The organism is Pannonibacter anstelovis (assembly GCF_036881715.1).
In the GTDB taxonomy this organism is placed as follows: Bacteria; Pseudomonadota; Alphaproteobacteria; order Rhizobiales; family Stappiaceae; genus Pannonibacter; species Pannonibacter anstelovis.
Genome location: NZ_JBAKBF010000008.1, coordinates 163,145 through 217,825, shown reverse-complemented (window position 1 = coordinate 217,825; position 54,681 = coordinate 163,145). Strand labels below are relative to the sequence as shown.

The 54,681-nt window shown below is 62.8% G+C and carries 55 protein-coding genes, 1 tRNA gene and 1 other RNA gene (1 of these 57 running past the window's edge); 31 read left to right on the top strand and 26 right to left on the bottom strand.

What is annotated here, in order from left to right; translation table 11 throughout:
- A protein-coding gene (locus tag V6L75_RS14200) for a GlcG/HbpS family heme-binding protein (protein ID WP_334252142.1) crosses the window boundary here: on the top strand, positions 1-284 show its 3' portion. 148 nt of this gene lie to the left of the window's left edge; 284 of the gene's 432 nt are visible here — the last part of the coding sequence; its start codon lies beyond the left edge, outside the window; it ends in the stop codon at positions 282-284.
- Between the two features lie 341 nt (positions 285-625).
- On the opposite strand, the gene phaR is transcribed toward V6L75_RS14200, so the two are convergent.
- Positions 626-1,228: a polyhydroxyalkanoate synthesis repressor PhaR gene (gene phaR, locus V6L75_RS14195; protein WP_334252141.1), complete on the bottom strand. Its 603-nt coding sequence runs from the start codon at positions 1,226-1,228 to the stop codon at positions 626-628.
- A gap of 331 nt (positions 1,229-1,559) precedes the next feature.
- On the opposite strand from phaR, the gene V6L75_RS14190 reads away from it, so the two are divergent.
- From V6L75_RS14190 to V6L75_RS14180, 3 genes are all read left to right on the top strand, one after another.
- Positions 1,560-2,741, top strand: a complete 1,182-nt coding sequence (locus tag V6L75_RS14190) for an acetyl-CoA C-acetyltransferase (protein ID WP_334252140.1) — start codon at positions 1,560-1,562, stop codon at positions 2,739-2,741.
- A 129-nt stretch (positions 2,742-2,870) separates the two neighbouring features.
- The gene (gene phbB / locus V6L75_RS14185) at positions 2,871-3,599 is read left to right on the top strand and encodes an acetoacetyl-CoA reductase (protein WP_334252139.1); all 729 of its coding nucleotides are present in this window, start codon (positions 2,871-2,873) and stop codon (positions 3,597-3,599) included.
- Between the two features lie 266 nt (positions 3,600-3,865).
- A complete protein-coding gene (locus V6L75_RS14180) occupies positions 3,866-4,516 on the top strand; it encodes a septation protein A (protein WP_334252138.1) in 651 nt (216 codons plus the stop codon).
- Between the two features lie 27 nt (positions 4,517-4,543).
- Here the strand turns inward: V6L75_RS14180 and V6L75_RS14175 are convergent, their stop codons facing one another.
- The 3 genes from V6L75_RS14175 to mtgA form a co-directional block, all read right to left on the bottom strand.
- Positions 4,544-4,963, bottom strand: coding sequence for a hypothetical protein (locus tag V6L75_RS14175; RefSeq protein ID WP_334252137.1), 420 nt, complete (start codon positions 4,961-4,963; stop codon positions 4,544-4,546).
- 183 nt (positions 4,964-5,146) lie between these two features.
- Positions 5,147-5,332 carry a 50S ribosomal protein L32 gene (gene rpmF / locus V6L75_RS14170; RefSeq protein WP_026355869.1) on the bottom strand — a complete coding sequence of 62 codons (186 nt, stop codon included), beginning with the start codon at positions 5,330-5,332 and terminating at the stop codon, positions 5,147-5,149.
- A 145-nt stretch (positions 5,333-5,477) separates the two neighbouring features.
- Positions 5,478-6,176 carry a monofunctional biosynthetic peptidoglycan transglycosylase gene (gene mtgA, locus V6L75_RS14165; RefSeq protein WP_334252136.1) on the bottom strand — a complete coding sequence of 233 codons (699 nt, stop codon included), beginning with the start codon at positions 6,174-6,176 and terminating at the stop codon, positions 5,478-5,480.
- Between the two features lie 263 nt (positions 6,177-6,439).
- Here mtgA and V6L75_RS14160 point away from each other — a divergent pair, with 263 nt between their 5' ends.
- Entirely contained in the window at positions 6,440-7,342 is a 903-nt protein-coding gene (locus V6L75_RS14160) for a polyprenyl synthetase family protein (RefSeq protein ID WP_334252135.1), read from the top strand.
- Between the two features lie 12 nt (positions 7,343-7,354).
- On the opposite strand, the gene V6L75_RS14155 is transcribed toward V6L75_RS14160, so the two are convergent.
- On the bottom strand, positions 7,355-9,355 hold the full coding sequence (locus tag V6L75_RS14155; RefSeq protein ID WP_334252134.1) for a putative bifunctional diguanylate cyclase/phosphodiesterase: 2,001 nt from the start codon (positions 9,353-9,355) through the stop codon (positions 7,355-7,357).
- Positions 9,356-9,785: 430 nt separating this feature from the next.
- Here V6L75_RS14155 and V6L75_RS14150 point away from each other — a divergent pair, with 430 nt between their 5' ends.
- Together V6L75_RS14150 and V6L75_RS14145 are read left to right on the top strand one after the other, a co-directional pair.
- Positions 9,786-10,901, top strand: a complete 1,116-nt coding sequence (locus tag V6L75_RS14150) for a hypothetical protein (RefSeq protein ID WP_334252133.1) — start codon at positions 9,786-9,788, stop codon at positions 10,899-10,901.
- A gap of 101 nt (positions 10,902-11,002) precedes the next feature.
- Entirely contained in the window at positions 11,003-12,193 is a 1,191-nt protein-coding gene (locus V6L75_RS14145) for a hypothetical protein (protein WP_334252132.1), read from the top strand.
- A 6-nt stretch (positions 12,194-12,199) separates the two neighbouring features.
- Here V6L75_RS14145 and V6L75_RS14140 read toward each other — a convergent pair whose 3' ends face one another.
- The 3 genes from V6L75_RS14140 to pheA all read right to left on the bottom strand — a co-directional run bounded on the left by V6L75_RS14140 (position 12,200) and on the right by pheA (position 15,252).
- Positions 12,200-13,135, bottom strand: coding sequence for a prephenate/arogenate dehydrogenase family protein (locus tag V6L75_RS14140; RefSeq protein WP_334252131.1), 936 nt, complete (start codon positions 13,133-13,135; stop codon positions 12,200-12,202).
- Positions 13,136-13,212: 77 nt separating this feature from the next.
- Entirely contained in the window at positions 13,213-14,319 is a 1,107-nt protein-coding gene (gene hisC, locus V6L75_RS14135; RefSeq protein WP_334252130.1) for a histidinol-phosphate transaminase, read from the bottom strand.
- Positions 14,320-14,382: 63 nt separating this feature from the next.
- Positions 14,383-15,252: a chorismate mutase gene (gene pheA, locus V6L75_RS14130; protein ID WP_334252129.1), complete on the bottom strand. Its 870-nt coding sequence runs from the start codon at positions 15,250-15,252 to the stop codon at positions 14,383-14,385.
- Positions 15,253-15,500: 248 nt separating this feature from the next.
- Here pheA and metX point away from each other — a divergent pair, with 248 nt between their 5' ends.
- Both metX and metW read left to right on the top strand, forming a co-directional pair.
- Complete coding sequence (gene metX / locus V6L75_RS14125; RefSeq protein WP_334252128.1) at positions 15,501-16,751, top strand: homoserine O-acetyltransferase MetX; 1,251 nt, start codon at positions 15,501-15,503, stop codon at positions 16,749-16,751.
- A gap of 1 nt (position 16,752) precedes the next feature.
- The gene (gene metW, locus V6L75_RS14120; protein WP_334252127.1) at positions 16,753-17,385 is read left to right on the top strand and encodes a methionine biosynthesis protein MetW; all 633 of its coding nucleotides are present in this window, start codon (positions 16,753-16,755) and stop codon (positions 17,383-17,385) included.
- Positions 17,386-17,388: 3 nt separating this feature from the next.
- Here the strand turns inward: metW and V6L75_RS14115 are convergent, their stop codons facing one another.
- Complete coding sequence (locus tag V6L75_RS14115; RefSeq protein WP_334252126.1) at positions 17,389-18,171, bottom strand: class I SAM-dependent methyltransferase; 783 nt, start codon at positions 18,169-18,171, stop codon at positions 17,389-17,391.
- Between the two features lie 135 nt (positions 18,172-18,306).
- Here V6L75_RS14115 and gloB point away from each other — a divergent pair, with 135 nt between their 5' ends.
- Positions 18,307-19,080 (top strand): hydroxyacylglutathione hydrolase, encoded by a 774-nt coding sequence (gene gloB / locus V6L75_RS14110; RefSeq protein WP_163001455.1) that lies wholly within the window; start codon positions 18,307-18,309, stop codon positions 19,078-19,080.
- Between the two features lie 3 nt (positions 19,081-19,083).
- Entirely contained in the window at positions 19,084-19,527 is a 444-nt protein-coding gene (locus V6L75_RS14105; RefSeq protein WP_334252125.1) for a cupin domain-containing protein, read from the top strand.
- A gap of 6 nt (positions 19,528-19,533) precedes the next feature.
- On the opposite strand, the gene recQ is transcribed toward V6L75_RS14105, so the two are convergent.
- From recQ to V6L75_RS14085, 4 genes are all read right to left on the bottom strand, one after another.
- Positions 19,534-21,420, bottom strand: coding sequence for a DNA helicase RecQ (gene recQ, locus V6L75_RS14100; RefSeq protein WP_334252124.1), 1,887 nt, complete (start codon positions 21,418-21,420; stop codon positions 19,534-19,536).
- Between the two features lie 109 nt (positions 21,421-21,529).
- Complete coding sequence (locus tag V6L75_RS14095) at positions 21,530-22,426, bottom strand: 1-acyl-sn-glycerol-3-phosphate acyltransferase (RefSeq protein ID WP_334252123.1); 897 nt, start codon at positions 22,424-22,426, stop codon at positions 21,530-21,532.
- A 164-nt stretch (positions 22,427-22,590) separates the two neighbouring features.
- On the bottom strand, positions 22,591-22,968 hold the full coding sequence (locus V6L75_RS14090; RefSeq protein WP_334252122.1) for an MAPEG family protein: 378 nt from the start codon (positions 22,966-22,968) through the stop codon (positions 22,591-22,593).
- A gap of 66 nt (positions 22,969-23,034) precedes the next feature.
- Positions 23,035-23,934 (bottom strand): LysR family transcriptional regulator, encoded by a 900-nt coding sequence (locus V6L75_RS14085; RefSeq protein ID WP_334252121.1) that lies wholly within the window; start codon positions 23,932-23,934, stop codon positions 23,035-23,037.
- A gap of 125 nt (positions 23,935-24,059) precedes the next feature.
- Here V6L75_RS14085 and V6L75_RS14080 point away from each other — a divergent pair, with 125 nt between their 5' ends.
- The gene (locus V6L75_RS14080; RefSeq protein WP_334252120.1) at positions 24,060-24,971 is read left to right on the top strand and encodes a DMT family transporter; all 912 of its coding nucleotides are present in this window, start codon (positions 24,060-24,062) and stop codon (positions 24,969-24,971) included.
- Positions 24,972-24,974: 3 nt separating this feature from the next.
- Here the strand turns inward: V6L75_RS14080 and V6L75_RS14075 are convergent, their stop codons facing one another.
- Positions 24,975-25,910, bottom strand: a complete 936-nt coding sequence (locus V6L75_RS14075) for a LysR substrate-binding domain-containing protein (protein ID WP_334252119.1) — start codon at positions 25,908-25,910, stop codon at positions 24,975-24,977.
- 135 nt (positions 25,911-26,045) lie between these two features.
- Between V6L75_RS14075 and V6L75_RS14070 the strand changes: the two genes are divergently transcribed.
- Complete coding sequence (locus V6L75_RS14070; RefSeq protein ID WP_334252118.1) at positions 26,046-27,254, top strand: acyl-CoA dehydrogenase; 1,209 nt, start codon at positions 26,046-26,048, stop codon at positions 27,252-27,254.
- A gap of 149 nt (positions 27,255-27,403) precedes the next feature.
- On the opposite strand, the gene V6L75_RS14065 is transcribed toward V6L75_RS14070, so the two are convergent.
- Positions 27,404-28,249 carry an N-formylglutamate amidohydrolase gene (locus tag V6L75_RS14065; protein ID WP_334252117.1) on the bottom strand — a complete coding sequence of 282 codons (846 nt, stop codon included), beginning with the start codon at positions 28,247-28,249 and terminating at the stop codon, positions 27,404-27,406.
- A 286-nt stretch (positions 28,250-28,535) separates the two neighbouring features.
- Here V6L75_RS14065 and V6L75_RS14060 point away from each other — a divergent pair, with 286 nt between their 5' ends.
- The 4 genes from V6L75_RS14060 to V6L75_RS14045 all read left to right on the top strand — a co-directional run bounded on the left by V6L75_RS14060 (position 28,536) and on the right by V6L75_RS14045 (position 32,470).
- On the top strand, positions 28,536-29,726 hold the full coding sequence (locus V6L75_RS14060) for a pyridoxal-phosphate-dependent aminotransferase family protein (protein WP_334252116.1): 1,191 nt from the start codon (positions 28,536-28,538) through the stop codon (positions 29,724-29,726).
- Positions 29,727-29,847: 121 nt separating this feature from the next.
- An RNA gene (ffs, locus tag V6L75_RS14055) (signal recognition particle sRNA small type) lies at positions 29,848-29,945 on the top strand.
- A gap of 206 nt (positions 29,946-30,151) precedes the next feature.
- Complete coding sequence (locus V6L75_RS14050; RefSeq protein WP_425498793.1) at positions 30,152-32,062, top strand: DNA polymerase III subunit gamma/tau; 1,911 nt, start codon at positions 30,152-30,154, stop codon at positions 32,060-32,062.
- 87 nt (positions 32,063-32,149) lie between these two features.
- Entirely contained in the window at positions 32,150-32,470 is a 321-nt protein-coding gene (locus V6L75_RS14045; protein WP_334252114.1) for a heavy metal-binding domain-containing protein, read from the top strand.
- Positions 32,471-32,545: 75 nt separating this feature from the next.
- Here V6L75_RS14045 and typA read toward each other — a convergent pair whose 3' ends face one another.
- Entirely contained in the window at positions 32,546-34,366 is a 1,821-nt protein-coding gene (gene typA / locus V6L75_RS14040) for a translational GTPase TypA (protein WP_334252113.1), read from the bottom strand.
- A gap of 220 nt (positions 34,367-34,586) precedes the next feature.
- On the opposite strand from typA, the gene V6L75_RS14035 reads away from it, so the two are divergent.
- The 4 genes from V6L75_RS14035 (at position 34,587) to folK (ending at position 37,742) form a co-directional block, all read left to right on the top strand.
- Positions 34,587-35,027 (top strand): MarR family winged helix-turn-helix transcriptional regulator, encoded by a 441-nt coding sequence (locus V6L75_RS14035; protein ID WP_334252112.1) that lies wholly within the window; start codon positions 34,587-34,589, stop codon positions 35,025-35,027.
- Between the two features lie 90 nt (positions 35,028-35,117).
- Positions 35,118-36,314: a multidrug effflux MFS transporter gene (locus tag V6L75_RS14030; RefSeq protein ID WP_334252111.1), complete on the top strand. Its 1,197-nt coding sequence runs from the start codon at positions 35,118-35,120 to the stop codon at positions 36,312-36,314.
- Positions 36,315-36,416: 102 nt separating this feature from the next.
- Entirely contained in the window at positions 36,417-37,238 is an 822-nt protein-coding gene (folP, locus tag V6L75_RS14025) for a dihydropteroate synthase (protein WP_334252110.1), read from the top strand.
- Positions 37,239-37,742, top strand: a complete 504-nt coding sequence (folK, locus tag V6L75_RS14020; protein WP_334252109.1) for a 2-amino-4-hydroxy-6-hydroxymethyldihydropteridine diphosphokinase — start codon at positions 37,239-37,241, stop codon at positions 37,740-37,742. It abuts the gene before it with no gap.
- A 14-nt stretch (positions 37,743-37,756) separates the two neighbouring features.
- Here the strand turns inward: folK and V6L75_RS14015 are convergent, their stop codons facing one another.
- Positions 37,757-38,464 carry a glycoside hydrolase family 25 protein gene (locus V6L75_RS14015; protein ID WP_425498794.1) on the bottom strand — a complete coding sequence of 236 codons (708 nt, stop codon included), beginning with the start codon at positions 38,462-38,464 and terminating at the stop codon, positions 37,757-37,759.
- Between the two features lie 262 nt (positions 38,465-38,726).
- Between V6L75_RS14015 and xth the strand changes: the two genes are divergently transcribed.
- From xth to V6L75_RS14000, 3 genes are read left to right on the top strand one after another with little or no spacing between them, the layout of a single operon-like run.
- Positions 38,727-39,536, top strand: a complete 810-nt coding sequence (xth, locus tag V6L75_RS14010) for an exodeoxyribonuclease III (protein WP_334252107.1) — start codon at positions 38,727-38,729, stop codon at positions 39,534-39,536.
- Between the two features lie 60 nt (positions 39,537-39,596).
- The gene (locus V6L75_RS14005) at positions 39,597-41,039 is read left to right on the top strand and encodes a lipopolysaccharide biosynthesis protein (protein WP_334252106.1); all 1,443 of its coding nucleotides are present in this window, start codon (positions 39,597-39,599) and stop codon (positions 41,037-41,039) included.
- Entirely contained in the window at positions 41,032-42,141 is a 1,110-nt protein-coding gene (locus V6L75_RS14000; RefSeq protein ID WP_334252105.1) for a GNAT family N-acetyltransferase, read from the top strand. The genes V6L75_RS14005 and V6L75_RS14000 overlap by 8 nt, the downstream gene beginning before the upstream one ends.
- A gap of 3 nt (positions 42,142-42,144) precedes the next feature.
- Here V6L75_RS14000 and V6L75_RS13995 read toward each other — a convergent pair whose 3' ends face one another.
- From V6L75_RS13995 to V6L75_RS13985, 3 genes are all read right to left on the bottom strand, one after another.
- Positions 42,145-43,773: an AMP-binding protein gene (locus V6L75_RS13995; RefSeq protein ID WP_334252104.1), complete on the bottom strand. Its 1,629-nt coding sequence runs from the start codon at positions 43,771-43,773 to the stop codon at positions 42,145-42,147.
- Positions 43,774-43,873: 100 nt separating this feature from the next.
- The gene (locus tag V6L75_RS13990; RefSeq protein WP_334252103.1) at positions 43,874-44,335 is read right to left on the bottom strand and encodes a TspO/MBR family protein; all 462 of its coding nucleotides are present in this window, start codon (positions 44,333-44,335) and stop codon (positions 43,874-43,876) included.
- Between the two features lie 91 nt (positions 44,336-44,426).
- Positions 44,427-44,831, bottom strand: a complete 405-nt coding sequence (locus V6L75_RS13985) for a YchJ family protein (RefSeq protein ID WP_334252102.1) — start codon at positions 44,829-44,831, stop codon at positions 44,427-44,429.
- A gap of 233 nt (positions 44,832-45,064) precedes the next feature.
- On the opposite strand from V6L75_RS13985, the gene V6L75_RS13980 reads away from it, so the two are divergent.
- From V6L75_RS13980 to V6L75_RS13965, 4 genes are all read left to right on the top strand, one after another.
- The gene (locus V6L75_RS13980) at positions 45,065-46,444 is read left to right on the top strand and encodes a tyrosine-type recombinase/integrase (protein WP_334252101.1); all 1,380 of its coding nucleotides are present in this window, start codon (positions 45,065-45,067) and stop codon (positions 46,442-46,444) included.
- 166 nt (positions 46,445-46,610) lie between these two features.
- Positions 46,611-46,919, top strand: coding sequence for a Rha family transcriptional regulator (locus tag V6L75_RS13975; RefSeq protein WP_425498771.1), 309 nt, complete (start codon positions 46,611-46,613; stop codon positions 46,917-46,919).
- A gap of 178 nt (positions 46,920-47,097) precedes the next feature.
- Positions 47,098-47,541 (top strand): BRO-N domain-containing protein, encoded by a 444-nt coding sequence (locus tag V6L75_RS13970; RefSeq protein ID WP_334252100.1) that lies wholly within the window; start codon positions 47,098-47,100, stop codon positions 47,539-47,541.
- Positions 47,542-47,792: 251 nt separating this feature from the next.
- Positions 47,793-48,011 (top strand): hypothetical protein, encoded by a 219-nt coding sequence (locus V6L75_RS13965; protein WP_334252099.1) that lies wholly within the window; start codon positions 47,793-47,795, stop codon positions 48,009-48,011.
- 679 nt (positions 48,012-48,690) lie between these two features.
- On the opposite strand, the gene V6L75_RS13960 is transcribed toward V6L75_RS13965, so the two are convergent.
- Positions 48,691-49,179, bottom strand: coding sequence for a hypothetical protein (locus tag V6L75_RS13960; protein ID WP_334252098.1), 489 nt, complete (start codon positions 49,177-49,179; stop codon positions 48,691-48,693).
- Between the two features lie 930 nt (positions 49,180-50,109).
- Between V6L75_RS13960 and V6L75_RS13955 the strand changes: the two genes are divergently transcribed.
- On the top strand, positions 50,110-50,658 hold the full coding sequence (locus V6L75_RS13955) for a recombinase family protein (RefSeq protein ID WP_334252097.1): 549 nt from the start codon (positions 50,110-50,112) through the stop codon (positions 50,656-50,658).
- A gap of 229 nt (positions 50,659-50,887) precedes the next feature.
- Here V6L75_RS13955 and V6L75_RS13950 read toward each other — a convergent pair.
- Positions 50,888-50,963, bottom strand: a tRNA-Ala gene (locus tag V6L75_RS13950).
- Between the two features lie 242 nt (positions 50,964-51,205).
- On the opposite strand from V6L75_RS13950, the gene V6L75_RS13945 reads away from it, so the two are divergent.
- Positions 51,206-51,496, top strand: coding sequence for a YggT family protein (locus tag V6L75_RS13945; protein ID WP_050473899.1), 291 nt, complete (start codon positions 51,206-51,208; stop codon positions 51,494-51,496).
- Complete coding sequence (locus tag V6L75_RS13940) at positions 51,496-51,819, top strand: DUF167 family protein (protein ID WP_334252096.1); 324 nt, start codon at positions 51,496-51,498, stop codon at positions 51,817-51,819. The genes V6L75_RS13945 and V6L75_RS13940 overlap by 1 nt, the downstream gene beginning before the upstream one ends.
- 21 nt (positions 51,820-51,840) lie before the next feature.
- Here the strand turns inward: V6L75_RS13940 and V6L75_RS13935 are convergent, their stop codons facing one another.
- The 4 genes from V6L75_RS13935 to V6L75_RS13920 form a co-directional block, all read right to left on the bottom strand.
- Positions 51,841-52,044 carry a Trm112 family protein gene (locus V6L75_RS13935; RefSeq protein ID WP_019965359.1) on the bottom strand — a complete coding sequence of 68 codons (204 nt, stop codon included), beginning with the start codon at positions 52,042-52,044 and terminating at the stop codon, positions 51,841-51,843.
- Positions 52,045-52,068: 24 nt separating this feature from the next.
- Positions 52,069-52,746 (bottom strand): LON peptidase substrate-binding domain-containing protein, encoded by a 678-nt coding sequence (locus V6L75_RS13930; RefSeq protein WP_334252162.1) that lies wholly within the window; start codon positions 52,744-52,746, stop codon positions 52,069-52,071.
- A 59-nt stretch (positions 52,747-52,805) separates the two neighbouring features.
- The gene (trxA, locus tag V6L75_RS13925; RefSeq protein WP_334252095.1) at positions 52,806-53,798 is read right to left on the bottom strand and encodes a thioredoxin; all 993 of its coding nucleotides are present in this window, start codon (positions 53,796-53,798) and stop codon (positions 52,806-52,808) included.
- A gap of 98 nt (positions 53,799-53,896) precedes the next feature.
- Positions 53,897-54,418: a prolyl-tRNA synthetase associated domain-containing protein gene (locus tag V6L75_RS13920; RefSeq protein ID WP_334252094.1), complete on the bottom strand. Its 522-nt coding sequence runs from the start codon at positions 54,416-54,418 to the stop codon at positions 53,897-53,899.
- Between the last annotated feature and the right edge of the window lie 263 nt (positions 54,419-54,681).

Below are 54,681 nucleotides of genomic sequence, written 5' to 3'. Positions count from 1 at the left end.
TCCTCCGGCCGCAGATTGCCTTTGGCAAGGCCTATGGGGCGATTGGTGTCGGGGCGGGCTCGCGCTGGCTGAACACGGCAGCCGCCGAGCGGCCGCATTTCGTGCAGGCGCTCAACGGCATCTCGGGCGGTGCCATCGTGCCGGTTCCGGGCGGCGTCCTGATCCGCAATAGGGAAGGGGAAATTCTTGGCGCTGCAGGCATCACCGGCGACACCTCGGACAATGACGAAGCCTGCGCTGTTGCCGGTATCGAGGCTGCCGGTTTCACTGGCGATTGCGGCTGAGAGGCCGGCTCTTACCATCGGACGCAAGGGGGAGGAACGCATTCTCCTTTTGCCGCAGAGCCCCTCTCCCCCTTGAGGGGGAGATGTCTGCGCAGCAGACAGAGGGGGGGTATCAGCGTCTCAACAGCGCTCTGCCTCTCGCATAAATGGGCGGTCCGTTACCCCCCTCTGCCCCCTGCCGGGGGCATCTTCCCCTAAAGGTGGGAGAGAGTGGGTGCCTGGCTGGCAGCCCGGTTCAAACACTGCCGTCTGAGAAGCGCCTACAGCCCCTGCCGCTTCACGTCCTGGGTTTCCCACGGACGTGAGCGCCGTCTTGCGAGATGCCGTGCCGGAGGGCGGTATCAGTCCTTGCTGCCGCTGATTGCGTCGAGCTTCTTCTGCATGGCGGCAAGCTGCTTCTTCATGTCGTCCAGATCCGATCCGGAAGATGCGGCCGGTCTTTCCGGTGCAGCAGCAGGGGCTGTGCCTGAAGCGGGGGCCGCGGCGCCCGGAAGCGAGAAGGGCATGAACATTTTCATCGCCCGCTCGAACATTTCGGTGTTCCGCTTCACCTGCTCTTCCATCATCTCGAAGGCGCTGGCACCGAAGGCTTCGCTCATCTGGGCGCGCAGCTTGTCCTGCTCCTTGGTCAGGGAGGAGATCGAGAACTCGAGATAGCTCGGCACCAGGCCCTGCATGCTGTCGCCGTAGAAGCGGATCAGCTGGCGCAGGAAGGTGATGGGCAGCAGATTCTGCCCGCCCTTGCCTTCCTGCTCGAAAATGATCTGGGTGAGGACGGAGCGGGTGATGTCTTCGCCGGTCTTGGCGTCAAAAACCACAAAATCCTCTTCGCCCTTCACCATCACGGCCAGGTCCTCAAGGGTCACGTAGGTGCTGGTGCCCGTATTGTAGAGGCGGCGGTTGGCGTATTTCTTGATGATCGTGGGCTCGGTCGTCTTGGCCATCTCGTCTGTCGCTCCCGGTTGCCTTTTCTCCGGTCCGTTTATACGCGGCCGGTGACGGCAAGTTCCTCTTTTGCCGCAACATCTTCCCCGTGTTGCAGCGTCCTCCGCCACAAGACTATGCCAAAGCCGGGCACCCATGCCAGCCTTTTCCTGCTGCGGGGCGAAAGCTGGTGTGCACTGCACGCTATACGGGTTGTTGCGGGCGCGAAGGGCGGTTGACTTGTCGCGTTTCACAGTCTCTAGTCTGAGGGAGCGGGGAGTGTGGTCCTGTCATAAAAAACAAGCGGCGGACCCGCAAAATCCCGGGAGGAATCAGTTTCAGGAGGTCTTCATGAGCGCTTCTACCGACGTCGTTATTGTCAGTGCCACGCGCACGGCCGTGGGTTCATTCAACGGGTCTTTCGCCAATACGCCCGCCCATGAGCTGGGTGCCACCGTCATCAAGGCAGCGCTGGCAAAGGCAGGCGTGGATGCTGCCGACGTCAACGAACTGATCTTCGGCCAGGTGCTCACTGCCGGTCAGGGCCAGAACCCGGCCCGTCAGGCCGCCATTGCCGCCGGCCTCTCACAGGATTCCACTGCCTGGCTGCTCAACCAGGTCTGCGGTTCGGGCCTGCGCACCGTTGCCATTGCTGCCCAGCAGATCATGTGCGGTGACGCCAGCATCGTTGTCGCAGGCGGTCAGGAAAACATGTCGCTCTCGCCGCACTGCGCTCCGATGCGCGCCGGCTACAAGATGGGCGACTACAAGATGATCGACACCATGATCAAGGACGGCCTGTGGGATGCCTTCAACGGTTACCACATGGGCCAGACGGCCGAGAACGTTGCCCAGAAGTGGCAGATCAGCCGTGACGAGCAGGACGCCTTCGCCCTTGCCTCGCAGAACAAGGCGGAAGCTGCACAGAAGGCCGGCCGCTTCAAGGACGAGATCACGCCCGTCACCATCGCCGACCGCAAAGGTGACAAGGTGATCGAGGATGACGAGTACATCCGCCATGGCGCCACGCTGGAAAGCATGTCCAAGCTGCGCCCGGCCTTCAACAAGGAAGGTTCGGTTACCGCTGGTAATGCCTCGGGTATCAACGATGGTGCGGCAGCACTGGTGGTGATGAGCGCGGCTGAAGCTGCCCGCCGCGGCCTTACCCCGCTTGCCCGTATCGCGTCCTGGGCCACCGCTGGCGTTGATCCGGCCGTCATGGGCTCCGGCCCGATCCCGGCCTCGCGCAAGGCGCTGGAAAAGGCCGGCTGGAGCGTTGCCGATCTCGATCTGGTGGAAGCCAACGAAGCCTTCGCGGCGCAGGCTTGCGCCGTCAACAAGGACATGGGCTGGAACCCGGACATCGTCAACGTCAATGGCGGTGCCATCGCCATTGGTCATCCGATCGGTGCATCGGGCGCGCGCGTTCTCGTGACGCTGCTGCATGAAATGGGCCGCCGTGACGCGAAGAAGGGCCTCGCCACGCTCTGCATCGGCGGCGGCATGGGCGTGGCGCTCTGCGTCGAGCGCTAAGCCTGCGCCTTTGCTGTGAAGCGGGCCGCAAGAGCCTGCATGTCCAGTTTCTTCCCGGCGGGATGCCTGCCGGGAGGTTCAATCGGGAACAGGGCTGAAGAAACAGGCCCGTAGTCTGGGGAGAGATGAATGAGCAAGGTTGCGTTGGTCACCGGGGGCACCCGCGGTATCGGTGAGGCGATTTCTCTGGGTTTGAAGGCCGCCGGTTACACGGTTGCCGCCACCTACGCCGGCAACACGGAAAAGGCCGAAGCCTTCAAGGCGGCAACGGGCATTCACGTCTACAAGTGGGACGTGGCCAATGAGCAGGAATGCGCCGAAGGCATTGCAAAGGTGGAAGCAGAGCTCGGCCCGGTCGAGATCCTGGTGAACAACGCAGGCATCACCCGTGACGGCATGTTCCACAAGATGACGTTCGAGCAGTGGCGCGCTGTGATGTCCACCAACCTCGACAGCATGTTCACCATGACCCGCCCGGTCATCGAGGGCATGCGCGCCCGCGGCTGGGGCCGCATCATCAACATTTCCTCGATCAACGGCCAGAAGGGCCAGATGGGCCAGGCCAACTACTCCGCCGCCAAGGCCGGTGTAATCGGCTTCAGCAAGGCGCTGGCGCAGGAAAATGCCTTCAAGGGCATCACCGTCAACACAGTCTGCCCGGGCTATATCAACACGGACATGGTCGCCGCCATGCCTGAAAAGGTGCTGCAGCAGATCGTTTCCGGCATTCCGGTCGGCCGCCTTGGCCATCCGGAGGAAATCGCCCAGACGGTGGTGTATCTCGCCTCTGACGCGGCCGCCTTCATGACTGGCGCGGTGATGACCATCAACGGCGGCCAGTACATCGCCAACGGCTGATTGACACAATCTTCTGAAACAGCCCCGCCGTGGTCCTGCCGGACTGCGGCGGGGTTTTGTATTTCCAAACGCGATCTGCCGGGCGTTCCGCCCTTGACCTTGTGACCCAGCTGTCCCTATCTGCAGGCAGGCGCAATGGAAGCACTTGATGAGCCTTTGTCATCGAGTGCAGCCCAAGCCCGTGCGGCGCCTGAGCAATTTCAAGGCGCGATGCGTCAGCATCTTGCGCCTTGGCACAAGGACTGCCTCTGGCTGGTGGAGTGGACATGGAATTCGAACGGGCCCCGAACGACCCTGCACACAAGGACATGGCGCCGCTCTTGAAGCTGGCGCTGGAGCTGGGGCCGCTGGCGGTCTTCTTCCTGTTCAACACGCGCGGTGAGCAGATCGCGGCGGCCTTTCCGGCGCTCAGCGTCTTTGGTGCGCCGATCTTTCTGGCGACCGCCGCCTTCATGGTCGCCATTGCCATTTCGCTGGCCGTGTCGCTCTATCTGACGCGCCGCCTGCCCATCATGCCGCTGGTGTCGGGCATCGTGGTCTTTGTGTTCGGGGCGCTGACCCTGTGGCTGCATGATGATCTCTTCATCAAGCTGAAGCCCACGATCATCAACACGCTGTTTGGCGTGATCCTGCTCACCGGCCTTGCCTTCGGCAAATCGCTGCTCGGCTATGTCTTTGACAGCGCCTTCCGCCTGACGGACGAGGGCTGGCGCATTCTCACCCTGCGCTGGGGCATCTTCTTTCTGGCGCTGGCGGTGCTCAACGAAGTCATCTGGCGCAATTTCTCGACGGATTTCTGGGTCAGCTTCAAGGTGTTCGGCATGATGCCGATCACGCTGATCTTCACCATGACCCAGCTGCCGCTGATTCAGCGCCATTCCCTGCCGGAAGAGGGCAGCGGCAAGACGGACGCTTGAGGCCGCTCCATGCGTGACCCGGGCGGGTTATTCCCGCCCGCCAAAACTGACATCCCGCCGGGCGCCCGTGAGGCTTACAGTGAAGCCTGCAATCACGTCGATCAGCGAAATCACCGTGAGGATGAAGAAGACCGAGCTGGCCGCCAGAGGCACGGTGAGAAATTCGACCAGATACACGGCAAAGACCAGCATCGAGAAGATGTGATCCGTCAGGGCTGCGGTGCCGGTGCGGGTTGCCTTGAGAATCTCAAGAAACAGCACCACCAGCCCGCAGAGGATCATCAGGTCGCCCGAGACCAGCGAGAATCTGGCGCCTGATACCAGTTCCACCGTCAGCATCGGCTGGAACCACGGGTCTCCAGCTGCCGTGCCGAAGAAGCCGAAGGCGGTCAGATTGTAGATTGCAAGGGGGATCAGTGTCAGAGGAAGGGACAGGATCCTGGACATGCGCTTCTCCCTGGAGGGCCCGATTCTGCAGTGATGCAGTCTGCCTCATTCCGGCATGATCCGCTGCAACAGAATACGGGCAGAGCGAACAAGCCGATACCTGCAGGACAAGCCGCCCCGCGCACGAAAAAGGCCGGTGTTGCCACCAGCCTTAATCTCGTGATCGCAGTCGCGATCCTCGCCTCAGACGTCGGCCTTCGGCTGCAGGATCTGACGGCCCCGGTACATGCCGGTCTTCAGGTCAACGTGATGCGGGCGGCGAAGTTCGCCCGAATCCTTGTCCTCGACGTAGGTCGGCTGCTTCAGGGCGTCCGCGGAACGGCGAAAACCGCGCTTCATGCGCGAGGTTTTTCTCTTCGGAACGGCCATTTTTTTGTTCTCCGTGGTCCATAGTCAGCGCGGCCCGGACCGGGATTGCCCGGGGCGTGGCATCACGCAGCGTGTAAGAATGGGCGGGGTTATACAGGCAACTGAAGCCTTTTGCCAGTCCATAACGGAATTTTTCTTCACCGCCTCATCTGCTGGCCAGAACGCAGCCGAAAATATTGCCCGCAGAGGCGGCGCGGCGCTGATTCGTGCTGGCCAGCCGGGCATGCCCCCGTCCGGGCCGGGCAGGATTGCGCAGGACCGGATTGGGCAGCGCGGTGGCAAGGCGCGAGGCTTCTGCGGGGGTCAGATCGGCGGCGGACTTGCCGAACCAGGCCTGCGCGGCAGCTTCTGCGCCGAAAATGCCTTCGCCCCATTCGGCGACGTTGAGATAAAGCTCCATGATCCGGCGCTTGGTCAGGATCTGGTCGATCATCAGCGCCGTGGGCAGTTCCAGCCCTTTTCGGATGAAGCTGCGGTCTCCCCACAGAAACAGGTTCTTGGCCAGCTGCATGGTGATGGTGGACGCCCCGCGCGCTTCCTCGCCGGCATTCAGCCGCTGGATCTGGCCCTCCAGCGCGTCCCAGTCCACGCCCTCATGTTCGCAGAACCTTGCGTCTTCGGACGTGATGACGGCCCTGACCAGATGAGGGGAAATCTTCTCCAGAGGCCGCCACTGCCGGTCCACCCAGAGCCCTTGTGCGTAACGGCCGATCATCAGCGTGCTGACGGGGGGCACAATGGAATAGATGACGGTCAGTACGGGCGGTGCAAGCACCAGCACCAGCAGCACCCAGAGAAGGATGCGCGTTATCTTCAGGCTGCGTCTTGTCCGGTTGCGCGGCATACTGGCAGTCTCTTCCGGTCCGGGTGTTTCCGGTCCACCGGGGGGGCTGGTCGTGCTGCCTGGCAAGCCATCTTCCTGGGCCAAAGGGACGCTGCTCCTCACCTCTGCGGCGGGTGCATGCCGCCTCGTGCCTTTCTGCCGTTTCTACATGTGGTTGGGTCCTGCGTCAAAGCCGGGCGGAAGATGTGCAAGCCGTCTTGACGGCGGAGCGGTTTCGGGTGACGAGGGCATCCGGTTGGAGCCTTGCGTGAAGGGCAGATGCAATGACGTGGCTTGAGGACAGCCTGCGCGGGATGGCGCAGCAGATGGATGCGGTTCTGGGCAAGGCGCTGTCGGACGGGCCAAGGCCGGGCGAGGTTCTGCGGCCTGAACGCCTGCTGGCTGCCATGCGCCATGGTTCGCTCAATGGCGGCAAGCGGCTGCGCCCGCTTTTGCTGGCTGAAGCTGCCGCTGCCTTCGGCCGCAGGGACGATGGAGTCCTGCTGGCGGCTGCAGCGCTGGAATGCGTCCATTGCTATTCACTGGTCCATGATGACCTTCCGGCGATGGATGATGATGATCTGCGCCGGGGGCAGCCGACCGTTCACAAGGCTTTTGACGAGGCAACGGCCATTCTGGCGGGGGATGCACTGCTGACGCTGGCCTTTGACCTGATCGCCGAGCCTGAGGTGCATCACGATCCTGCGGTGCGGCTGCAGCTGTCGCAGGAACTGGCGCGCGCGTCCGGTCTTGGCGGCATGGCCGGCGGGCAGATGCTGGATCTGGCGGCAGAGCACCGGCAGCTCTCCGAGGACGAGATTCGCACCTTGCAGGCCATGAAGACCGGCGCGCTGCTGCGCTATGCCTGCCGTGCCGGTGCCATCCTGGCAGGGGCCGCGGGGGATGATGTGGTGCGCATGACCCGGTTTGGGGAGATCATCGGCCTTGCCTTCCAGCTGGCAGATGATCTTCTGGATCTGGTAGCGTCGCCGGAAGTCATGGGCAAGGCGACGGGCAAGGATGCGCAGGCGGGCAAGGCAACACTGGTCAGCCTCTATGGCCCCGAGCGTACCCGAGCCATTCTCACAGGCCTTGTGGCCGAGGCGGAGCAACTGGTGGCGGGAGCCGGTGAGGGCGGCAAGCGTCTGGCGGATGTCGCAGCTTTCGTGGCCTTCCGCGACCGCTGAGGCGCCTGCAGCCTAGCCCGCGATCGTGGCCTTGTGCTCTGGTGATGACGCCGTGCGCGCCGGGCCTGCGGCATCGGATGGCAAGTTCATCGTCTTCACGAAATCCTTCAGCATCGCATTGGGGATTTCCACGTCCGCCATCGGCTTGCCGAACAGGTAGCCCTGCAGATTGTCGATCGCCAGATCCTTGACGGCGCGGGCATGGAACACGGTCTCGATGCCTTCGATCGTCACTTGCATTTTCAGGGCGCGGCCAAGCGCGACAATGGCCTTGAGGATCTGCTGGATGGTCTCGCCCGAATGGGAGTAGGCCTCCATGAAACTGCGGTCGATCTTCAGCTTGTCGAAGGGGAAGCGCCACAGATAGCTGAGGCTGGAATAGCCGGTGCCGAAATCGTCCATGACGATGGTGACGCCAAGTGCCTTCAGTTCGGTCAGCTGCTGCAGAATCGCGTCCGTATCCTTCAGCAGGATGCCCTCGGTGATTTCCAGCTCAAGCCGCTCCGGGGCAAGTCCGCTTGCTGTCAGCGCAGCCTGAACCTGGCTGGGCAGGCTGCCGGTGGCAAACTGGGAGGGCGACAGGTTTACAGCGGCCGAAATCCCGTCCGGCCAGCCTGCCGCCGTTTCACAGGCCTTGTTCAACACCCATTCTCCCGTTTCCGGCAGGAGGCCAAGCTCTTCGGCCACGGGAATGAAAAGCTCTGGTGACACTGGGGTGCCAGCCTCGCTGGTCAGCCGCAGCAGCGCTTCAAATCCGCAGATGCGGCCTCTGGGCAGGCTCATGATGGGCTGGAACTGAAGGCTGAACAGGTTCTTTTGCAGGGCACTGCGCACAAGTCCCTCCAGATCCCTGCGGCCAACGAGTTCCTCTTCCATCGTTTCGCGGAAAATGCCGAAGCCCCGCTGGCCCGTGGTCTTTATGAATTGCAGGGCCATGCCTGCCTTGATCATCAGGTCATGGGCTTGCCGGGCGTGGAGGGGGGCAAGACTGCAACCGATGCTGACCGAGATGCGTATCTCCCGCCCTTCCAGCGCATAGGGTTCGGACAGCCGCTCTGCCAGGCGGTGGCCAAAGGCCTCGGCCTGTTCTGGCCGCGTTATACCGCATTGGGCGATGACGAGTTCATCACCACCCAGCCGGGCAAGGATGTCGCAAGGCCGGACCTGATCGCGCAGGCGCAGGGCGGCGAGACGGATCAGCTTGTCGGCCCCCTCTTCGCCTAGATCGTCATTGATGCGCTTGAAGCGGTCTATGTCCAGATGATGCAGGGCAATGGCCTCGTCTGGGCCAAGCCTGGCCAGTGCCGCATCCAGTTTCATCTGAAAAGCGCTTCTGTTCAGCAGTCCTGTCAGGCCATCGTGGCTGGCCAGAAACTCCGCCCGCTCCTCGGAGGCATTGCGCGAGCGGACGGCCTCGTTCAGCCAGAAATAACCGATGGCAAAAGCGATGCCGAGCACGCTGGCAAGAATGATACTTGCGACCAAAAGGTCCTGACGAAAGCTGCCCGCGAGAGCCGTTTCGTCGATTCGTGTCTCCAGAATGCCCACCGGCCGGCCTTGGTGCTGCAGGACCATCGCCGTAACGGCGACAACGGAAACCGTGCCGTTTTCCTTGACAGTCTTGATCTGCGTGTAGGGCGTGCCAGCGTTACCTGCATGGATGCGGCCTTCCTGACCGGAAGCAGGGAGCACCTGACCGCCTGTCAGAACCAGGACAGGCTCTCCGTCCCGCGTTGCAAGTGTAACATGGCTGGACCGGCCAAGAGATTGAATGAGCTGAAGAACTGCGGCGTCGGATTCCCCGGGGAATGAGCCGCCAATGATGGCCTCAAGCTGCGGCAGCCGTTTTTGCAGGGCACTTGCCAGTCCGGTTGTCTCAATCTGCGCATCATGCCGGATCCAATGGTCCACGGCCGTGCTCATGATTGACGTGGTCAATGTCACGAAAATGATCGCGACAAGAATGGAACCGCCAATCAGACGAAGATCCGCTGTCCGCTTCAGTTTCTTCATTCCTGCCCCCGATTACCCCAGGGTGAGGTTAGGAGTGGACTTCCTAATTTTCTCTATCCCGGGATGGGCGAAAGTTGCAGGGAGTGTGTGCTTGTATCTGAAATTGCGCAAATATTAACGGCCAGTTAACCTTTGGATTGGTACAATTTAAGCTGGTTGCTGAGTAGGGGGCGACCATAGGTCGCTATAGCTTGGGCCAGAGGGCATCATGTCGGTCTCATTTTCACCCGCTCAAAGATCTTTTAACGGCAGTGCAGGTCTTCTCAACCGTCAGCAAGGGGGTGAGGGATCCTCTGTTGCTGCCAATCCTCTCGAGGTAACCAAAGCCAGGCAAGCAGAAGCTTTTGCGGCCGCTGCCGCAAATAAGTCTTCGGGCGGTCCCGAAGAGGCCCAGGACGCTGTCGTCAAGCAGCTCAGCGAAGCAAAGCAGGTGGGTGACACCCTCAAGAACTCTGCCTCCCAGTCTGACAATAACAAGCGCGCCGATAAGATTGCCCAGATCGAACAGAAGATCGAATCGCTCAAGCAGCGGCTCAAGTTTGCGACACCTGCCCAGGCACGCGCGCTGATCCGTGAGCTGAAGGAACTGGGCAAGGAGTTCAAGGAAGCGGCCAAGTCGCTTTCCGGCAGTGGGGGTGGTGTGTCTGCTGCCGTGGCCGGTGCTGCCGCACTGCAGGTGGCTTCAGGAACCGCTGTGGCAGGAGCTTCGGCAGCAGAGGGTTCTGCAACCGCAGGCACTCAGCCGACCGGTACGGCTGCTCCCCTCGCGGCGCAGGGCACGGAAAGTGCTGCCGGTTCTGTTTATCAGACCCAGACTGCAGAAAGCGGCGCTAACGAACCTCAGACGGCGCAAGCTCAGCCGGCTTCCTCCGGGGAGACGGCTGGCAAAGATGAACAAGCTGGTTCACAGGCCGCGGCAACGCAGGAAGCCTTGTCTGAAACGGATAAGGCAAGCGGCGCTGCCGGGGAAGACGCGGGCGCTGAGGACGAGCGGGCCGGGCAGGCGCTTGCACTGCAGACCAGCATGCGAGAGGCAATTGCCGGATATACCGCAGCCAAACCTTCCGGGCAGGAGAAGGCAGAGCGCAAGCAGGCGGCAGAACAGGCCGCTGCCAGCGCGGCCATCAAGGCTGGCCATCATGACAAGCTGAGCAAGCTGAAGAAGGAAATCGACGTCATCGCCAAGCAGATCGAGGCGCTGGCTGACAAGGATGATCCGGAACAGCGCCGCGAGCTGGAAAAAGCCAAGCGTGAGCTTGCGGAGGGCCAGAAGGCGCTGGATGGCTATGTGCTCGAGCGGTTGCGTGGTTCTGAGCAGGTCTCCGGTGCTGACGATGCGGATGAAGACGCTGAAGCTGGTACAGGGGACGTTATGCCCGAAGCCGGAGCTGCAGATGTGGCCGCATCTGGAACGCAGGTGGCGTCTGGACCGGTGAATTCCCAGTCTGTACCGGTTACCTCTTCAATTTCGAGTGACGCCAGCCTGCCCGTCATGGCACTATCTGTCCCGCTTACTTTCAATCTGCGTACGGACGTGACCGTTTGAACTTGTGATCTGCTTCGGCTGGGGCCGCTAAACCGCATATCAATTGCCGGCAGGCCGGTGTTGCGAGGAGATGCGTGCCGGTTTGGAAAGGAGAAATTGCCATGCTGTCACCGCTTGCTGCCTCTCCTAGCCCATTGGCCACTCAGACCCAGCGTGCGCAGACACAGTCCAAGCCGCAAACCCGGCCTCAGTCCACGACGATCATGGAGCAAAGGAGCGGGACGTCCAGCAATGTGGCGCAGGGCCGTCTCGACAAGCAGGACGCAAAGCTTCTGTCGATTGCCCGGGACGGCGTTCTTGGCGAGTTTTCGGAAGATTTTCTTGAGGATGTCGAAGGCTTGCTGCAGCTGGGCAATTCGCTGGAAGATGCGGTTGCCAAGGCCAAGGATGATCAGCGTGCCGACAAGATTGCCCGCATCGAGCAGCGCATCGAAGCCCTCAAGGAGCGGCTGAAGTTTGCCAGCCCCGCGCAGGCCAAGGCTCTGATCCGCGAGTTGAAGCAGCTGGGCCAGGATTTCAAGCTGGCTGCCCAGTCCCTGTCCGATGGCGGCAGCAAAGCGGCTGCCGGGCAGTCAGCGGCCGGTTCCTCGATCACTCTCTCCGCGTCATCCTCGAGCGCTTCCCTCTCGGATGCATCCGCGTCGGCCGTGCTGGCCGAAGGTGAGGTGGCAATCGAGACGGCCAATGCCTTGCTGGGTCTGCCGGCCGGGTCTGATCCCACGGCGGATAAGGCGTCTTCTGCGGCCTCAGCTTCCGGCGGAGCAAACCCACAGGCGTCTGGGGCAGAGGAAACCGGAGAGGGGGCGGAATCCACTTCTGCACGGCTGCTTCTGGAAGTGCGCGAGGCCATCGCCACCTACAACAGCACGCAGGTGACCGTGAAGGCCTATGGCAGCGCCTATGACGGCAGCGCCCGCAAGCAGGCCGATTACGACAAGCTGCGCGAACTGGAAAAGCAGATCGATCTTCTTGCTGAGCAGATCGGGGCTCTTGCAGACAAGGATGACGAGGAGCAGCGCAAGGAGCTGGAGGCGGCAAAGCGGGAGATGGATGAGGGCCGTGAAGCGCTGAACGAGTTCCGCACGGACCAGCTTGAGGCTCAGGGCATGCCGGGCGTCGAGGGCAGCGCCGGGGGCGTCGCCAATCTCTTCACAGGGCTCAATGGGTCTCAAGGCGCGGAAACCGGCGTACCGGCAGGCACGTCCGGTGTTTCCGTGTCCATCAATCAGACGGCCATCAGCTTTTCCTCCACATCCGTCAGCCTTGTGCTGCAGACGGATGTGACTGTCTGAGGAAAATTATTCGCCTGCGCCGGGGGCTGCAGCCTGACGGCCAAAGTCCGGAGCAGGGGTTTCCTGACCGGCCTCGATGATCGAGCGGCGGATGCCGCGCGTGCGGGTAAACAGGTCGAACAGGGCCTGCCCGTCGCCCCAGCGGATCGCACGCTGCAGGGCGGACAGATCCTCCGAAAACCGCGACAGCATTTCAAGGATCGCATCCTTGTTGTGCAGGCACACGTCGCGCCACATGGTGGGGTCAGATGCAGCCAGACGGGTGAAGTCGCGGAAGCCGGAAGCGGAATACTTGATCACTTCCGACTTGGTGACCGTCTGGAGATCATCGGCTGTGCCGACGATGTTATAGGCGATGATATGCGGCAGGTGCGACACGATGGCGAGCACCAGGTCGTGGTGCTGCGGGTCCATGGTGTCGACGTTGGAGCCGCAGGCGGTCCAGAAGGCGGCAAGCCTTTCAATCGCCCCTGCATCGGTGTCCGGCACGGGGGTGAGGATGCACCAGCGGTTCTGGAACAGCGCGGCAAAGCCTGCATCCGGGCCGGAATGTTCGGTACCCGCAATCGGGTGGCCGGGGATGAAATGCACCCCTTCGGGAACATGCGGAGCCATCTGCGACACGACCGAGCCCTTGGTGGAGCCCACGTCCGTCAGAATCGCGCCCGGCTTCAGATGCGGCGCGATGGTTTTCGCCACTTCTTCCGAAGCGCCGACCGGCACGCTGACGATCACCAGATCCGCATCCTTCACCGCGTCCGCTGCCGAGAGGCAGTATCGGTCCCCAAGCCCCAGCTCTTCCGCACGGGCCAGCGTCGGCGCCGAGCGGGTCGAGATGGTGATGGTCTCCGCCAGGCCCTTTTCGCGGATGACGCGGGCGAGGGAGGAGCCGATGAGGCCGATGCCGATCAGGGCAACGCGCTGAAAATGGGGATCTGACATGTCTCGTCTGGTGTCTTCAAATGGGTTTGGCCCGGCTGCCGCTTGGGCAGGGCCGGGCCATCAGGGGCTTGGCGCCTTTAGCGCGCCATGAAACCTGCAAGAGCCGCAACCACCGCCTTGTTGGCTTCTTCGGTGCCGATGGACAGGCGCAGTGCGTCCGGCAGGCCGTAATTGGCGACCATCCGCAGGATCAGGCCATGCTCCGACAGATAGTCATCAGCATCGGCGGCGCGCTTGCCATCCTCATCCGGGAAGTGGATGAGCAGGAAGTTGCCGACGCTGGGCGTGGTCTTGAGGCCGAGCTTCTCGATCTCTGCCGCCGTCCAGGCCATCCAGGTCTCGTTGTGGGCAACGGCTGTCTCGACAAAGGCACGGTCGCGGATCGCGGCAATGCCGGCCGCCATCGCCGGTCCCGAGACGTTGAACGGCCCGCGGATGCGGTTCATGGCGTCAATCATCTCCGCCGGGCCAAAGCACCAGCCGAGGCGCAGGTTGGCCAGGCCATAGATCTTGGAGAAGGTGCGCGTCATGATGACATTGTTCGAGGTCGCCACCAGCTCGATGCCGCTCTCGTAGTCATTGCGCCGCACATACTCCGCATAGGCCGCGTCCAGCACCAGCACCACATGGGAAGGCAGGCCCGCATGCAGGCGGCGCACTTCGTCAAAGGGAATGTAGGTGCCGGTCGGATTGTTCGGGTTGGCGAGGAAGACCATCTTGGTCTTTTCCGTCACGCGGGCAAGGATCGCGTCCACATCCGTGGTCAGGTTCTTTTCCGGCGCGACAACGGGCGTTGCACCGGCAGCGCGGATGGCAATCGGATAGACGAGGAAGCCGAACTCGGAATAGATCGCCTCATCGCCGGGTGCCAGATAGGTGTTGGCGATGAGCGTCAGGATCTCATCCGACCCGGCGCCGCAGATGATGCGCTCCGGATTGATGCCCACCACCTCGCCGATGGCGTCCCGCAGGGCCGTGGACGCACCGTCCGGATAAAGCTCCAGCTTGGAGGCCACTTCGGCATAGGCCTTCTTGGCTGCGTCGCTGGCGCCCAGCGGAGATTCGTTCGAGGACAGCTTGTGCACCTTGCCGGTGCCCGAGGCCTTGGACTTGCCGGGCACGTAAGGGGCGATGTCGAGAATGCCTGCGCGCGGTTGGGGGCGGGATTTCGTGGCGCTGTCCATGGAAGTGTCTCTGTCTCTCGTGTGTTTGGCCGCTGTCTTCAAAAAGGGCTGATGGGCAGGATATCAGTCTGCGTCTTCGCTGAAATCGTCAAGCTCGTCCGGCTCACCCTCATCGATGTCGATGGGAGCGGCATAGCCGCCGACGAAGCGCAGCACGTCCGGCTCGGCTCCGGCCTCGCGGCAGAGCGTCAGAACCTCGTCTTCGCTGCTGTCACCGGAGGCAGCGAGCAGGGCGTCAACGCCGTCGGCATGGCGGAAGAAGCTCAGGATTTCAAGACCCGTATCCATCAGGCTGCCGGGCAGAACGCCGCGCCAGCGGGCATCGTAGACCGCCGTGTCTGGCGTGCCGGAGCCCGGAATGGGGCGGCTGATGACCATCGAAGCCAGATCTGCCGGGCGCTCCTCGGCTACGAAGAAGGGCAGGCGGGCGATGATCTGCGCTCCGTCCTGTCCAAGCCCGCGCCACCAGGGCAGTTCGGCCCGCTCGGTCAGGGCGATGACGCCAAGATCGGAATGGGAAGCAGCCACCGTGCCGACCACATCGGCCGGATCGCCTGCTGTTTCCATTTCCACGGCAAAGCCGAAGTAGAAGCGCGCGGCATCGCGCATGGCGGCAATGTCGGCGGATCCGTCCAGATGCACCTGGAACTCGCCCTGAAGGCGGGTGCAGGCGGTGATGATCTCGCGCCACAGATGTTCGGCGCTGGTCAGCGGCAGGCTGCCTTCGTGGCGCTCAACCATGCGGCGCATCATGTCGGCTTCCCGGTCCGGGCGGAACATCACGCCGTCAGCGCCGCTGGCGCGCTTGGCCGCAACGATGCCGTCTATGACACGCACCCGCTCCATCAGCAGGCGGTGCAGCTCGGCGTCGAGCACGTCGATGCGCTGGCGCAGGCTGTCGAGAGCGGTGCCTTGGGTCTGATCACTGGCCATGGGCGGGAAATGCCTTCCTGAAACATGCGACGCATTTGGCGATAGTCATAGGCAGCAAGCGGGCGGAAAGCAAAAGAAAACGTTGACACCACGGCCTTGCGAACCCTAGCTAACAACCCCTTGAAGATGGTGGCGCGTTGTTGCCGCAGTGAGGCTTTTGCCGCCCGGCCGGGCAGGTCACTCTCGGAAAAAGGGCGCGTGAGAACGGCCAGAAAAACGGCCAGTGAAAACGGGATGATGCGTCCGGCATGACCGATACACCTCAGACTTCGATCCCGCAGGACGGCGCAGCTGCCGGTGCTGCTGCCGTTTCCGCAAGCCTTGCCGAATTGGAAAAGGCACAGCGCCGGGAAATCGACACGCCCAGCAGCCAGTGCCTGCGTTTCGGGCCGGATCAGGCGCTGCCGCTGGATGCGGGCGGCACGCTCGCCAACTGGCAGATCGCCTATGAGACTTACGGCACGCTCAATGCGGACCGCAGCAACGCCATTCTCATCTGTCACGCGCTGACCGGCGACCAGTATGTCGCCTCGCGCAATCCGGTGACGGGTAAGCCCGGCTGGTGGACAATGCTGGTGGGCCCCGGCAAGCCGGTGGATACGGACCGCTTCTTCGTCATCTGCGCCAATGTGCTGGGTGGCTGCATGGGTACGACGGGCCCGGCCTCCACCAATCCGGAAACGGGCCAGCCCTATGCGCTGACCATGCCGGTGGTGACCATCCGCGACATGGTGCGCGCGCAAGCCCGGCTGGTGGATCATCTGGGCATCGAAACCCTGTTTGCCGTGGTGGGCGGCTCCATGGGCGGCATGCAGGTGCTGCAATGGGCGGCGCTGTTCCCGGAGCGGGTCTTCTCCGCCGTTCCGATTGCCACCGGCGCCCGCCATTCCTCGCAGAACATTGCCTTCCACGAGGTGGGCCGTCAGGCTGTGATGGCCGATCCCGACTGGCGCGGCGGCAGTTATCTTGCCGATGGCACCCGCCCCAGCAAGGGGCTGGCGGTGGCCCGCATGGCTGCGCATATCACCTACATGTCCGATATGTCCCTGCATCAGAAATTCGGCCGCAACCTTCAGGACCGGGAAGCGCTGACCTTCGGCTTCGATGCCGACTTCCAGATCGAAAGCTACCTGCGCCATCAGGGCATGACCTTTGTCGACCGGTTCGATGCCAATTCCTATCTGTATGTGACAAGGGCGATGGACTATTTCGATCTGGCAGCGGAGCATGACGGGGTCCTGAGCAAGGCCTTCCTGCACACGCCGACGCGCTTCTGCGTCATGTCCTTCACTTCGGACTGGCTGTTCCCGACATCGGAAAGCAAGGCGGTGGTGCGGGCGCTGAATGCTGCGGCGGCCAACGTCTCCTTCGTGGAGATCGACAGCGACCGCGGCCACGATGCCTTCCTGCTGGATGAGCCGGAAATGTTCCGCACTGTGCGCGGCTTCCTCACGGGGGCAGCAGCCGCACGTGGCATCGCCGGACCGGGAGGGGCGTAAGATGGCAAACGGCTACACAGGCGGAACTTTGACCCAGCCGCGCGGCGATCATCTCGTCATGTGCGATCTTGTGCCCGAGGGGGCACGAGTGCTGGACGTGGGCTGTGAAGACGGGGCACTGCTGCAGCTTCTGGCCGAGCGGCGGCGCGTTGACGGGCGCGGCATGGAGCTGTCGCAGGGCGGGGTCAACAAGGCCGTGGCACGCGGGCTTTCCGTGGTGCAGGGCGATGCCGACACGGATCTTGCCGACTATCCGGACAATGCCTTTGATGTGGTGATCCTCAGCCAGACACTGCAGGCCACCCGCGATCCGAAGGGCGTGATGGAGCAGCTGCTGCGCATCGGCGGGCAGGTGATCGTCTCGATCCCGAATTTCGCCTATTGGCGCAACCGCATGCAGCTTCTGCTGCGCGGACGGATGCCGGTGACCAAATATCTGTCCTACCAGTGGTATGACACGCCCAATATCCATTTCTGTTCCATCCGCGATTTTGTCGCTCTGGTGGACGAGATGGATGCAACGGTGGTCAAGGCCGTGGCGCTCAACGGGCAAGGGTCGCGCATCAGCTTCAATGCGCCCTGGTGGCTGTGGAATCTGGCGGGCGAGCAGGCGGTGTTCCTGCTGCGCCGCTAACCTTCACCGGCGGCGCGGGCCTGGTTTGTCCCGCCGGTGCGGGTTGAGGCCGGGGGTAACGCCGGCCTCCGGCACGAAGACGGGCCTGAGAACCCTCAGCACGCTGCGCTTGCCGCCATCGGCCTGAGCGGGCTTGTAGAGCCGCTTCTGCGCCTCGATCACCAGCAGTCCGGCAAAGGCCGGCCAGAGGGCGCGGCCCACGGTTTCCCAGGTGCGGGCCGAGCGCAGGATAACCTTCGACTTCACCGGCGGGATATAGAGCGTTTCCTCCTTCGAGATCACGTCGAACTGGCAGCTCTGCAGCAGCGCCTGGATCTGGCTCTTGGAGAATGGGCGGCCATAACCGAAGGGCGAGGTTTCCGCCCGTGCCCAGACGCCGCGCCTGTTTGGCACGATGACGATCAGCTTGCCGCCGGGCACGAGCACGCGCCAGGCCTCTCGCAGCAGGGCGGCAGGGTCTCCCGCCATATCCAGCGCATGAACCATGATGGCGCGCTGAAAGAAGCTGTCGCAGAAAGGCAGCTGGTCTGCTTCCACCAGAACCGAGGCATTGGCCCGCTCGCGTGGCCAGTGCACGACACCCTGCGCCGCAGGCATGGCCGCAACACAGCGCTCTGCTTCATCCATGTAGGGGCGCAGGAACGGGCCCGCATAGCCGATGCCGAGCAGGCTTTCCCCTCTGGCGCTGGGCCAGAGTGAGCGCACCCGTGCCCCTATCAGGCTGCGCAGAAGGCGGCCGAGCGGCAGGTCATAAAAGGTTCTGAGATCGCCGACGTCGAGATACATGGCCTGCCCGGTTCAATTCGGCGCGATTGAACCTTGCCTTGCCGCAAGACGCAAGACCTGATGACCGGAACAGGCTTGCTCCGCAATGCGGCATTTGCGACTGTGCGGGCCGGATTCATCAACGGGAGAGACAGAATGGCGCGGCTTCAGATCAGGCAGTTTCCCTGCCTGTCCGACAATTACGGTGTGCTGGCACGTGATCCGGAGAGCGGATCGGTGATTGCCATCGATGTGCCGGATGCCGCGCCCTATCTGGCGGAACTGGCCGAAACCGGCTGGCGTCTCACCCATATTCTCATCACCCACCATCACTGGGATCACGTGCAGGGACTGGTGCCCCTGAAGGAAGCCACGGGCGCTCGGGTGATCGGCCCGGGCCTGTCGCGGGACAAGATTTCAGGCCTCGATGAAGTGGTGGAAGATGGCGACATCTTCCACATTGCCGAGCTGAAGGTGGAGGCCATCTCGACGCCCGGTCATACGCTCGACCAGATTTCCTGGTGGTTCGAGCAGGCGGGCGTCATTCATACGGGTGACACCCTGTTCTCGCTGGGATGCGGGCGTGTCTTCGAGGGGGACATGGAAATGATGTGGGCCTCGCTCGACAAGCTGAACCGCCGCCTGCCGGACGATGCGGTTGTCTACTGCGGCCACGAGTATACTCTGTCCAATGCCCGTTTCGCGCTGAGTGTTGATCCGGATAACGCTGCGCTCAAGGAAAGGGTAGCAGAGGTGGAGCGGCTGCGGGCGGAGCATATGGCCACCCTGCCAACCACGATGGGGCGGGAGCGGGCCACCAATCCGTTCCTGCGGGCGGGTGATCCGGCGCTTGCCGCAGCCCTCGGCATGGCAGGGGCCAGCCCTGCCGAAGTCTTCGCAGAACTGCGGGGACGCAAGGACAGGTTCTGAGCCATGAGACCGCTGACCGGATTCACCGCCGCCGAAATCATCGAAACGCTGGGCATGCAGCCGCATCCAGAGGGCGGCTACTACGCCGAGACCTTCCGCGATCCGGTCTGCGATGCATCGGGCCGTGCGGCCTCGACGGCGATCTACTTCCTGCTGCCGGAGGGCGTTCTGTCGCGCTGGCACAAGGTGGATGCGGTGGAGGTGTGGCACTGGTACGGCGGCGCGCCGCTGGAGCTCTTGATCAGTGACGCAGAAGGGCCGGTTGAGCTTGTGACCCTTGGGTCCGATCTGGCCGCCGGACAGCGCCCGCAGGCGGTGGTGCCGCGCCAGGCCTGGCAGCAGGCCCAAAGCCTCGGCGATTTCACGCTTGTGGGCTGCACGGTTGCCCCCGGCTTCACCTTTGACGGCTTCGAAATGGCCCCGGAAGGCTGGCAGCCGAAGGGGTGAAGCGCCTCACACGCCCGCTTCAAAGGCCTCGACCAGATCGATGATCTGCGATCCGTAGCGGTCGAGCTTCGACTGGCCGACGCCGGAGACAGCGAGCAGGGCGTGGGAGGTCACGGGCCGGGCGATGGCGATACCGGCAAGCGTTGCATCCGGGAACACCACATAGGGCGGCACTTCGTTTTCCCGGGCTATCTGGGTGCGCAGGCGGCGCAGGCGCTCGAACAGCAGCCGGTCTTCCGGATCAAGATCATCTGCAAGGCTGGCCGACCGCTCTCCGCGCGAAGCCTTGAGGCTGGCGGCGGCGCGGTCACGGCGCAGCAGCACCTTGCGCTCGTTGCGGAACACGGCGCGGCATTCGTCCGTCAGCACCAGCGCGCCGTAGTTGGCATGATCGACACCAACAAGGCCCATGGCAACAAGCTGGCGTGCCACCGACTGCCAGGTCTTGGGCGAAAGCTCCTTGCCGATGCCATAGACCGACAGCTTGTCGTGGCCGAAGCGGGCGATCTTGTCGTTTTCCTTGCCCAGAAGCACGTCGATCACATGGCCCGCGCCAAAGCGCTGGCCGGTGCGGTAGATGGCTGAGAGGAATTTGGCGGCAGCTTCCGTTCCGTCCCAGGTTTCCACCGGAGACAGGCAGGTGTCGCAGTTGCCGCAAGGCTTGGGATAGGTCTCGCCGAAATGAGCCAGCAGCGCCTGACGGCGGCATCCGGCAGTCTCGCAGATGCCGACAAGGGCGTTGAGCTTGGCGGTTTCCGCCCGCTTCACCTCTTCCGGCGCTTCGCCTTCGGCAATCATGCGGCGGCGCTGCACCATGTCGGCCATGCCATAGGCCATCCAGGCCTCGGCCGGTGCGCCATCGCGGCCCGCACGGCCGGTTTCCTGATAGTAGGCTTCGACGGAAGACGGCAGATCGAGGTGGGCGACGAAACGCACGTCCGGCTTGTCGATGCCCATGCCGAAAGCGACAGTCGCCACCAGAACGAGGTTTTCCTCCAGCAGGAAGGCGTCCTGATTGGCCTCTCGGATTTCCCGGTCGAGCCCCGCGTGATAGGGCAGGGCGCGGATGCCCTTTTCGTTCAGCCAGCCTGCGATATCTTCCACCTTGGCGCGGGACAGGCAGTAGACGATGCCGCTCTCGCCCTTGTGGCGCTTGAGGAAATCAAGAAGCTGCTGGCGCTGGTTCACCCGCTCGACAATCTCGTAGCGGATGTTGGGCCGGTCGAAGGAGGTGGTGAAGACCTGCGCCGTCTCCAGCTTCAACCGGACGCGGATGTCCTCCTGCGTATGCGGATCGGCCGTGGCGGTCAGTGCCACACGCGGCACGCCGGGATAGCGTTCCGCAAGGCTTGCGAGCTGCAGATATTCGGGCCGGAAATCATGCCCCCACTGGCTGACGCAATGGGCCTCGTCGATGGCAAAGAGCGAGATGGCCGCCCCATCCAGCAAGCGGGAGAAACCGGCCGTCGCCACCCGTTCGGGCGTCACATAGAGAAAATCCAGCGTGCCGTTGCGCAGATCTGCGGCAATGCGCGCCTGCTCTTCCGCAGGAACGGAGGAATTGAGCGCGGCAGCGCGCACGCCCGCACCCGTCAGCGCACCCACCTGGTCCTTCATCAGTGCAATCAGCGGCGAGATCACCACACCCGTTCCGGGGCGGCAAAGAGCGGGGATCTGGAAGCACATGGATTTGCCTGCGCCCGTGGGGAACAGCACCACCGCATCGCCCCCGGCGATCAGCGTGTCCACCACCTCGCGCTGGCGTCCGCGGAAACTGGGATAGCCGAACACATCTGCCAGAACCTGCGCAGGATCCTTCGCTGCGGGCGTGGCAGTGCCCTCAGGCGGTGCTGTATACTCTGTCCCGGCGAGACGAGGCTGTGCTTGCGGCATGAACAGGTGATTCCTTCGTCGCCGCACCATCCCCTATTCGCCCGCCCCGGGCAATGACAGCCTGTGGATGACCTGTGCAAGACCGCGAGTTTTTGCAGCGGGAGGGGCTTCAGAGGCCAAACCGCGCATCCGGATCCTGCGCCAGGATTTCGGCGCAGTGGATGCGGAGCTGGTTGGTGACTTCGGCAAGGTCGCCGTCCAGCTGGCCGGGTGCCAGTGGCTCGCCCACGTGGAAGCGGAAGTGGGCGTGCTTCTTGTTCAGAAGCTCGTTGAAGACGGTCATGTCGCGCAGTTCGATCGAGACCTTTGCGAGGAAATAGAACAGGCGGGAGTTGCGCGCGCCCATGTGGATCGGGACGACCGGCACTTGATGGCGGCGGGCAAGAGCCAGTGCCGAGGTCATCCATGGCCGCTCGGTCAGCCTGCCCTCGTTCATGTAGGCAAGGCGGCCCGACGGGAACAGCACCACGGCGCGGTTGCGTTCAAAGGCTGAAGCCGCGTTTCGAAGGGTCTCGCGTGTTTTCTCACGGGTCTTGAAGTCGGCCCGCCATTCCACCGGCACGATCATGTCGGCCAGGCGCGGATTGACCCGTACCGCATCCCGGTTGGCGAAGATGGAAATGTCCCGGCGCCGGTTCTTCACCGCATCATAAAGTGCGACACCGTCGGCTATTCCTGTCGGGTGGTTCGATACGAGGATGCAGGGGCCTTTTGCCGGGATGCGCTCCAAGCCCTTCACGGTCAGCTTCAGCTGCAACAGACTGGACAGGTGTGCGAAGACTTCTTCCGCAGGAAGGTTGGAAATGGCGTCGGCCATCTCCAGCGCATCGAAATAGCGCAGCATGCGGTAGGCTATGGGCCGGAACAGCGGCCACCAGGGAGCAGCCATCACGTGCTTGCCGCGTTCGGCGATCAGCACATCCACAATATGGCGCGACGGATCTTCCGCCTCTCCCGTGTGGCTCTGTGTCAGAAGGGCCGAATCAGGATGCTGGAAACGCGGCACGTGCACAATCCTCAAGACGGGCGAAAACAGCCCATTGACAGCCTGATGGTTACAGATCCAGACGGCAACCTGCAATGGCCATGAGCGGTCAGCCTTGCAGAGCCTTGTGACGGTAGTCTGTCACAAAACAGGCATTTTTGTCGCAGCCGGCCCTGGTCCTCCAATCAGCTCCAGACGGGACTGGTGAAAATCGCAACCGCACAGCCTGTTGCTGCAATCCAAACCAGCGACCGCAGGGTGGCCTTGTCCGCCCAGTAGCAGAGTATGTAAAGACCGCGCAGTCCGATGAAGGCGGCGGCCAGGACATCGATCCAGAACGGGTCGCCGCCCTGCTGAAAAGCCACGAGCACGGCGGCGGCAAACAGCGGAAAGGCCTCGAAGCCATTGGCTTGTGCCCCTTGCGCACGTGCCCTGAAGCCCTCGGCCCAGAAGGCCGGATCGCGCGGGCGGGCGTTGCTGAAGTCTCTGGTGAGTTTGGCGGGGACCACCGACAGGATGGGCAGGAAGGCGGCAACGAGCACGCACCAGATTGCAACTGGCATGGTGATGATCCTTTTGGGTGGTTGCTTAAGTTTGCATGTGGAGAGGTAACGTTTTGTGCTGCCCGGTCAATCTCTCAATGTGCCACGCAGTACATCGGCGATGAAACCGGCAAAGGCCCTGACCTTTGCCGGCACGTGGCGGCGCGAGGGGTAGACGGCGTTGATCGTCACCTCGCTCATATCCCATTCCGGCAGCAGCCGGACAAGCGTTCCCGCTGCCAGATCCGTTGCCACATAGGCCTGCGGAATGAGGCTGAGGCCAAAGCTTGCGCGCAGGGCATCCATGACGGCAAGGCTTGAAGAGACCTTGTAGCGCCCGCTCACCCGCTGCCGGTGCTCCTTGCCATTGCGGAAGAAGGTCCATTCGTCCGCGTGGCCGGACAAGGTGAAGCGGATGCACTCATGCCGGGCAAGATCTGCTGGCTCTTGAGGCGTGCCGGCGCGTGCCAGATAGGCAGGCGACGCGCAGAGAGCGTGTTTCAGCGTGCCGAGCTTCTTGACGATCAGGTCCCGGTCCTCATCCCGGCGTCCGCCGCGCAGGGCCATGTCGAAACCGTCCCGGACAAGGTCCACGCGCCGGTCGTCGAGATCAAGGTCGAGGGAGACCGCCGGATAGCGCGCCAGAAACTCAGGGATACGGCTGGTGATAAGGACAAGGCTGGACGTCATGGGTGCGCTCACTCGCAACAGCCCGGAAGGCTCTGAGCTGAGGTTGCCAACAGACTGCTGCGCCTCTTCCAGATCGTCCAGAACCCGGCGGATCTGGTCGAGATAAAGCGTGCCCGCTTCCGTCAGACTGAGGCGGCGGGTGGTGCGGTGAAAGAGCCTGGCGCCAAGATCGCTCTCCAGCTCTGAAATGGCCTTGCTGACGGCGGCCGGAGACAGGCTGTGGCTGCGGGCTGCAGCGGCAAAGCTGCCGAGCGTGGCGATGCTGCGAAACAGGCGGAGCCGGAGAATGCCGTCCATCAATTGTTCACTTCACGTTACGGATGAGTGTCTCAAGTTGCGTATTATCATCTTTTGCCTCGTGAATTATCACTGATCTCCAGCGGCAGCCACCTGAGGCCGGGCCGCATTGCACTGGATCTGACATGAATTCCCGCCTGAACGCCCATATGACGCTGCTCCTCACCGCGCTTGCACCTGCCATCTGGGGCAGCAGCTACATCGTCATCACCGAGATGCTGCCGCCGGACCGGCCACTGACGCTGGCGCTCCTCAGGGCACTGCCTGCAGCTCTTCTTCTGCTGCTGATCGTCCGCCAGCTGCCGCGCGGGCGCTGGATCTTCCGGGTGCTGGTGCTGGGGGCGCTCAACTTCTCCATCTTCTGGACCTTGATGAATGTGGGGGCCTACCGCCTGCCGGGCGGTGTGGCGGCGACACTGGGGGCAATGCAGCCGCTTATCGTGCTGGTGCTGGCGCGCTTCCTGCTCAACGGGCGGCTGACCTGGCTGGCCGTTCTGGCGGGTGTTGCCGGTGTCATCGGCGTCGGCATGCTGATGCTGAAGCCCACGGCGGCGCTTGATCCCATCGGCCTTCTGGCAGCAGGGGCCGGTGCTGTCTCCATGGCGCTGGGCACGGTGATGACCCGCTACTGGAAGCCGGAAGTGAGCCCGCTCACCCTGACCGCCTGGCAGCTGGCTGCCGGTGCCCTCCTGCTGGCTCCTGCCGCGCTCATCACGGAACCGGCCCTGCCACCGCTGACGGGCTGGAACATTGCGGGCTTTGCCTACATGACCTTCATTGGCGCAGGCCTGACCTATCTTCTGTGGTTCCGGGGCATCGGTCTGCTCGGTCCTTCGGCAATCGCGCCGCTGGGCCTGCTCAGCCCGCTGATGGCGGTGATCCTCGGCTGGGCCATTCTGGACCAGACCCTGAGTGCGGTGCAGATTGCCGGTATGGTGCTGGTGCTGGGCAGCATTCTGGTGGGCCAGCACGCCGGGCAGCTGGCCCAGCGGCGTCCGCCTGCCAGTCTTGCGAGCCCCGTCAGCCGGCAGGTTTAGGGCTTAGCCCGGAAGCTGGCTTTCGCGGCTGGTGCGGGAGGTGCGGGCTTCCTCGTGCAGCCAGGCGCGGAAAGCTGCGACCACCGGGCGCAGGGTCCGGTCCTGCGGATAGACGAAGTGATAGGCGGTCTTCTGGTCCAGCGGCTGACCGAACAGGCGCACCAGACGGCCGCTTGCCAGTTCCTCGTCGATGAAAAGCCGGGGCATCAGCGCAACGCCGAGGTGATGTGCGGCAGCTTCCGCGATCATGCCGAACTGCTCGAAGCGCGGGCCCTGATAGGCTGTTTCCGTCTCCACCCCCATGGCGGCGAACCAGTCGCGCCAGGCCATGGGCCGCGTGGAGAGCTGCAGGCGGGGCACCTTCAGCAGGTCACGCGGCTCGCTGATCATGTGCCGGTCGCGGAACGTGCGCGAGGCCACGACCACAGACTCCTCCGGGAACAGCGGCTCCACAATGGCGCCTGCCCAGATCGGGTCGCCATGGTGGATCGCGCCGTCAAAGGGCTCCTCGGCAAAATCGAAGGGCCGCAGGCGGATGGAGATGTTGAGCGCAGCTTTCGGCGTCCGCCGCAGGAACTCGGCAAGTCGGGGGGCGAGCCAGCGGGTGCCGAAAGTGGGCAGAACCGCCAGATTGAGCACATCGGCACTGCCGGCAAAGGACATGACCTGCCGTGTGGCATCGCCCAATTGGTCCAGCGCACCGCGCACCTCATGCAGGTAAAGCCGCCCGGCATCGGTCAGCACCACGCGCTGGCGAACGCGGGCAAACAGCGGCACGCCCAGCCTCTGCTCCAGATGGCGGATCTGCTTGGAAATCGCGCCCTGTGTCAGGTGAAGCTCCTCCGCTGCGCGGGTGAAGCTTTCATGCCTGGCCGCGCACTCGAAGGCGATCAGGGCATCTGCGGGCGGCAGAAAGGCGCGTTTGACCATCAGGTTCATTCCGTTGGCTCATGACTTGCGGAGAACTTATCTCTTCCCGTACCTGCTGTCAGCAGGCATAGTCCGCGCAATTCCAGCGTTTGCCTCACATGGGGGTGTGGCGCTGAGACTTGATACATGAGACGGAGGAATGTGATGGCAGCTCTCAAGTCCGATCCCACCGGTGGCGGCACCTTTGCCTGGGAAGATCCCTTCCTGCTGCGCGAGCAGCTGAGCGAGGACGAGATCCTCATCATGGAAACCGCCCGCGCCTATGCGCAGGACAAGCTGCTGCCGCGCGTGCTTGAAGCCTATGCCCACGAGAAGACCGACCGCGAGATCTTCAACGAAATGGGTGAGCTTGGCCTGCTCGGCGTCACCCTGCCGGAAGAATACGGCTGTGCCGGTGCATCCTACGTTTCCTATGGCCTCGTTGCCCGCGAAATCGAGCGCGTTGACAGCGGCTACCGCTCGATGAACTCGGTGCAGTCCTCGCTGGTGATGTATCCGATCTATGCCTACGGCTCCGAAGAACAGCGCAAGAAGTATCTGCCCAAGCTCGCCTCGGGCGAGTTCGTCGGCTGCTTCGGCCTGACCGAGCCGGATGCAGGCTCCGATCCGGCCGGCATGCGCACCCGCGCCGAGAAGATCGACGGCGGCTACCGGCTCAAGGGCTCCAAGATGTGGATCTCCAACTCGCCGATCGCCGATGTGTTTGTGGTCTGGGCCAAGTCCGAAGCCCATGACGGAGCCATCCGCGGCTTTGTGCTGGAGAAGGGCATGAAGGGGCTGTCTGCTCCGAAGATTGGCGGCAAGCTTTCCCTGCGTGCGTCCATTACCGGCGAAATCGTCATGGACGGTGTGGAAGTCTCCGAAGACGCGCTGCTGCCGAATGTTTCCGGCCTCAAGGGTCCGTTCGGCTGCCTCAACCGCGCCCGCTACGGCATTTCCTGGGGTGCCATGGGCGCCGCCGAAGACTGCTGGCACCGTGCCCGCCAGTATGGCCTCGACCGCAAGCAGTTCGGCCGTCCGCTGGCCCAGACGCAGCTGTTCCAGAAGAAGCTGGCTGACATGCAGACGGAAATCGCGCTCGGCCTGCAGGGTTCGCTGCGCGTCGGCCGCCTGTTCGACGAGGGCAAGGTGGCACCGGAAATGATCTCCATCGTCAAGCGCAACAATTGCGGCAAGGCGCTGGATATAGCCCGTCAGGCCCGCGACATGCACGGCGGCAACGGCATTCAGGAAGAATATCACGTGATGCGTCACGCGCAGAACCTGGAAACCGTCAATACCTATGAAGGCACGCATGATGTGCATGCCCTCATCCTGGGCCGCGCCCAGACCGGTCTTCAGGCTTTCTTCTGAAGATTGCCATCAGGTCATTGAGATTGCGGCGCCATCCGTGCCGCTTTCCCTATTCCGGCCGGACGGCCCGGTGTTCAGGTCCCCACCACCTGAGGCCCGGCTGCTCCGGCCGGAAGCCGTTTCACAGCAACAGTTGTGACTGGCTGTTTTCAGTCTTCCAGCAGGTCCGGCAGATGGTCCAGCAGCACGCGGGCTGGGGCCTTGCGCTTGCCATTGGCCCATTCGATCAGCTTCTGGCAGAAATTGCGCAGGGCAAGGCGGCTCTGGCGCACCCGTTCCCTGTCCATCTCGAAGGGCGGATTTTCGTGGCGGATATAGGACCTGAGCGCCAGCGCCAGCGTGAGCACATGCACGCCGCCTGAGGGGTTGCCATAAGTCTGGGCGATATAGCCGCCGCTTACCGCATCATTTTCCGAAAAGGTCTTGTCGGTGAAGTCATGCAGCATGGTCATGCTGAGGCTGGCCACATCCTCGTGGCAGCTGCGGCCATGGAGGGTGCCGATGTTGACCAGCGGCAGATCGCCCGGATAACGCCCCTTGATGCGGCTGCGCATGGATTGCAGGCTGATCACCGTGATGCGGCCATGTATGGCGCGCAGCCGCCGGATCTGGGCACTCAGCGCGTCGTGGAACGGGGCATGATAGAGCCGCCGCCGCTCGTCCATCTCGAAGCGGCCCGGATCTTCGTCAGGCAAATAGACCCGCTTGCCGTCCAGTGTAAGCACAGGGCAGATGGACAGTGCGCCATCCTCGAACGGGCGGCCAAAGCTGGCCGGGTCACCGTCCACATCCACGACCAGGCGGGAAATGGGGGTTGATATCACCGTCGCCTGAATGTCTTCGGCAAAATCCACCAGCTGGTCCATGTGCCAGGAGGCGTCGGCCTGCAGCCGCCCCGTTGCGGACAGGCGCTTGTCGATAGAAGGCGGGATCCGCAGGCCGGAGTGGCCAATGCAGAGGATCAGCGGCGCAGAATGTTCCTTTACGGCAATCATGGATGAAGGGCCTGCCGGGATGGGGTCACCACTGGGCCGCGATGCGCGAGGCACTGCGGACAAGGGTATTTATTTTAAGCTTTTTTTAACTTTTGCCACGTCTGCCGCAAACCGTCGCAGGCGAGCTTGATTTCCCGCAGCGTAATCCCCAGAAACTTGGCGCCCGTCGGATCTGCATGATTTCTCCCGCCCTCTGGTGGACCGATGATATGCAGCTTGAGTTCCCCGGGCGGAAAGTTATTCTGCCCGCTTCACCTTCCGGAAAATTTCTTCAAGGCAAAGAAAAATGACGCTGCGGTATGGCAAGGAATTCCTCATGATCCCGGGTCCGACAAACGTGCCGGACGAAGTTCTGAGGGCCATGCACCGCCCGGCTGTCGATATCTATGAAGGCCCGCTGCTGCAGACGACGGATGACTGCCTCAAGGGCATCTCGCGTGTTTTCCGATCCACGACTGGCAAGCCCTATATCTACATCGCCAATGGGCACGGCACCTGGGATGCGGCGCTGTCCAACACCCTGTCGCGCGGCGACAAGGTGCTGGTGCTCGAATCGGGGCGCTTTGCCATCGGCTGGGGCGAGGCGGCAGAGCTGATCGGCATCGAGGTGGAAATCCTGCCCGGCCACTGGCGCAAGGCGGTGGATCCGGCGGCGCTGGAAGCGCGGCTGAAGGCCGATACGGAAGGCGCAATCAAGGCCGTTCTGGTGGTGCAGGTGGACACGGCCTCCGGTGTGCTCAACGATATTCCGGCCCTGCGCAAGGCCATGAACGCCAGCGGCCATGGCGCCCTGCTGATGGTAGACTGCATGGCCTCGCTCGGCTGCGTGCCGTTTGAGATGGAGGCCTGGGGCGTGGATGTCGCCATGGCAGGTTCGCAGAAGGGGCTGATGTCGCCTCCGGGCCTTGCCTTCGTGGTGGCTGGACAGAAAGCGCTGACCGCCCACAAGACGGCAGGGCTGCGCAATGCCTATATGGACTGGACCTTCCGCGACGGTCCGGAGCACTACATGAAATATTGCGGCACGCCGCCAGAGCATCTTCTCTTTGCCTTCCAGAAATCGCTGGAGCTGATCGAGGAGGAGACGCTGGAAGGTGTCTGGCGGCGTCACGCGATTCTGGCAGAGGCCGTGCGGGCTGCTGTCGAGGTCTGGGGCCGCAAGGGCACGCTGGAGATGAACATCCTCAAGCCGGAAGAGCGGTCCGACAGTGTGTCGGTGATCTGCTTCAACGGCGTTGATCCGGCACCGCTGCGCAGCTTCGTCAAGGATGTCTGCGGTATCACCATCGGCATCGCCATTGGCGACCTGGCCGGCAAGGGCATTCGCATTGGCCACATGGGTCATGTCAATGCGGCGATGGTTCTGGGCACGCTTTCCGCCATGGAACTTGGGCTGCGGCGTCTCGGCATCCCGCATGAAAGCGGCGGTGTGGATGCGGCCATTGCCGTGATGGACAGGGCGCTGGGCGGAAACTGATCTGTTTCATCTCCGTAAGCTGTTGTCTGGAAAGGATATATTTCTTTCCGGACACGAAGTTTGCCCCTTTGGCATATGAGGCCTTGCCAAAGGGGCGTGTGCTTCTGATATAAGGGGCTCGGGAGGTTGGTGGTGGACGAGCCACTCGCCAACCGGGTCAGGTCCGGAAGGAAGCAGCCCCAACGAGTTCCGGCACGGGTCGCCGTGCCAGCCTCCCACCCTTTTCCCCCGCGCAGATGCACCACGGCGTCGCGTCGCGTGCCTCAGGCGCGGCGGGGCTTCCGGCTGTCCTTCGTAAAGGCGCCGGCTTCATGAATTCAAGACGGGGACAGGCGGGCTGGATGAGCGGCATGGACGGTGACAGCCCCGGAGGCAACGGCCCCGAACACGCAGCTGAGCATGAGCGGGACGACCTGACGATCTCCATGTTCGGCGATGCTCCGGCTGAACCTGCACCTTCTGCTCCCGCACCTGCGCCTGCTGGCGAAGGGAAGCAGTCCGGCGCCTACCGGGTGCTGGCCCGCAAGTACCGTCCCCAGACCTTTGACGATCTCGTCGGCCAGGAGCCGATGGTCCAGACGCTGGAAAACGCCTTTGCCACCGGGCGCATTGCGCAGGCCTGGATGCTGACCGGCGTGCGTGGTGTCGGCAAGACGACGACCGCCCGTATTCTGGCGCGTGGCCTCAACTATGAAATCCCCGGAGAGGTGGAGCGCCCGACGGTGCAGCTCACCCGCGAGGGCACCCATTGCCGCGCCATCATGGAAGGCCGCCATGTCGATGTGATCGAGATGGACGCCGCCTCGCACACCGGCATCAACGATATCCGCGAGATCACGGACGCAGCGCGCTACCGCCCCGCTTCGGCGCGCTACAAGGTCTACATCATCGACGAAGTGCACATGCTCTCCAACGCGGCCTTCAACGGCCTGCTGAAGACGCTGGAGGAGCCGCCGGAGCATGTGAAGTTCATTTTCGCCACCACGGAAATCCGCAAGGTTCCGGTGACGGTGTTGTCCCGCTGTCAGCGGTTCGACCTGCGCCGCATCGAACAGCCCAAGCTCGTTGGCCTGCTGCGGCGCATTTCCAATGCGGAATCCATCGACATTTCCGATGATGCGCTGACGCTGATCGCCCGTGCGGGCGAAGGCTCGGCGCGTGACAGTCTGTCCTTGCTGGATCAGGCGATTGCCCATGGCGGCGGCCATATCGATGCGGATCAGGTGCGGCAGATGCTGGGCCTCGCCGACAGGGCGCGGGTGATCGACCTTTTCGGCCATCTCATGTCGGGCCGCATTGCCGAGGCGATGGAAGAGCTGGCCGGGCAATATGCCATCGGCGCAGACCCTGCCGTCGTGCTGACGGATCTGGCCGATTTCACCCATCTGGTGACCCGGCTCAAGATCGTGCCCAAAGCGGGTGAGGAAGTCTCCGTCACCGAGACCGAGCGTCTGCGCGGGCGGGAGTTTGCCGAAAAACTGTCGATGCGCGCCCTGTCGCGGGCCTGGCAGATCCTGCTGAAGGGCATTTCCGAAGTTCAGGCCGCGCCCAAGCCGCTGGCTGCTGCCGATATGGTTCTGGTGCGCCTTGCCTATGCGGCAGACCTGCCGGACCCGGAAGAGGCGCTGAAGCTGCTGAAAAGCGGCGGCTTCCCGTCTTTGCCCGCAGGCGGCGCGCCGCAGGGGGCAGGACAGAGCGGTGGCCAAAGTGGTGGAATGCAGAGTGGCGGCATGCAGCCGCAGGCCGGTGGTCAGATGGGGCCGCCGGGTGGCCAGAATGGTCCTGCAGGGCAGGGCGGTTATGCCGGCCCCACGATGAGCGGTGGTGCCCCGCGCCTTTCGGCCATTGCCGGAGGCGCTGCCCAGTCCGTGGCCCAATCCGCACCGCAGCCCGCTCAGCAGGCGCCTTCCGTTCAACTGCGTTCGCTGGCTGACTGCGCGGCGCTCGCCTCCGAGCGGCGCGACATTCCGCTGAAGGTTTCCATCGAGCGGCAGATGCGGCTGGTGAAGTTTGAGCCGGGGCGGATCGAAATCCAGCCAACGAAGGACGCAGGCGCGGATCTGGCTGGTGAGTTCGGCCGCAAGCTGACCGAATGGACCGGTATGCGCTGGATCGTTTCTGTCAGCCGCGAGCAGGGCAGGCCGACGATCCACGAGGAGCGCGAGGCAACGCAGGCCCAGCTTCTCTCCGACGCCCGCTCGCATCCGACCGTCGCCGCGCTTCTGGCCGAATTCCCCGGTGCCCGTGTTGTCGACGTGCGTGTCAACGAGGAAGAGGACAGCATCGACGATCCGCTGCTTGCCGAAGCCCTCGGCACGGATGACGACGACCTGTAATCCTTCCTCTTGCATTGCGGCAGGCGCATGCCCAGTTGCTGTGAAGCCGGTACTGGTCCGGCACAAGGCAACCATGGGAGCCGCTGCATGCTCGTCACCACCACCAGCACCCTTCAGGGCCGCGAGATTGTCGAATACCGGGGCCTTGTCACCGGTGAGGCCATTTTGGGGGCCAATATCTTCAAGGATCTTTTCGCCGGTATCCGCGACATCGTCGGCGGGCGCTCGGGTGCCTATGAGGCGGAGCTGGCCAAGGCACGCAAGATCGCGCTGGACGAGTTGCAGCAGCAAGCGGCGGGCCTCGGCGCCAATGCTGTGATCGGTGTTGACCTCGACTATGAGACCGTCGGCAATGGCGGCTCGATGCTGATGGTCAGCGCCACCGGCACGGCGGTTGTCATCCGCTGACGTGCGGATTCAGTCCTCAATGCGAAAAGGGCAGCCCGCGAGGGCTGCCCTTTGCTGTTTTAACGGCCGAAAGGTTCAGCTGCCCTTGGATGCAGCACGCTCGGCGCGCTTGCGGTCGTTCGGGTCCAGCAGGGCCTTGCGCAGGCGGATGTTCTTCGGCGTTACTTCCACCAGCTCGTCGTCGGCGATGTAGGACAGCGCCGCTTCGAGGGACAGGCGGATCGGGGTGGTCAGCTTGACGGCTTCATCCTTGCCGGCGGCGCGGATGTTGGTCAGCTGCTTGCCCTTCAGCACGTTCACTTCCAGGTCGTTGCCACGGGTGTGCTCGCCGATGATCATGCCCTGATACACCTTGACGCCCGGCTCGATCATCATCGGGCCGCGGTCTTCCAGGTTGAACATGGCATAGGCCACGGCCTCACCGTCGCCGTTGGAGATCAGCACGCCGGTGTGACGGGTCGGAATGTCGCCCTTGTAGGGGGCGTATTCGTGGAACACGCGGTTGAAGATCGCCGTGCCGCGGGTGTCGGACAGAAGCTCGCCCTGATAGCCGATGAGGCCACGGGTGGGGGCAAGGAACTGCAGACGGGTGCGGCCGCCGCCGGAGGGGCGCATTTCGCGCAGCTCGGCTTTGCGCTCGGACAGCTTCTGCACGACGACGCCGGAATGCTCTTCATCCACGTCGATGGTGACTTCCTCGATCGGCTCCAGGCGGTTGCCGTTTTCGTCGAACTGGAAGACCACGCGCGGACGGCCGACGCAGATCTCGAAGCCTTCGCGGCGCATGTTTTCGATCAGGATGGCGAGCTGCAGTTCGCCACGGCCGGACACGATGAAGGCGTCGCCTTCCGGGGTGTCCTCGATCTTCAGGGCAACGTTGCCTTCCGCTTCGTCCATCAGGCGCTTGCGGATGACGCGCGACTGCACCTTGTCGCCTTCGGTGCCGGCCAGCGGGCTGTCGTTGACGAAGAAGGTCATGGACAGGGTCGGCGGATCGATCGGCTGGGCCATGATCGGGGTGTTCACGTCCATGGAACAGAGCGTGTCGGCGACGGTTGCTTCCTGCAGGCCTGCGATGGAGACGATGTCACCGGCCTCACCCTTCTCGATGGGCTGGCGCTCAAGGCCACGGAACGCAAGCACCTTGGAGATACGGCCGCTCTCGACCATCTTGCCTTCACGCGACAGGGCCTTGATGGGCATGTTCGGAATGGCTTCGCCAGCGACGATACGGCCCGTCAGGATGCGGCCCAGGAACGGGTTGCTCTCGATGGTAGTCGCCAGCATGCGGAAGGAGCCTTCCTCTGCCGTCGGTGCCGGAACGTGGCTGATGATCAGGTCGAACAGCGGGGCCATGGATTCAGCCGGACCGGTCGGGTCATTGGCCATCCATTCCTGCTTGGCAGAGCCATAGACGACCGGGAAGTCGAGCTGCTCTTCGTTGGCATCGAGGGCGGCGAAGAGGTCGAACACCTCGTCCAGCACTTCCTCGGCGCGCTGCTCCGGCTTGTCGATCTTGTTGATGGCGACGATCGGCTTGAGGCCGAGCTTCAGGGCCTTGCCGAGCACGAACTTGGTCTGCGGCATCGGGCCTTCGGCGGCGTCTACCAGCAGAACCACACCGTCCACCATATGCAGGATACGCTCGACTTCACCGCCGAAGTCGGCGTGGCCCGGGGTGTCCACGATGTTGATGCGGGTGTCGCCCCACACCAGCGAAGTCACCTTCGCCAGAATGGTGATGCCACGCTCACGCTCCAGGTCGTTGGAGTCCATCATGCGCTCTTCCGTGCGCTGGTTCTCGCGGAAGGAGCCCGACTTCTTCAGAAGGACGTCGATTAGGGTTGTCTTGCCATGGTCGACGTGGGCGATGATGGCGATATTGCGCAGCTTCATTAAGGGCTCCAAAAGACACTGCGGGCAGGGTGCCCGCAGTGTTTGTCTTCAAATTGTGGCTGACACCCGCTGGTGCTCACGGGCGGAAATCCGCGCCCTGTATAGTCTGCGGCGGCCATTTGTGCAACGCGGCAGCGCAGCTTGACGCAAATCAGGTGCCGTTCTAATTGTAAGGTAGCCTTACTATATGTCTGTCTTATGAATTTGGGTGGTGCCTTTCGTGGCTGATCCGACCCTCGGATTTCTCGTTGCCGATGTCGGCCGGCTGATCCGCCAGCGCTTTGAAGCGGCGCTGAGCGGCGTTGATTGCGGCCTGACGGCGGCGGAAGCGAGAACCCTTAACATGGTGCGGCAATTGCCGGATCAGCGCCAGGCAGCGCTGGCCGGCATGCTCGGTATCGAGCCGATGACACTCGTGGGCCATCTCGACCGGCTGGAACAGGCGGGCCTGATCTGCCGGGTGGCGGACCCGCAGGACAGGCGTGCCAAGATCATCGTTCTGGGCAAAGCGGCGCAGAGTGTGCTGGCCAAGATAGATGAAGCGTTGCACCAGGTCCGTGCTGAAATCTCGGAAGGGATGAGCCCCGAGGAGACGGCAGCAGCCATGCGCGTGCTGGCGAGGGTGCGGGACAATTTGGCTGAGGCCGCAGACCGGGCCTGAGGCGGCTTGAGCGATGGAATTCGTTTTTTTCCCGGGCGGGGAGGGCCCGCACAACGGATGGATCAGATGCGGGACAGTGTGACACCCCCCATGAGCGAAAGGCGCACCGCCCTGATCGGCGCGGCGCTGGTGGCCATCGGGCCGATTTCAATGGCGCTTTATACGCCGGCCATGCCGGTGCTGGCGGATGCTTTCGACACGACGCGCTCGATGATCAAGCTGACGCTGACGGCCTATTTCACCGGCTTTGCCCTGACGCAGCTGATCTGCGGACCGCTGACCGATGCTTTCGGCCGGCGTCCGGTGACGATTGCCTTCCTGCTGCTCTATCTCGCCTCCACCCTGCTGGCGGCCTTTGCGCCAAATGTCGAGGGCATGATTGCCGCCCGCGCCCTGCAAGGCATTGGCGCGGCCATTGGCGTTTCGGTGTCCCGCGCCATCGTGCGCGACCAGTTCACCGGGCAGACCTCGGCGCGGATCATGAATACGGTGGCGATGATGCTGGCCATTGGGCCCGCCATTTCGCCCACCATCGGCGGGTTGACGCTGGAGTTCTTCGGCTGGCGCGAGATCTTCTATTTCATGATCATCTATGGCGCGGTCCTGCTGGCGGCGGTGTGGATTTTCATGACGGAGACCAACCGTTATATCGACAGGGCCAACCTTCAGCCCGCACGGCTTGTCATCAACTATCTCACCTTGCTGAAAACGCCCTCGTTCCTGCGGCCAAGCCTGCTGGTCGGCTTTGGCATCGGTACCATCTACACGCTGGCGACCATCCTGCCCTTCGTGCTGATCGATCACGTGGGTCTGACGCCCAGCCAGTTCGGCCTCGGCATGATCGTGCAGTCCGGCTCCTTCATGGCGGCAACCATTGTCGCTTCGCGGGTGCTGCGGCGGCATGATGCGGGCAAGCTGGTGCCGCCCGCGCTCTGTGGCATGGCGCTGGCGGCAGCGGCGATCATCGTCTCGCATGCATTGTTCGAGCCCGGTTTCCTCAGCGTGATGCTGCCGGTGGGCCTGTTCTCCTTCTCGCTGGCCTGCCTTCTGCCTGCTGCCACCACGGCGGCGCTGCAGGGCTTTCCGCAGCTTGCAGGCTCTGCCTCCTCGCTGACCGGGTTTCTGCAATTCGGCACCGGCATTCTCGGCAGTTTGGTGGCGGCGTGGCTCGGCGATCCGGTGCTGGCGCTGATCATCGTTGCGCCGGGCATGATGCTGCTGGGGGCGGGGCTCTACCTGGCCCTTACGCCGCTTGCGAGGGCGAAGGAGGGAGGCGGCGGCAGCTGACCGGCATCTTTGCGGCGTTTTCTGTGCCGCAACCGTCCTGCAGCTTGACCTCTCCCCGGCAAAGCGCGACATAGCGCCTTCGATCTTGCGGGAGCTTCCTCAATGACACAGGCTGCCTATCAGCTGCCGGACCTTGCCGGTCCTGCCCGCCCGCATGTGATGGGCATCCTCAATGTCACGCCGGACAGTTTCTCCGACGGCGGGCAGCACGCGGCAGCGGAAGCGGCCATCGCCCATGCGCGGCAGATGATTGCGGAAGGGGCTGATATCATCGACATTGGCGGCGAAAGCACGCGTCCGGGAGCAGCACCTGTCTCTCTGGAGGACGAGTGGGCCCGCCTGGTTCCGGTACTGGAGCCGGTCGTTGCGCTGGGTTGCCCCGTCTCCATCGACACCTACAAGGCAGAAACCGCCCGCCGCGCCTGCCGCGCCGGGGTGGCAATCGTCAATGACGTCTGGGGCCTGCAGAAAGATCCGGCCATGGCGGATGTGGTTGCCGAAGCTGGCGTTCATGTGGTGATGATGCACAACCGCGAAGCCTCAGATCCCGCCATCGACATTCTCGCCGACATCGACCGCTTCTTCGAACGCTCGATGGAGCTGGCAGAGCGCGCCGGGATCGCGAGGGAAAAGATGATCCTCGATCCCGGCTTCGGCTTCGGCAAGACGGTGGACCAGAATTTCCTCGTCCTCAACCGCTTCGCAAGCCTGCGCAAGCATGGCCTGCCGCTGCTGAGCGGTGCCTCGCGCAAGCGCATGATCGGTGCCGTGCTGGATGTGGAGCCGCAGGAGCGCCTTTACGGCTCGCTGGCGGTGCATCTTCTTTCGCTGGAGCGGGGCGCTGCGATCCTGCGCGTTCACGATGTCCGCCCGCATGTGGAAGCGGCGAAGATTTATGCCGCAATGAAAAGGGAAGCCGTTTGAATGAGCCTTGCTGACAACGCGGTGCGCGCGGCGCTGGGCCTCGGCTCCAACATGGGTGACCCGAAGGCCAATCTGGCCGCAGCCATCGCCCGGCTTGATGCCAGTGAGGGCATTTCCGTTGTTGCGGTGTCCTCCGCCTACCGCACGCCGCCCTGGGGGCCGATCCCGCAGGATGACTACCGCAACATTTGCCTCGTCATCGAAACTGTGCTGTGCCCGCGTGACCTGCTGGGCCGCTGCCTTGAGATCGAACGGGAACTGGGCCGGGTGCGGGACGTGCGCTGGGGTCCGCGCATCATCGACATCGATGTGCTGATCTATGGCGGTGAACAGGTGGAGGAGGAGCATCTCTCCATCCCCCATCCACGTATGGGCGAACGGGCCTTCGTGCTGGTGCCTCTGGCCGAAATCTGGCCCGATGCCCCCATCGGCGGCGGCCGCACGGCGGCTGAAGCCCTCGCAACCTGCGAAGGCCGCGAGGAAATCGTCTTGCTGCCGGAGTGAGCGGCTGATCCGCCTTAGCGGTTCGGCAGCTCGCCGCGCAGCCATTGCTGCCATTGGGCCCGCGTGCCGTAGAACACGTTGCGGTCGACGGGGCCTTTGATGCCCTTGATGGTGCCTTGCGCGGTGTATTGCCAGAAGACCCAGTCGTTGCGCTTGTCGTATTTGTAGCTCGGATGGCTGGCGACCGAGCGGACCCAGAAGTCATGGGCGGTATATTTGCCGACCAGAACGTCCCGGTGGAAGTCGATGGTCGTGTAAACGATCGGCCGCTTGCCGTAATAGGCTTCGACGGCATCCAGGAACACATTCATGTCGGCCACGATCTTGTTTGCCGCAGGCGGCTTCGGGCAGGTCTTGGAAATGTGGTTCCATTCCATGTCCAGCACGGGGGGAAGTGCCTGCGGATCGCGCGGGACATTCTGGATGAACCAGGCGATCTGCTCTTCGACCGGGCGGCAGAAATAATAGAAATGATAGGCGCCGCGCGGAACGCCTGCTTCCTTGGCCGCCTGCCAGTTGGTCACGAACATCGGATCGATGAAATCGCCGCCCTCGGTCGCCTTGATGAAGGCAAACTCGACACCGGCGCGCTTGACCTCGTGCCAATTGATGTCTGCCTGCCAGCGGGACACATCGATGCCGTGGACCGGGAAATCCTGCGGCATGGGATCGCGGTATTCCACCCCCGAACAGGAGGACAGAAGCGCGGTAAGGGCTAGCATGGCAAGAAAGCGCGGGCGCCGGAACACGTGTTCCTCCGGGTTAACGAATTACAAACACCAGCCGTCAAATTGCGCGAAAAGTCCTAACGGATCGTAGAAAAATCATGGCGGGAATGGGGCATTTGTGATTGCTCCGCCTTTGGTGCACGCCTTTGCGCTCGGAAACCGGCTTGACGGGCGGGGCAACACCGGGTCACGTGCTTCTCCGAACTTGTCGCGCCCGCCGCATAGCCTGTTCCGGCTCACACCTACGGACCTCTTCATGACCGACCGCCTGACCTTTGCCACCTGGAACATCAACTCCGTCCGCCTGCGCATGCCGATTGTCGAGACCTTCCTCATCACCCATGCGCCGGATGTGCTGTGCCTGCAGGAAACCAAGTGCCCGGATGCCAACTTCCCGTTCGGTGCGTTCCGCAAGCTTGGCTATGAGCATGTGGAGATCAGCGGCCAGAAGGGCTACCACGGCGTTGCCATCATCTCGCGCCGCCCCCTGGAGGCTGTCGAGCGCAGGGATTTCTGCGGCAAGGGCGATGCCCGGCACATTGCCGTCAGCGTGCCGTTCAATGGCAGTTCGTTCCGCTTGCATAATTTTTATGTGCCGGCTGGCGGTGATGAACCCGACCGGACGGTCAACGAGAAATTCGGCCATAAGCTGGACTTCATGGCCGAGATGAAGGCGATGCTGGCCGGGGAAGAGGCGTCGCGCCCGGCCGTGGTCGTGGGCGATCTCAACGTCGCGCCCTATGAGCATGACGTGTGGTCTCACAAGGCGCTGTTGAAGATCGTCAGCCATACGCCGGTGGAAACGGAGCTGCTGGAAGCGATCCGCACCGGCGGCAACTGGGTGGATGTGATGCGCCAATATGTGCCCATGTCCGAAAAGCTCTACACTTGGTGGAGCTACCGGGCGAAGGACTGGGATGCTGCCGACAAGGGCCGCCGCCTTGATCACATCTGGATGACACAGAGTCTTGCCCCGCACGCCCGCGGCATCGAAGTGCTGCGTGCAGCGAGAGGCTGGGAAAAGCCTTCCGATCACGTGCCGGTGATTGCCCGGCTGGAGGCATGATGCCGGGATAGAAGCTCCGGCCTTGGCATAATCTTAAGTCCGCCGTGGCAGGATCGCGCGGTGGATGGATGTGCAGTGGGGCAGGGACGGGAGCTGGATCTGGTGCAGGCGCGGGACGGCGGCGGAAAGGCCGGGCAACAGGCAATGGGTCTTCAGCGGCTCTGGCTGCGCCTTGCGGGCGGAGGTGCACGCAAGGCCGCATTGGTGACGCTGGCCATCCGCGTTGCCGGTGCTGCGCTTGCCTATATGGCGCAGGTGCTCATGGCCCGCTGGATGGGTGCCTTTGACTATGGCGTCTACTCGGTCGTCTGGACCATGGTGATGATCCTGTCGGTCTTCGCCTGCCTCGGCTTTTCCTCCTCGGCCGGCCGCTTTATCCCGCTTTACCGGGGTGAGGGCTTTTTGGAGCTGCTGCGCGGCTATCTCTTCACCAGCCGGATCATTGTCTTTGGCACGGCCTGCCTTATCGGCGCAGGCGTGGCACTCATGGTGCTGCTGTTGCGCCCCATTCTTGATCCGGCCTATGTGCTCCCCCTGATGCTGGCGATGCTGGCCTTGCCGTTTTTTACCCTGGCTGGCGTGCAGGATGGCATTGCCCGTGCGCATGACCGGCCGGATCTCGGACTGATGCCGAGCTTTATCTGGCGGCCTCTGTTGATCCTGCTGCTGCTCTATCTGGCCATGCAGGCCGGGTTTATCCCGGATGCTGCCACTGCCGTGCTGGCCGGAGCCATTGCAAGTGCGCTCGTGGCGCTGGATCAGCTGCGGCGGCTGAACCAGGTGATCGGCCGTCAGCTGCCTGCGGGCCCGCGGACGCATGCGCCGCGCCTGTGGCTGGCGGTCTCCCTGCCCATGCTGCTGGTGGAAGGCTTTCTGCAGCTCGTCACCAGCGCCGATGTGGTCATGGTCAGCTTCTGGCAGAGCCCGGACGAGGTGGCGGTTTACTTCGCCGCCTCAAAAACGCTGGCGCTGGTGCATTTCATCTATTTCGCCGTGCGCGCCGCATCCGCCCACCGCTTTGCCGCCCTGCACGTCGCTTCCCATGATGCTGCCGGACGCGCAGCCTTCGAGGCCTATGTGCGCCGCGCCGGGTTCTGGACCTTCTGGCCTTCGGTGGCTGCTGCTGCCGTGCTCATCGCCGCTGCGCCTTTTCTGCTGGCGCTCTTCGGACCGGGGTTCGAGGCAGGCACGGCGCTGATTGCCGTGCTGCTCGTCGGCGTGCTGGCGCGGGCCAGCGCCGGGCCGGCGGATGTTCTCCTCACCATGTGCGGCCTGCAGAAGGCCTGCGCGGCCATCTATTCCGGCGTCTTCATCCTCAATGTGGGGCTGAACCTGCTGCTGATCCCGCCCTTCGGGCTGATGGGCGCGGCTGTGGCGACCTCCCTTGCCATCACCGGCGAGGCACTGGCGCTCATCTTCGTTGCCCGCCGCCGCCTTGGGGTGCTGCCCTTTGCGCCCTTCGCCTTTGCGCTGGCGCTGGGCCGGGAGGGGCGGCATGGCTGAGACAAAGGCATCACTGGAAGGCTTGCTGCTTCAGATAGCGGATGCGCCGGAATGGGATGTACTTGTGCGGGAGGCGCTAAGCCCAAATCCCTTCTTCTCTCCTGCCTTTCTTGTGCCTTATGCCTCCAATCTGGGACCTGCAGAACTCAGGCTTGCTGTGGTGCGCGAAAAGGCTGGCGGGCGCTGGCTGGCGGTGGCTCCGGTCGCCCGGCGGCGTTGTGGTTTTCTCCTCAGGGAACGGACGTTCTGGGCGGCGGAATATGGCCCGCTTGGTGCTCCTCTGGTGCATCCGCAGGCGCCGGATGAAGCGCTGGCGCTGCTGCTGGAGACAGCTGCCGCCGGGTCTCCGGTCCTGCGCCTGCCGTTCCTGCCTGTGGCTGGTGCCGTGACGGAGCGGCTGAAGGCGGCTGCGAAGGGCTGGCGCTGGCTGGAAGGGCCGGTGGAGGAGCGGGCTTCTCATGAAGGCGGGGCAGAGGGCGAGGCACAGCTTGCCGCTGCCCTGACCACCAAACGCCGCAAGGAGATGGAGCGGCTGAAGCGCCGCCTCTCGGAAGACGGTGAACTTGTCTTCGACAGCCTGCGTGGTGCTGATGCTCTGGCTGGCATGGCTGAGTTTCTGGCGCTGGAGCGTTCCGGCTGGAAAGGGCGCGGTGCAACGGCACTGGCCAGCCGCGAGGCAACGCGGCGCTTTGCCGAAGATTTTGCCGTACGGCTCGCGGCACGGGATGGCTTGCGGCTGGACCGGATGCGGCTTGATGGCAGGCCGCTGGCTATGCTTGCAGTCATATTGCTGGGCGGCAGAGCCTTTGCCTGGAAGATCGCGTTTGATGAAGACTTCGCCCGTTTTTCGCCGGGCCAGCATCTGGCACTGCATGCGATGCGGCAGACGCTCGCGGATCCGGCGCTGCCGTTTGGCGGCGATTCCCTTGCGGTGCCCGGCCATCCGATGATCGAGCCTCTGTGGCGCGGGCGCATGGCCTATGCCCATCCCGTTCTGCTGCGCGGTGCGGCGGGCGCGCTGCTGCACCCGCTGCAGAGGCTGGATGCTCTCGCCTTCCGCGCCGCCAGGGCGCTGGCGCGGCGGATCTTGCGGCGAAGGTAAAGGTCAGCCCTCTTTTCTTGCCATGTCCCGCAGGGTGCGGCGGATGATCTTGCCGGTGGTGGTCATCGGCAATTCCTTGATGAAGGCGATCTCGCGCGGATATTCATGCGCCGAGAGGCGGTCGCGCACGTGGATGCGGATGGCCTCTTCCAGCTCCGGCGATGGCTTGTGGCCATCTGCCAGCACCACATAGGCCTTGACGATTTCCGTGCGCAGCGGGTCCGGTTTGCCGATGACGGCAGCCAGCGCCACGGCGGGATGGGTCAAAAGACAGTCTTCGATCTCGCCGGGGCCGATCCGGTAGCTGGCGGAGGTGATGAGGTCGTCATCGCGCCCGGTGAAGTGGACATAGCCATCGGCATCCATCTCGCCCTGATCGCCTGTCGTCATCCAGTCGCCGATGAACTTTTCCGCCGTTGCCTCCGGCTTGTTCCAGTAGCTCAGGAACATCACCGGATCGGGCCTGCGGATGGCGATCTGTCCCAGCGTGCCGGGCGGCAGGGGATTGCCCGCCTCATCGATCACCGCCACCTCATGGCCGGGAATGGCAACGCCGATTGCGCCCGCCCGGCTGATGCCGAGCCCCGCACAGGAGCCGAGCACCGCGTTGCATTCGGTCTGGCCGTAGAATTCATTCACGGGCAGGTCCAGCTCAGCCTTCGCCCAGTCATAGGCCTCGCGGCCCAGCGACTCGCCCGCAGACCCGATGCTGCGCAGGGCAAGGCGGAAGCGCTTGCCGGGGCTGTCCACCGCCCGCAGCATCTTCAGCGCCGTGGGCGGGATGAAGGCATTGCGCACGCCCTCCCGCTCCATCAGCGCAAAGGCGGCTTCCGGGTCAAACTTGCGGGCGGCATTGGCAATCACCGGAACGCCCAGATGCAGCGCGGGAAAAAGTGCATTCAGCAGCCCGCCCGCCCAGGCCCAGTCGGCCGGCGTCCACAACAGATCGCCCGGTTGACCGAGAAACTCCTGCGACAGCTCGATGCCCGGCAGATGGCCTAAGAGCACCCGGTGGCCATGCAGCACGCCCTTGGGCTGGCCGGTGGTGCCGGAGGTGTAGATCATCAGCGCCGGATCATGGAGGCTTGAGTCTACGGTTGCGAAGCTGTCCCGCGCCTTTGCACACAATGCAGAAAGGCTCTCGCTGCCGCTTTCCGGCATGCCGGTGGTGATCAGCAGCTCCAGCCCCGGCAGATCTGCCTTGAGCGGCAGCACCTTGCCAAGGCCCTGATCATTGGTGATCAGCGCCCGCGCGCCGGAATCTCCCAGCCGGTAGCGCAAGGCTTCTGGCCCGAAGAGCGCCGCCAGCGGAACGACAATCGCCCCCATGCGGTAGACGGCGAGATGGGCAATAGCGGTCCAGGCACATTGCGGCAGCAGCAGCGCCACCCGGTCACCCTTCGATATGCCTTTTGCAGACAGCGCGTTGGCAAGCTGGGCAGAGGCGCGCTCAAGCGCCGAATAGCTCCAGTCCGTGGCCTTGCCGTCTTCGTTAATCTCGCGGATGGCCAGCCGGTCTGGTTCAGCGGCAGCCCAAGCCTCGCAGGTGGAAGATGCGATGTTGTAGCGCTCAGGCAGCTGCCAGGTGAACTGGCGCCGCAAGCTGCCGAAATCTGCTGCCCGCTGAAGCATGGCCTTGTCCCGTCACAAACCGGAGGCGGAGCCTATCCCCCTCCGTGCTGCGGTGCAATAACCTTGGCAAAGCTGACAGTCCATCCGGCCAAAGGTAGGGTCAGTTCAGCTGCACCAGCGCAAGATTGAGCGCCGTGGCAAAGCTGACCCAAGCGGCATAGGGCACGAAGAGCAGGGCGGTCAGCCTGTCGCGCTGCCAGCCTGCGGCAATAAAGCCGAGAATTGTTGCCAGCAGTGCCAGAATGATCCCGAGCCCTGCATCCAGCCGGTGCAAGGTGAAGACAGTTGGGCTCCAGGCGAAGTTCAGCACCATTTGAAGGACCCACAGCCGGAACAGGCTGGAGCCTGTGCCGGTTCCAAAGCTGCGCCAGCCGGCAATGCCGATGAGGATGTAGAGCACGGTCCACGCAGGCCCGAACAGCCAGTTGGGCGGGGTGAAGGAGGGTTTGGCGAGCCCGGCATACCATTCGCCGGGCAGGTTCGTTGCGCCGATCAGCAGCCCGCCGCCTACGCTGATGACAAGAAAAACGGCGAGAAGGGGGAGCGATGGCTTGCGTGTCATTACGTGTCTCCAGAGGTTTGGAAATGGGGTTCGCGTCCCGTTTCGTCTGTTCCCTCAGATCAGTCAGCACCGGCGCGGGGAGCTGCCGCGCTCATGTCTCTTCCATGGCCTCCACATAGTACCACCGGCCGGATTTCTTGCGGAAACGGCTGAGTTCCCGGTGGGTGTGCAGCTGCGCAGCCGAAAGATAACGCGCCTCGAACAGCACCGTTCCATCCCGGTCATCCGGTCCGCCACCGGTGGTCTTCAGCACCTTGAGCCCCGTCCACCGGCTCTCCGCCGCCCAGCGGGCAGTTGCCGCCTCGTCAAAACCCGGCTGATATTTCGGCCAGAACGTTTCCTTCAGATAGGCAATGTCCTGCATCACATAGGCGCTATAGCGCGAGCGCATCAGCTCCTCCGCCGTCCCCGCCACAACCTTTCGCGCCAGCACCGGCCCGCAGCAAAGGGCAAGGGCCTGGCCGGAACCGCAGGGGCAGGGGGATGCATCAGTCATGAGGGGAGCCTGCAATGGAAAGGATCGGAGCCCGATATCTAGCGCGGATGGGGGAGGGCGTCACCTGCGGTCGCTCTGAAGCAGAAAGCGTGCCCTTCACGAGAGGGCTGGTGGAGCCGAGGGGAGACTTTCTTTTGAGGGAAAATAGGCCAGTGAAATCAATATTCTCTTGCTAAATCAGGGGGTTGTGGGTACGCACCTTGGGTACGCAAATGGGTACGCAGAGGTATCAAATGGGCCGGTCTTCCGATGGTGACACACGCTTCCTAGAGCTTCACGGCGGCCAGTGGCGGGTGACGATATCGGTCCCCCGTGACCTTCACGACCGCCTGCCAACACGGCTGAAGCGGTCGCTGAACACGGACAGTCTGGCCGTGGCCAACCGGCTGAAGTGGCCGGTCATCGCAGAGCTGAAGGCAGAGATAGAGAAGGCCCGTGGTGAGGGGCTGAAGGCGCGGCATATCCGGCAGGGTCTGGAAATGGCAGCGATGCTGAAAGCGGCCCGTTCAGATGAAGAGCGGGAAGCTATCATCGACGGCTTGTACATGACCGGGGATGACCTGCGGGGGCCGGAGATTGGCGAACGGATTGATGAAGAAACCGGCGAGCCCGTGCCTGTTTACGACCCCAGCCGGGAACGGGTGGCGGGTGAGTTTGTCCGGGTCGCGCTGGGCATGGTCACGCCTGTTGACCTTCACCACCCTGCGTATCTCGCCAGTCTGACTGTGAAGCCACGGACACGGGCAGATGATGAAAGGGCCATGAAGTACCTGAAAGCGTGGTGCCAGAGTGAAGGCGTGGACCCGTCCCTTCAGGCAATCAATCGGAAGGCCGCTGTCCGGTTCATGGACGCGCTACCCAGCATGCGGGAAGGGCTTACGCCCGTGACCCTGAACAAGTACCTACGCAGGCTGTCTTGTTACTGGCAGTGGCTGGAAAAGCGGGACGAGGTGGAGAACAACGTCTGGCAAGGCCTCACGCTTCCCGAGCCGGACAAGAAGCCGGAGGAACGGGAAAGGCCATTCACGGATGAAGAGATTGTCAAACTGCTGACCGGCAAGACCACCCAGCACATGCACGACCTCATGCGCATTGGAGCCCTCACCGGGGCACGGATTGACGTGATTGTGCGCCTGAAGGTTCGTGACTGTCAGGAAGGCGTCTTCATTTTCCAGCCGCAGAAGAGGGAGAAGGCAGAGCGGATAACGCCAATCCATTCCAGCCTTGTGCCTATCATCGAACGCCGGTCCAAGGGCAAGAGCCCGGACGATGACCTGTTCCCCGAATGGCGTCCGGTCAAAAAGGCGGACTCACAGCGGGAGCGGTCCTTCAAAGCGTCGAACCAGTTCACCGATTACCGGCGGGCTGTGGGGGTGGATGACAAAGTTCCGGGGAACCGGAGAGCCCGGACCAACTTCCATTCGTTCCGCCGCTGGTTCGTCACCAAGGCCGAAAGAGCGGACCAGCCGGAACACATCATTGCAGCCGTGATCGGCCACAAGCGAAGCGGCATGACCTTGGGCCGGTACTCAGCTGGGCCAATGGTGGAACAGGCGAGACGCTGCGTGGAAGCTGTCCGCCTGCCAGAGTTGCCGGAACAGGATGGCGATTAACTGGCGGCAGGCGACTAGCGCCAAGGAGCGTGAGAAACGGGCTCTGGAGAGCCGTTCTGGTCTGGCTGGTATAGACACGCCAGCGGCAGCAGAACGCGACTCCAGCCCCTGTTTCTGAGTCTTGGCGGGGCTCACCGCAGCCGCAGCAGCAACTGAAGCCCTCACCATGTCCAGCCGGGAGATTGCCAAGCTCACCGGGAAGCAGCACGGCCACGTGAGGCGAGACATTGTGGCCATGCTGACTGAACTTCATGGTGCAGGGGGTCTCTCCAAATTTGGAGACACCTACCGCAACAAGCAGAATGGCCAGACATATCCGTGCTTCAAGCTCCCCAAGCGCGAAACCCTCATTCTCATCTCCGGGTATTCGACGCGCATCCGCGCCCGCATCATCGACCGCTGGATGGAGCTGGAGGCAGAGGCTCAGGGCCGCGAGGCGAAGGAAGGATCTCCCGCAGTCCGATTGCTGGAGTAAGAATACCCCCGATCTGTTTGTGGGTAAACGTGGATACCCCCGGATGAACGCTCTCTGTATCAGACACAGAAAGGGCAGATGTCCGTATCAATCATCTCCGAGAGCGGCCTTGGGGAGTTCAACTCACCAACCGCCAGCGGGTGGCGGGTATGCGGGGACCAGCCCCATACAGCATCACATGACCAACCTCACCACCTTTAACTACCTCTCCAACACCGTTCGCGTAGTCGAGATCGACGGCCAGCCGTGGTTCGTTACCAAGGATGTCTGCGAACTCCTGGGCTATCGCCCCCACCCGAATGGCGGTTATCAGAACGCACTGCGACTTGTTTCTACGGACGAAAAAAAGGTCTTGGAGAAGAGCCACTCTTCTGGTGAGTGGGTCTTGTTTGAAGGTACCGCTGCTCGGGCTTCCCTCATCTCGGAGTCCGGCCTCTACAAGCTCATCGTGCGCTCCGACAAACCGGAGGCCCGCAAGTTCCAAGACTGGGTCACCCGCGAAGTGCTGCCCGCGATCCGCAAGGATGGCATGTACGTGGCCGGTGAGGAGAAGCTGAAGACCGAATGCCCAGTGGCTGAGCGCCAGCGGCTGGCGAGATGGAGAAAATCCACAGGTTTATAACGTACACATTTATGTTTTTATTATTTCCTTTCCCGGCTCTTCCTGCGGTGTTCGAGTATGTGGAATATATTCACTTGTGGTTCTATTCCATGTGTGGATGTAATGACATTATTTTTCTCTGATTGAAACTTGAATTCACCGATTCCGTTCGTGTATCCGTTCCTCACTGTTCTTGCTGTTGGCGGTTTTGCTACGGGCAGTCTTGCCAAGGGCAGGAACGTGATGACAACCGGCAACACGGAACGACAGCCATGGAAATCACTATCGAAACACGCCGCCACTTCCTGAAGCTCTGCATCCTGTCCGTCTTCACCTTCAGCTTGGAGACGGGAAGCTTCGTGTTCACGTGCAGCCGCAAGCACTGGTTCGAGCATGACGATGGAACGGCAAGGCGGTGGGTGTTCGAGAAGAAGGTCCAGCGAAGCGGCCAGCGTTCAGCCCAGCGCCCGGCAGAGCGCCAAGGAGCGTAAGAAACGGGGGCTGGAGAGCCTTTCTGGTCTGGCTGGTGCATCCATACCAGCGACAGCAGAACGCGACTCCAGCCCCTGTTTCTGAGTCTTGGCGGGGTGCTGTTGGCACGGAAGACCAAGCCGCTTAACTGCGGCATGTCGAGGATCACTCTGGCCTGATTGTCCTGCGTGAAAGACCACAACCCTTAATTACCCGCCCCCTAGGGTAGAAGAGGAGAGGGGCCGGAATAAAGAGGAGGAGAGGGGGATTGATGAAAACAGACCGCCTCTCCCGATGTTTTTATGCTGATGATGATGGAGATGAACCTTGATCAAGTCCGCCAATAGGTGACCTGAAGGTTCTCATGAGGATCACATATAGGGAGCCTAAATAGACAGCCCTCAGGCTGTTCCCTGAGCAGAGTGATCTTCATCATCATCCCCCATCCTCCGCCCCCCTCCATTGTCATCATCCCAAGATGATCATGACTGAACCGGCATGCCCTGCGGCAACTCAACATCTGAGAATGTGGTGGTCATGGTCATCCCCGTCCTTCGTTGCTCATCGAGAGATAGATGAAAAACATGACACCACCCGTCTTCACCATCACGGTTGAACCGCTGATGCCCGCCGATCAGCCCAGCGCCCAGCGAGGCGTCCGGGCAAAGACCTACCGCGTCTTTGTCGATGGGGACCAGATCACCGAATGCTCTTCCAGTCCTCTGCATACCGCCTGCCTAGCAGGTACAGGAACCGACCCACGAAAAAGGCGAGGCCGAGCCCTGCGCCGATGACTAGGATAGCGGGCAAGATCTCAACCTTCGGGTCAGTGAGTAGAAAAAAGACCGTCACTACAGCGATGCCCAAGCCCAACAGGCAAACCAACGAAAAGACGGTAAGGACGAAGAGCAGCCACATGCTAGCGCCCACGGTCCAAAGCCTTGGCTTAGTCGCTCTCAGCCAATCGCTGAACTCGCCGGACTCGGACCGAAGCCACGTCAGCAGTTGGAAGGCCACCACGAAAACCAAGACAGTGGCGACCGTCGGCAGAGTGTTAGTTTCCCAGGCGATCAAACCAAGCAGGCCAAGTGCGACGAGGAAGCACAGCCCAAGAAGTACCAGCCAGAACCGGGCAATCAAAAGGATCGCGAAAAAACCGATTACAATGCCAGCTGCAATCTCAAACATGTCACCTACAAGGCAGGCGCCTCAGCCCCCAACGCTTCTAGCAATGTAATTTAACATAGTATGGAACCTGTTTTGAGGCAAATGAAAATGATTTTTGCTAACAGGCAGTCTCTCTATTTCATCCGTTTCAGTAGATTTATCTCGTGGGCAGATGCAACATAGACCACCTCTCCCGATGATTTTATGATGGATGAGGGAGGAACTGGATCATCATCCTCCCTCTCTCATCCACCTTCCCAGGACCGCCTGAGAGATCCTTTAGGAGTCCCTAGTAGGCCCACCGTTACGGTCCTTCCGTTCCTTCCACTTGTAGTGCCCGTACTCGATCACAGCGCCCGTCAGAACCGCATACATAAAAGCGTCCTCAAAGCCAAGGAAGACGGTGATGGGGAGGGAGAGGACTGTCATCAGCAGTGTAAACCCGCTTATGGGCCACCCGAACATACCGTCCCCGCGTTCCTTCTTACGCTTCTCCATGAGCTTCCTCGCAGTTGATATTGCAGAGGAATCTTAGCGAGGGCCGGGAGAGGCGCTCAAGGGTACCCGAAATGTTTTCAGCAAAACTCTGAGAGCCCAAGATCAATATAACGGATCGCAGCTTCCCCCCGGTGGGGTGGGGTGACCATGGACCGTGGTCTTCACCCGCCACGGGCGTTCAGACGGCATGCCTGCTGCACCGCCCCAGACTTGGGGCCGTCTCATACACAGCAGACCTGCTGGCTACGCATCAGCCTATCAGCTTGGCCGCTAGACCGCCTGTCTTCAGCCACTGGCGTTCAGTCCGTGCTAGGTGTCTCGCTTGTCTCAGTTGGGTATACCCCTGAGAGGCAGAACTGTGAGACGTTAGGGCTGCCTCAATAGGGTTGACTTGGAAATTATGAGACGGTATCCATTCATGGTCTAGACCCTATTGAGACAGAGGTGATCAGGATGGCCGTTTATGGATATGCCCGTGTGAGCACACAGGATCAGGACTTGACCATTCAGGTTGAGGCCCTGAGGGCGGCAGGCTGTGAGATTGTGCGGGAAGAGAAGGCGTCCGGTACTTCCCGCGAAGGGCGGCAGGAACTGGACACGTTGCTTGCCTTCCTGAGGCCGGGCGACACGCTCATGGTCACCCGTGTTGACCGCTTGGCCCGGTCCATCGCAGACCTGCAGGACATTGCCAAGCAGCTGAAGGCCCGTGGTGTTGCGCTGAAGGCAACTGAACAGCCCATCGACACCAGCACCGCAGCAGGCAAGGCCTTCTTTGACATGCTGGGTGTGTTCGCTGAGTTCGAGACAAGCCTTCGCCGGGAACGGCAGATGGAAGGCATTGCCAAGGCCAAGGCCGCAGGCGTCTACAAGGGGCGCAAGCCGTCCGTAGATGCACAAGCTGTCAAAGCACTGGCCGCTGAAGGACTGGGCGCTACTGAGATTGCCGCCCGTCTGGGCATTGGCCGGGCCAGTGTCTACCGGGCGCTGGGCGCAGGCGCGTGAAAGCCAGAGGCTGAGCGCCAGCGGCTGGAATGGCTGCGTGGTCCTTTCTCAGGGGGTGATAATGCCTTTTCGCCGGGGCCTGTCAGAGGCCCATCCGATAGGCCTTCAGATGCCCCCGCTAGGCCGCTTTTCTGGGTACGCAGAATGGGTACGAATCTGGGTACGCACCTAATCTAACCCATCTGCTAAGATATTGAAAATGAAGAGAAAATCAAAATAAAAAACCTGCTGGTGGAGCCGAGGGGAATCGAACCCCTGACCTCTGCAGTGCGATTGCAGCGCTCTCCCATCTGAGCTACGGCCCCTGAGCAGGTGGCGGAATTTAGGAGGGGCTCCGAAGATCTGTCAAGCACGTGGTTCTACGCCCTGCCGTGTCCTGCTTGTGCTGGACGGCGCGTGTCCCCGCCCGTACCGGAGGCGCCGCGCGCCGGTCAAGGCGACTGCAAGTGCCCGTCACTTAATCCTGTTCAAGATGATGCCTTGCGGCGGCAACGGTGCGCCGCTACATCATGCAGAACGGAACGTCATTACAAAGCGGAACTCATTCATGCGCGCACTTCTGGACGTGGTCCTGCTGATCCTGCAGCTCTATACCTATGTCATCATCGCCAGCGCGATCTTCTCCTGGCTCTATGCCTTCAATGTGGTGAACATGAGCAACCAGTTCGTGGCGACCATCGGCCAGACGCTTTATGCGCTCACCGAGCCTCTGCTGCGCCCGATCCGCCGCGTGGTGCCTTCGGTTGGCGGGCTGGACCTTTCGGCCATCGTGCTGCTGCTGCTGATCTTCCTGCTGCAGAACGTCATCATCCGTTACATCTACCCCGTCGTCTTCTGATGACGGGGCCGGAAAGGCCCTGGCGTGCGGTCAAGGACGGAGTCAGCGTCGATGTGCGCCTGACGCCGCGCTCCGGTCATGACCGGGTAGACGGCCTGTCCGCCCTGTCTGATGGCCGCCAGGTGCTGGCGGCGCGTGTGCGGGCCGTGCCGGAAAAGGGGGCGGCCAATGCCGCGCTTGAGGTGCTGATGGCCAAGATCCTTGGCCTGCCCAAATCTGCCGTATCCCTCGCGGCGGGCTCCACCGCCCGAATCAAGACGCTGCATGTGGCCGGGGAGCCGGACACGCTGATGGCCGCGCTTGAGGCGGTGTGTGGCGGTTAAGCTCTTTTCGCCGGGCCGTGATCAGTCTTCGATCTTGCGCGCTTCGTCCGGCAGCATGATCGGAATGCCGTCCTTGATCGGATAGGCCAGCTTGGCGGCGCGGGAGATCAGTTCCTGCGCATTGGCATCATATTCCAGCGTGGTCTTGGTCAGCGGGCAGACCAGAAGCTCCAGCATCTTGCGGTCGATCTGTCTGGCACTGTGGGAAGCGGCGGTTTCCGTCATCTGGGCGTTCCGGTCTTTCGAGGCTTATTGAAGGGTCGGGCCACCCTCATGGCCTGCGCTGCGCGCCAGGTCAATCTCGGTGATGGCGACCAGCGTTTCGGCGCGGGTCTTGAGGTCGGCGGCTTCCAGCATGGCCTGCTTTTCGGCCGGGCCGTAGGGGCTCATCATGCACAGGGCATTGACGAGCACTTCCGTCTCTGCGCGCTCCACACTGTCCCAGTCCGCCTCCATATCGTGGGCGTCGAGATAGGCGCGGAAGGCGCGCAACAGCCCCTCCCGGTCCACGTCACTTTCGCCCCGGCCTGACTCAAGATCGGGCAGATAGGGCAGGAAGTCACAAGCCACCTGCCGGAAGGGCGTCATGGCCGGCAGTTCTTCGGCGATGCGGAAGCGGGCGATGCCCTGCAGCGAGATCAGGTAACGGCCGTCGCCGCTTTCCTGAAAAGAGGTGATCCGCCCGGCGCAGCCAACGCTGGACAAGGCCGGCTTCGCCCCGTCCTGTACGTCAGTGATGGATGGCTGCACCATGCCGATGAGCCGCTGGCCTGCAAGGGCCGCATCCACCATGGCCAGATAGCGCGGCTCAAAGATGTTCAGCGGCAGCTGCGTGCGCGGCAGCAGCAGGGCGCCGGACAGCGGGAAGACGGGCAGCGTCGCGGGCAGGTCCTTGATACTCGTGTAGCTCGCGTTTCCTGCCTTCATCGTGTCACCTCGCATCTTGTTGTCCCTTGGCGGAAAACGCCCGTCACGGGACATATAGGTCAGGAGAACAGCACTGACGACAGCTTGCGGCGGCCATAATTGGTGGCCGGCTCCTTCGGGCCCCAGGCCTCGAAGAACTGCAGAAGCTGCTTGCGGGCGCCATCCTCGTTCCAGCTGCGGTCACGGCGGATGATGCCGATCAGGTGATCGACGGCACCCTGATGGTCGCCGCGCCCGTTCAGTGCCAGTGCCAGATCGAAGCGGGCCTGATGGTCGTCCGGATTGGCTTCCACCTTCGCCTGAAGCTCACCGAGGTCGCCCAGCTGCCCGGCCTGTTCGGCCAGATCCAGCGCGGCAAATGCGGCGATGACTGCGCCATCCTTGCGGGCCTCTTCCGGGATCATCTCCAGCGCCTGCCGGGCGCGGGCCAGATCCCCGGCACCCAGATAGCAGCGGGCAAGACCGGCGAGGGCGCGGGTGTTGGCGCCGTCCATCTGCAGCACGCCGCCGAACATCTGGGCGGCCTGGCCGTAGTCCTTGGCCTCCAGCAGCGTCTCGCCTTCTGCCAGATAGGCGTCTACCGGGGACGCCGGAGCGGGGCCCGCCACGCGCTCGATGAAAGCCTTGATCTGGCTCTCTGTCTGGGCACCCATGAAGGCATCGACCGGCTGGCCGTTCTTGAAGGCGACGACAGCCGGAATCGACTGGATGCCGAGCTGGCCTGCGACTTCCGGGTGGTCGTCAATGTTCATCTTGGCCAGCAGCACGGCACCTTTGGCAGCCTTGACGGCAGCTTCCAGCGCCGGGGTCAGCTGGCGGCAGGGGCCGCACCAGGGGGCCCAGAAGTCCACCAGCACCGTCTGGCTGCGCGAGGCTTCCAGCACAGCCTTTGCAAAGGTGGGGGTGGTGACGTCGAAGATCAGATTGCCAGCGCCTGCGGGCTGAGCCTGTGCCTGGCTTTGGGGCTGCTGGCTGCCATAGCCGGAACCGCCGTAGCCGCCGCCGAAGGAGCCGCCGGCCTGACCGCCCATGCTGAAGTTTCCACCGCTCATCGTCGTTTTCCCTTGTCGTCACAAGGACGGCCCAACCGCTTGATGCGTGAGCCGTCAGGTGTTCGCTTTGTCCTTAACATGGCGCGGCTGGGGGCGAATTACAAACCCTGCGCCTTCGCCTCTTCTGTGACCGCGAGCACTTGCGGCTCATGCCCGCAGGCGCGGGCAAAGGAGAGGAGGCCGTCGCGCGAAATGGTCGTGGTGGCGTCGTTCGACAGCGGGTGGAAGTTCAGCACCTCATGCTGCATCATCGCCGCGTCGAAGATTGGCGTCACGCGCTGCGCTTCACGGTCATTGTAGAGGCCGAAAGGCGTGACCGAGCCCGGGACCACGCCAAGGCACTCCATCAGCTGGTCAGCATTGCCAAAGGAAACACGGCCCTGTCCGCCGATCAGCGTATGGATCTGCTTCAGATCCACCGTGGCATCATGCAGCACCACCACCAGAAAGATGCGGCCCTTCTTGTCCTTCAGGAAGAGGTTGCGTGTGTGGGCGCCCGGGATCATGGCATGCACGTCCTCGGACTCGGCCACTGTAAACACCGGGCGGTGATCCGTGGTCTTTGTCTCAAGGCCAAGGCTGTCCAGAAATGCCAGCAGCTCGCTGCGTGTTGCCATCATGCCGTCTCCCGCTTCCTGCCCGCCGCAAGGGCGCGCAAAATCTCTCTCTTTCCATGCTTCTAGCTGATCAGGGTCTTGGGCGGCAAGGTTTCCAGGGGGCTGTCAAACGACACACCGCGGCCTTCTGTCCACAGTCCTTCCACACGGGGGAAAAAGCCGTAGCCGGGTCAAAAAAGCCTGTTGCATTCGCAGGCGGCTTGGTTCATATACAGCCCACCTCAGCGGCGGGCCTTCGAAAGACGGCTTTCTGCGGCGCTTAAGCG

Coding starts and splice junctions, on each gene's coding strand:
- rpmF (WP_026355869.1), bottom strand. CDS start 5,332: ATGGCCGTTCCGAAGAGAAAAACCTCGCGCATGAAGCGCGGTTTTCGC.
- recQ (WP_334252124.1), bottom strand. CDS start 21,420: ATGCCGCAAGCACAGCCTCGTCTCGCCGGGACAGAGTATACAGCACCG.
- V6L75_RS14180 (WP_334252138.1), top strand. CDS start 3,866: ATGGAATTCGAACGGGCCCCGAACGACCCTGCACACAAGGACATGGCG.
- V6L75_RS14070 (WP_334252118.1), top strand. CDS start 26,046: ATGGCAGCTCTCAAGTCCGATCCCACCGGTGGCGGCACCTTTGCCTGG.
- V6L75_RS14160 (WP_334252135.1), top strand. CDS start 6,440: ATGACGTGGCTTGAGGACAGCCTGCGCGGGATGGCGCAGCAGATGGAT.
- V6L75_RS14155 (WP_334252134.1), bottom strand. CDS start 9,355: ATGAAGAAACTGAAGCGGACAGCGGATCTTCGTCTGATTGGCGGTTCC.
- V6L75_RS13970 (WP_334252100.1), top strand. CDS start 47,098: ATGACCAACCTCACCACCTTTAACTACCTCTCCAACACCGTTCGCGTA.
- V6L75_RS14115 (WP_334252126.1), bottom strand. CDS start 18,171: ATGTATCTCGACGTCGGCGATCTCAGAACCTTTTATGACCTGCCGCTC.
- V6L75_RS14065 (WP_334252117.1), bottom strand. CDS start 28,249: ATGATTGCCGTAAAGGAACATTCTGCGCCGCTGATCCTCTGCATTGGC.
- V6L75_RS14075 (WP_334252119.1), bottom strand. CDS start 25,910: ATGAACCTGATGGTCAAACGCGCCTTTCTGCCGCCCGCAGATGCCCTG.
- gloB (WP_163001455.1), top strand. CDS start 18,307: ATGGCGCGGCTTCAGATCAGGCAGTTTCCCTGCCTGTCCGACAATTAC.
- V6L75_RS14105 (WP_334252125.1), top strand. CDS start 19,084: ATGAGACCGCTGACCGGATTCACCGCCGCCGAAATCATCGAAACGCTG.
- hisC (WP_334252130.1), bottom strand. CDS start 14,319: ATGGACAGCGCCACGAAATCCCGCCCCCAACCGCGCGCAGGCATTCTC.
- V6L75_RS14085 (WP_334252121.1), bottom strand. CDS start 23,934: ATGGACGGCATTCTCCGGCTCCGCCTGTTTCGCAGCATCGCCACGCTC.
- V6L75_RS14145 (WP_334252132.1), top strand. CDS start 11,003: ATGCTGTCACCGCTTGCTGCCTCTCCTAGCCCATTGGCCACTCAGACC.
- metW (WP_334252127.1), top strand. CDS start 16,753: ATGGCAAACGGCTACACAGGCGGAACTTTGACCCAGCCGCGCGGCGAT.
- V6L75_RS13965 (WP_334252099.1), top strand. CDS start 47,793: ATGGAAATCACTATCGAAACACGCCGCCACTTCCTGAAGCTCTGCATC.
- V6L75_RS13930 (WP_334252162.1), bottom strand. CDS start 52,746: ATGAAGGCAGGAAACGCGAGCTACACGAGTATCAAGGACCTGCCCGCG.
- V6L75_RS14015 (WP_425498794.1), bottom strand. CDS start 38,464: ATGCTAGCCCTTACCGCGCTTCTGTCCTCCTGTTCGGGGGTGGAATAC.
- V6L75_RS13935 (WP_019965359.1), bottom strand. CDS start 52,044: ATGACGGAAACCGCCGCTTCCCACAGTGCCAGACAGATCGACCGCAAG.
- V6L75_RS13995 (WP_334252104.1), bottom strand. CDS start 43,773: ATGCTTCAGCGGGCAGCAGATTTCGGCAGCTTGCGGCGCCAGTTCACC.
- V6L75_RS14090 (WP_334252122.1), bottom strand. CDS start 22,968: ATGCCAGTTGCAATCTGGTGCGTGCTCGTTGCCGCCTTCCTGCCCATC.
- xth (WP_334252107.1), top strand. CDS start 38,727: ATGACCGACCGCCTGACCTTTGCCACCTGGAACATCAACTCCGTCCGC.
- V6L75_RS13940 (WP_334252096.1), top strand. CDS start 51,496: ATGACGGGGCCGGAAAGGCCCTGGCGTGCGGTCAAGGACGGAGTCAGC.
- V6L75_RS13975 (WP_425498771.1), top strand. CDS start 46,611: ATGTCCAGCCGGGAGATTGCCAAGCTCACCGGGAAGCAGCACGGCCAC.
- trxA (WP_334252095.1), bottom strand. CDS start 53,798: ATGAGCGGTGGAAACTTCAGCATGGGCGGTCAGGCCGGCGGCTCCTTC.
- V6L75_RS13955 (WP_334252097.1), top strand. CDS start 50,110: ATGGCCGTTTATGGATATGCCCGTGTGAGCACACAGGATCAGGACTTG.
- V6L75_RS14000 (WP_334252105.1), top strand. CDS start 41,032: ATGGCTGAGACAAAGGCATCACTGGAAGGCTTGCTGCTTCAGATAGCG.
- V6L75_RS14175 (WP_334252137.1), bottom strand. CDS start 4,963: ATGTCCAGGATCCTGTCCCTTCCTCTGACACTGATCCCCCTTGCAATC.
- V6L75_RS13990 (WP_334252103.1), bottom strand. CDS start 44,335: ATGACACGCAAGCCATCGCTCCCCCTTCTCGCCGTTTTTCTTGTCATC.
- phaR (WP_334252141.1), bottom strand. CDS start 1,228: ATGGCCAAGACGACCGAGCCCACGATCATCAAGAAATACGCCAACCGC.
- V6L75_RS14060 (WP_334252116.1), top strand. CDS start 28,536: ATGACGCTGCGGTATGGCAAGGAATTCCTCATGATCCCGGGTCCGACA.
- phbB (WP_334252139.1), top strand. CDS start 2,871: ATGAGCAAGGTTGCGTTGGTCACCGGGGGCACCCGCGGTATCGGTGAG.
- V6L75_RS13945 (WP_050473899.1), top strand. CDS start 51,206: ATGCGCGCACTTCTGGACGTGGTCCTGCTGATCCTGCAGCTCTATACC.
- V6L75_RS13985 (WP_334252102.1), bottom strand. CDS start 44,831: ATGACTGATGCATCCCCCTGCCCCTGCGGTTCCGGCCAGGCCCTTGCC.
- typA (WP_334252113.1), bottom strand. CDS start 34,366: ATGAAGCTGCGCAATATCGCCATCATCGCCCACGTCGACCATGGCAAG.
- V6L75_RS13960 (WP_334252098.1), bottom strand. CDS start 49,179: ATGTTTGAGATTGCAGCTGGCATTGTAATCGGTTTTTTCGCGATCCTT.
- V6L75_RS14050 (WP_425498793.1), top strand. CDS start 30,152: ATGTTCGGCGATGCTCCGGCTGAACCTGCACCTTCTGCTCCCGCACCT.
- folP (WP_334252110.1), top strand. CDS start 36,417: ATGACACAGGCTGCCTATCAGCTGCCGGACCTTGCCGGTCCTGCCCGC.
- mtgA (WP_334252136.1), bottom strand. CDS start 6,176: ATGCCGCGCAACCGGACAAGACGCAGCCTGAAGATAACGCGCATCCTT.
- folK (WP_334252109.1), top strand. CDS start 37,239: ATGAGCCTTGCTGACAACGCGGTGCGCGCGGCGCTGGGCCTCGGCTCC.
- V6L75_RS14045 (WP_334252114.1), top strand. CDS start 32,150: ATGCTCGTCACCACCACCAGCACCCTTCAGGGCCGCGAGATTGTCGAA.
- V6L75_RS14140 (WP_334252131.1), bottom strand. CDS start 13,135: ATGTCAGATCCCCATTTTCAGCGCGTTGCCCTGATCGGCATCGGCCTC.
- metX (WP_334252128.1), top strand. CDS start 15,501: ATGACCGATACACCTCAGACTTCGATCCCGCAGGACGGCGCAGCTGCC.
- V6L75_RS13920 (WP_334252094.1), bottom strand. CDS start 54,418: ATGATGGCAACACGCAGCGAGCTGCTGGCATTTCTGGACAGCCTTGGC.
- pheA (WP_334252129.1), bottom strand. CDS start 15,252: ATGGCCAGTGATCAGACCCAAGGCACCGCTCTCGACAGCCTGCGCCAG.
- V6L75_RS14190 (WP_334252140.1), top strand. CDS start 1,560: ATGAGCGCTTCTACCGACGTCGTTATTGTCAGTGCCACGCGCACGGCC.
- V6L75_RS14080 (WP_334252120.1), top strand. CDS start 24,060: ATGAATTCCCGCCTGAACGCCCATATGACGCTGCTCCTCACCGCGCTT.
- V6L75_RS14030 (WP_334252111.1), top strand. CDS start 35,118: ATGAGCGAAAGGCGCACCGCCCTGATCGGCGCGGCGCTGGTGGCCATC.
- V6L75_RS13980 (WP_334252101.1), top strand. CDS start 45,065: ATGGGCCGGTCTTCCGATGGTGACACACGCTTCCTAGAGCTTCACGGC.